The following is a 55,952-nucleotide window of genomic DNA, read 5'->3' on the forward strand; positions in this document are numbered from 1 at the left end:
TCCCGCCGCGTCTGCTTGCGTTGCCCAAGATCTTCGGCGTCACCGAACGTCAGCTGCATCAGAAGTCATCCCGGAGGTGAGGCGGTATTGTCGCCGACAGATGGCGTGTTGTTCAGACCTTCCCTAAAGATCCGCAAGCGCGGTGGCAGCAAGGTGGTGGTGCGGCCCGATGGTCAGGTGGATGCGACGGGGGCAAGTGCCCCTCAACTCGACCAGCCCTTGTTGGTGGCACTGACGCGCGCCTTCTACTGGCAGCAACTGCTGGACGACTGCGTGGTCGGCAGCGGCAGCGAGATTGCCAAACGCGAAGGCCTGCACCACTCGACGGTCAATGAACTGCTACGCCTGACCCTGCTGGAGCCTGCCATCATCCAGACCATCTTGGCAGGCAAACAGCCCCGGTGCATGAGCCTGCTGTGGTTTCAGCGCAATCCGCTGCCGACCGACTGGGTGGCGCAGCGGGAGGTGGTGACGGCGTTTGATGCCTAACCGCTCGCCTTGGTTGACGATGAACCACCGCGCGTAAGTTGTTGATTCGTATAGAGCCAAAATTGCGCCTTACCCGCCGGCCAAACAGAGAAAAGAGACAGATTTGGAGCCGAGAGCACTGAAAACAGGGTTTTTCGGCAGCTGGCCACCCGCAGCGCTGGTGGCCGGAACCCCGCGCCACGCGGGGATTTCAGGCAAGAAAAAGGGCCCGGAGATTATCCGAGCCCTTCAATTTGGTGGAGGTGGCGGGAATCGAACCCGCGTCCGAAGGCACTCCATCCCCGGCACTACATGCTTAGCTCACCGTTGGGTCTCGTCCCGCAGCAGCACGGCGTGCAAAGCGCACCGCAGGACCAGCCTGTTTTGGTTAAGCCGTGACTGACAGGCAGCCATCACAGCCGGTTCCGTGATAATGACCCTACATCCACGAGCACGGGCACAAGTGGGTTCGGGGCTTACGCCTTAAGCGGCGAGAGCGTAGTTGTCGTCGTTGGCAACTAGAGTTTTGCAGCTGGATTAACGAGGAAAGCTACCCCCTCGGCATGCGCCAGGTAATTTCGCGACCCCCGTCGAAGCCAGTGCACCCCCGGGAAGCGTCGATTTCACCGACAACCCCAGTATAGGGGCACCAGTGGCATTCACAAGTGACGCGACCGGTGCGGTTCAGGAACGCAACGGCAGCAGGCGGATTTCGACGCGGCGGTTCATGGCGCGGCCGGCATCGGTGTTGTTGTCGGCGATGGGGAAGCGCTTGCCCAGGCCGATGACTTCGAAGCGTTCGCGCTGCACCCCCTGCGCTTGCAGGTAACTGGCCACCGATTGCGCGCGCTGTTCGGAGATGCGTTGGTTGACCGCATCGCTGCCGATGCTGTCGGTATGGCCGCTGACTTCGACGATGGTCTGGTTGTACTCGCGCAGGGTGCCGGCGATGGTGCTCAGCGAGGGGTAGAACTGCGGCTTGATGTCGGTGCGGTTGAAGTCGAAGGTGACGCCATCCGGCAGGTTGAGCTTGATGACGTCGCCATCGCGGCTGACATCGATGCCGGTACCGGCAGTTTCGCGGCGCAGTTCGGCCTCCTGCTTGTCCTGGTAATTGCCGATGGCACCACCGGCCAGTGCGCCGATGCCCGCGCCCACCATGGCGTGCTGGCGGCGCTCCACCGCACTGTCGCCACTGAGCAAGCCCATGGCAGTGCCGATGGCAGCACCAATCAATGCGCCTTTCTTCGCGCGGGCGTGGTCGTCGCCGGCATTGCCGCCATCGTAGGTGGCACAACCGCCGGCAAACGCCACCAAGCACGTTGCCAGAACCGCCAGCTTGAACCCGTGTGTGTACAGCATGGAAAGCTCCTCGTGGAATGTGCAAATCACGGTTCAGGCTAGACAGCCACGTCTTGCCTGGAGGTGAACGGCAGGCACGGGAATGAGGCTCGGCTGAACAAGCACGGCGTTCGCAACCCGGATCGCCTTTGCTTACGCCAGAGGGGCGTCTGCCAGCAAGGCGACGGCGGCGGCGGCATCCAGCCGCGTATCCCAGCTCCCCATCATCGCCAGGTACAGCAGCTTGTCGAACTCCTCGCCGAAGCGACGCACCACCGCATCCGGGTCCGGGATCAGGCGGGCGTCGGCGATCAGGCCGAAATGTACCCTGCCGCGATAGCTGAGGATCGACAATCCCAGCCCGATCGAACCGGTCTGCGGCACCCAGAACATCATCTCGCGCAAGGCACAACCGGCCATGTACAGCGGCTGCTGGGGCCCCGGCACGTTGGTGGCCACCGCGCTGGCCTTGCGGCTGAACATCTCCAGTGCCAGCTCCTGCACCGGCGCGGGGGCGATGCCCAAGGCCGCCAGCAAGCCATACGCCACGATGGCCTGGCGCGAATGCTTGAGCTGCTGCATGCACTCGGCCACCCGTTCGAGCCGGCGCAACGGATTCTCTTCGCCCACCGGCAGGTCCAGGAACACCAGGCCGAAGTGGTTGCCAAGCTTCTTCGCATGTTCCAGCGGGCGCAGGTTCACCGGCACGGTGGCACGCAGGGTCATGCCTTCCAGGTGTTCGCCGCGGTCCTGCATGTACCCGCGCAATGCCCCGGCGACGGCGGCCATCAGCACGTCGTTGACGGTGCAATCGCAGGCACGCCCCACCGCCTTCACTTCCTCCAGGTCCAGCGGCTCGGCCCAGGCCACGCGCTTGCTCACGCCCAACCGCCCGCGCAGCAGCGAAGGCGGGTCATCCGGCAGGGCAAGGGCATGCACCAGTTCCTTGGCGATTTCGCCGCCTTCCTTCGCCAGCAGGGTCGCCATGGACGGGTCCTGCACCATCGCCATGCCCTGCTCCAGCGCCTTGCCGCCCAGCTTCATGTAGCGCTCCATCGCGCCGACGCGCTGCGCCACCTTGGCGGCTTCGTGCTTGAGCCAGGCCTTGTCCAGCCGCGAGGTCGGGGACGGTTCGCGGCTGGTGTCGGTGAGCGACAGCAAGACCTGCACCAGCGCGATGCCGTCGGCATAGCAATGATGGATGCGCGCCACCAGCGCGGAACCGCCCTGGTAGCGTTCCACCAGATGGAATTGCCAAAGCGGCTTGGAGGCATCCAGCGGACTGGATGCGAGATTGCTGACGAAGCGTTCCAGTGCGCGCTTCTCGGACGCCTTGCCGGGCCGCCCGGGCAGCCCGGACAAACGCACATGCCAGTCGAGATCGAAATGCGCGTCCTCCACCCACTGCACGCCGGTGGCACCGTCGACGGGCTTCTGCCGGAACCGCGCGTAACCCAGGAATCGTTGCCGGATGATGGTCTTCAGCTGTGCCAACGACATCGGGTCGTCGAACATCAACACGCCGGTGATCATCATCGGGTTGGTGGGCCGTTCCATCCGCAGCCACGCGGTGTCGACCTTCGACATCGCCTCGCGCTTCGGGCGCGCGCCCGGTTCGGCGGCGGAGCGCTTCAGGCGCGGCTTCGACGTGGCCATGCAAATTCCCTCCCGGCTTCCCGCTGCGAGTGAATCACGCCGCGCTGCAAACGGTCAACGAGCGGGTTCAGGGCAACGCTGCCGGCAGCGGATATTCGCGCGGGATGCGGTCGTTGAGGCGGGTCAGCACTTCGTAGGCGATGGTGTCGGCTTGCCGGGCCACGTCTTCCACGCTGATGCCCTGCCCGCCCTGCCGGCCGATCAGCACCACGTCGTCACCGTTGTAGGCGGTGCCATCGGGGCCGAGATCGACCATGAACTGGTCCATGCAGACCCGGCCGATGATCGGGTGGCGCTGGCCACGGATCAGCACCTGGCCGCGATTGGACAACGCGCGCGGATAGCCATCGCCGTAGCCCAGCGGAATCGTGGCCACCCGGGTGTCGCAGGCCGCCGTCCAGGTGGCACCGTAGCTGACCGGCTGCCCGGCACGCACGACCTTGAAGTAGACCACCTGCGACAGCAGCGACAATGCCGGCCGCACGACCACGGTGGCGCGCGCGCCGGGGTCCGGCAGCACGCCATACAGCAGGATGCCGGGGCGCACCATGTCCAGCCAGGTGTCCGGAAAATGCAGCACGCCACCGGAATTGGCCAGGTGCCGCAGCGGCATCGGCGCGCCGATCCGGGTGAAGTGCGCGCAGGCCTGGTGGAAACGCTCCAGCTGCAATTGCGTCATCGGCGAAGCAGGATCATCGGCGCAGGCCAGGTGCGAATACACGCCTTTCACCTCGCACCAGTTTGACGCCACCGCCGCCTCGATCATCGCCGCGCACGAATAACTGTGCACGCCGATGCGCTCCATCCCGGTGTCGATCTTCAGGTGCACCACCGCCTTGCGGCCCAATGCCTGCGCCGCTTCCTCGACCTTGCGCAGCTTGTCCAGCGAGGACACCGTGATTTCCAGGTCGTGCTCGATCAACTGCGCCACTTGCCGGCCGAGGATGCCACCCAAAACCAGGATGGGCAGGGTGATGCCCGCGCGTCGCAGGGCGATGCCTTCCTCCACGAACGCCACCCCGAACTGCCCCGCGCCATGCGCTTGCAGGTGCCGCGCCACCGGCACCAATCCGTGGCCATAGGCATTGGCCTTGAGGATGGCCATCACCGGCACGTTCACGTGCGAAGCGATGGCGCGCAGGTTGCCGGCCAGCGCCGGCAGGTCGACCACGATGCGGGTGGGGCGTTCGCTTACGCGGGCGTGCATGGGCTCACTCGAAACTGCCCACCGATTCGTGGGCGAGGTTGTCGAAGCGGGTGTACTCACCGAAGAACCTCAGCTTGAAGCTGTCGGTGGGACCGTTGCGGTGCTTGCCGATGATGATCTCGGCCAGGCCCTTGTCCGGCGAGTTTTCCTTGTTGTAGTACTCGTCGCGGTAGATGAACACGATCATGTCCGCGTCCTGCTCGATCGCGCCGGATTCGCGCAGGTCGGCCATCACCGGGCGCTTGTCGGTGCGTGATTCCAGCGAACGGTTGAGCTGCGACAGCGCGATCACCGGCACGTTCAACTCCTTCGCCAGCCCCTTCAGCGAGCGGCTGATCTCGGAAATCTCGGTGGCACGGTTCTCGTTGTTGCCGGGCACCTGCATCAGCTGCAGGTAGTCGATCACCACCAGCCCCAGGTCATGCTCGCGCTTGAGCCGACGCGCCTTGGCGCGCAGCACCTCGGGCGACAGGCCCGGGGTATCGTCGATGAAGATCTTGACACCATTCATCTGCGCAATCGCGCCGGTCACGCGGCTCCAGTCCTCGTCTTCCAGGTCACCGGTCTTCAGGCGCGTGGCGTTCACCCGGCCCAGCGAGGAAATCAGGCGCAGCGCCAGCTGGGAGGCAGACATTTCCATGGAGAACACCGCCACCGCCTTCTTCGACTTCAGCGCCGCATATTCGGCGATGTTGAGCGCGAAGGTGGTCTTGCCCATCGCCGGACGCGCCGCGAGGATGATCAGGTCGGTGGGCTGCAGGCCCGCCGTCATCCGATCGAAATTGGCGTAGCCGGTCGGCAGGCCGGTGATGCCGCTGCCGTTCTCGGCGCGCTTTTGCAGCACATCGAACGCTTCGCGCAGGGCCACCTTGACCTGGGTGAAATCCTGCTTGCCGCGCGCATGCCCCTCGGCGATCGCGAACACTTCCTTTTCGGCCTTGGCCAGCAGTTCGGTGGAATCGCGGCCTTCCGGCTGGAAACCGTCGTTGACGATGGCGGTACCGACGTCGATGAGCCGGCGCTGGATCGCCTTGTCACGCACGATCTCGGCATAGGCCTTGATGTTGGCCGCGCTGGGCGTGCTGGCGGCCAGTTCCACCAGATAGGCGCCACCGGCCACCTGTTCGCTGATGCCCTGCGAGTCGAACCACTCGCCCACCGTCACCGCATCGCAGGGACGATTCATCTCCACTAGGTCGCGGACTGCGCGATAGATCAGCTGGTGGTCGCGGCGGTAGAAATCCTCTTCCACCAGCTGGTCGGCCACGCGGTCGAATGCGTTCGGGTCCAGCATCAGGCCGCCCAGCACCGCCTGCTCGGCATCCACCGACTGCGGCGGCACGCGCAACTGCTCGATGCGCTGCTCGTTGCGGGTCTGGAAACTGGCATCGGAACGAAACCCCGGCCTTGCATTCATCGCCACCGCAACTCCCCTGCCCGGGCCGGCATCGCCGCCCGATGATTCATGTTCGAAGCCTTGCATCGTAGGCTGCATTCGCGTCGGGGTGTTGCAGACAAGTCACGGGATATCCTGTGGATAACCCATCTCACCGGCTGCGACGGGCACGCGCACCCCGAAAATGCGACGGGCGCCCTGCGGCGCCCGTCGCGACAACCTGGCGGCAAGCAGATCAGGCCGCTTCCGGCACCACCACCACCTTGACCGTGGTGTTGACGTCGGCGTGCAGGTGCACGTGCACTTCGAACTCGCCGGTATGGCGCAGCGGGCCTTCGCCCATCACCACTTCCGCCTTGTGGACGTCCACGCCCAGCTGCTTGGTCAATGCGTCGGCGATTTCACGCGGACCCACCGAGCCGTACAGCTTGCCTTCGGTGGACGCATTGGCGGCCACGGTCACGCTGGCATCGGTCAGCTTGGTCAGGCGGCTGTTGGCGGCATCCAGCGAGGCGGCGGCCTTGGCTTCGTAATCGGCGCGCTTGGCTTCGAACTCGGCCAGGTTGGCCGGGGTGGCCGGCACAGCCTTGCCCTGCGGCACCAGGTAGTTGCGGCCGTAGCCCGGCTTCACGGTGACCTTGTCACCCAAGCCGCCGAGGTTGGTCACTTTCTGCAGGAGGATCAGTTGCATGGTGTTGCTCCGTATTCGTTAGCGGCGCGCGATGCGCCGCAACGGTTGCTGTCCGAATGGACGGGGTTCATTGACTGACGCACGGCCTGCAAAGGTGTGGCCAAGAGCGGGATGGCGCGCGTCCGACCGACGACAACGCCACACCGAGCAGGCGAAGCATCAGATGTTGTGGTTGTCGGTGTACGGAATCAGGGCCAGGAAGCGGGCGCGCTTGACGGCGGACTGCAACTGGCGCTGGTACTTCGACTTGGTGCCGGTGATGCGGCTGGGCACGATCTTGCCGGTCTCGGTCAGGTACTGGCGCAGGGTGTTGAGATCCTTGTAATCGATCTCGGTCACGCCTTCGGCGGTGAACTTGCAGAACTTGCGGCGGCGGAAGAACTTGGACATGTCGGCTCCTTAAGCGGCTTCGGCGGATTCGTTATCGCCAGTGCCCACGGCACTGTCGCTCTCGTCGTCGCGGCGGCGACGCTCGGGCTTGTCGCTCTTCTCGTCCTTGTTCTTCATGATCAGGGACTGCTCGGTCACCGCGTCGTCGCGGCGCATGACCAGATGGCGCAGGATCGCGTCGTTGAAGCGGAAGGTGTCGACCAGCTCGTCCAGCACGGCCTGCTCGGCCTCGATGTTCAGCAGCACGTAGTGCGCCTTCACCAGGTTCTGGATCGGGTACGCCAGCTGGCGGCGGCCCCAGTCTTCCAGGCGGTGAATCTTGCCGTTGCCGGCCTCGATGGCGCCCTTGTAGCGCTCGATCATCGCCGGGACCTGTTCGCTCTGGTCCGGATGGACCAGGAACACGATTTCGTAGTGACGCATGGTGGTTTCCTTGTGGATGGCGGCAGGCAGGATGCCCGCCGGGCAGCCCTCGGCCACCTGCCGCTGCGGGCGACAGGCGCGTTCGGGCAAGACTCCCGCAAGCGGGAGCCGGCCATTATGGCCAATCAAAGCCACACGCGCAAATCAGCCCATCCGCGCGCGGCCGCAGGGGCCCTGCCCGGCGGCGCCCGGCGCTAACCGGCGGGCCGCAGCAACCGCTGCAGCAAGGCCAGGTAGAGCTCCGGCAGTCGCTCCAGGTCGGACAAGCGCACATGCTCATCGACCTTGTGGATGCTGGCGTTGACCGGGCCGATCTCGATGCACTGCGCACCCAGCGGGGCGATGAAGCGGGCATCGGAAGTGCCGCCGCCGGTGCTTTCCTCGGGCATGTGGCCTGCGAACTGCGCCAGCACCTCGCGCGCCGCCGCACGCAGCGGGCCTTCCGGGGTGTGGAACGGCTCGCCGCTGCGGTGCCAGCAGAGATCGAAATCCAGCCCATGCGCGCGCAGGATCGCCTCGCATTCGGCCTCCAGCCGCGCCGCATCCCAATGCGGGTTGTAGCGCAGGTTGAACAACACCTGCAGCTCGCCCGGGATGACGTTGTTGGCACCGGTGCCGGCGTGGATGTTGCTGATCTGCAAGCTGGTCGGCGGGAAGCTCTCAAAGCCGTCGTCCCAGCGGCGCGCCGCCAGGTCGGCCAAGGCCGGGGCGGCCTGATGGACGGGGTTGCGCGCCTTCTCCGGATAGGCCACATGGCCCTGCACGCCGCGCACGGCCAGGGTAGCGGACAGGCTGCCGCGCCGGCCGACACGCAACAGGTCGCCCAGCACGTCCTTCGACGACGGCTCGCCGGTGATGCACCAGTCGATGCGCTGGCCGCGCGCGCGGAACACCTCCGCCACCCTGCGCACGCCATCGATGGCATCGCCCTCTTCGTCCGACGTCAGCAACAGCGCCACCGTGCCCGGATGGTCCGGATGGGCGGTGACAAAGCGTTCCAGCGCGATGACGAACGCGGCAACACTGCCTTTCATGTCGGCCGCGCCGCGGCCGTACAACAACCCGTCCAATGTCACCGGCGTGAACGGCTCCGACCCCCATTCCTCCAGCGGCCCGGGCGGCACCACGTCGGTATGGCCCAGCAATACCAGCACCGGGCCACCGCTGCCGTGGGTGGCCCAGAGGTTGTCCACCGAACCGTAGCGCAGGTGTTCGATGGCGAAGCCGGCCGCACGCAGGCGCGCCGCGATCAGCGGCTGGCAACCGGCATCGTCCGGGGTGATGGAGCGTCGGGCGATCAACTGGCAGGTCAGTGCGAGCACATCACTCACGCGCCGACTCCGAACAGCTTCTTGAAGCCATTGTCGGAAAAGCCCTGCGCGACGGAGCCATCGTCCAGCACCACCACCGGCCGCCGGATCAGCTGCGGATATTCCCTCAGCAGCAGCTTCCACTCGGCATCGCTGCCCGGCGTCTTGCGATTCGGCGGCAGCTGCCGCCAGGTGGTGGAGGACTTGTTGATGAGCGCGTCCCAGCCGCCCACCGCGTCCTTCCACGCCAACAGCGTCTCCGGCGCCTGCCGCACGTCGCGGTAGTCCACGAACGCATGCTCGACCCCGAACCGCTTCAGCCAGTTGAGCGCCTTCTTGCAGGTATCGCAGTTGTTCAATCCGTACAGCGTTGCGGCCATGTCAGCGCTTCACCACCGGCAGTTCGATGTAGCTGGGATTATCCGCCGAATGATGGATCGCGTTGTCGGCCACCACTGCCTCGCGTTCGGTTTCGTTGGGACCGCCGGTATTGAGGTTGCGGGCGAATTTGGGGAAGTTGGAGCTGGTGATCTCCACACGGATGCGGTGGCCCTTGCCGAACTGGATCGAGGTGGTGATCGGCGTGGGCTTGAGCGTGTATACCGTGCCCGGCTGCATCAACTCCGGTGTCACGTAGCTGTTGCGGTAGCGCGCGCGCAGGATGGTGTCGCCGACGATCCAGGCAGTGCCGTCGGTGTCCACGTCGACCAGCTTCACCGCGAAGTCGGTGTCCTTGGCGCTGGAGGAGACCTTCAGCACCGCATCGACAAAGCCAGTCACTTCCATCGGCGCATCCAGCGGCGCGCTGGTATAGACCAGCACGTCGTGGCGCGATTCGATCTGGCGCTGGTCGAACGCCCCCGGGATGACCACGCCGCCGTTGCAGCAGTCGCCACCACCGATGGTCTGCACCGGGTTGGCCGGGTCGTAGCGATAGCTGTCCTTCGGCTCCGCGGCAGCGGGGGCCTCAAACGACAGCACGCCGTCGCCGTACATCGAATTGGCATTGCCGTTCGAACGCAGGTACATGCGCACCGGCTGCGCCGCCTTCGGCGGCCACTGCGCGTCAGCCTGCCAGCGGTTGGCACCCATGGTGAAGTAGCGCACATGCGGCGTGTCGGCCGCGAACGCCTTGGGCTGGCCCTTCAGCCAGCGATCGAAGAACGCCCAGATCTGCGCATCCACCGGGAAGCTGGCATCGCCCATGTCGCGGTCGCCGACCTTGTAGTCCTTGCCCAGCCGCGCGAACTGGCAGTGCGGGTTCGGCCCTACCACCACGTACTGGTTGGCGCTGGCTTCCTTGTCGGAATTGACGCTGCGGGCGTGGTTGTAGAGCCCCATGTTGGGGCCGATCGACACGTCGTACCAGATGTTGAACCACAGCGCCGGCACGCCCCAGCCCATCGAGTCGTCGTACAGGCCGCCGGTCTTCCACGCCGGGTCGCCCGGGCCGCGCGCGATCTGGGTTTCGAAGGTGCCGGCCGGCTCGCCCAGCGAGGACAGCAGGCTGGCGTACGGCAGGTGCCAGATGTGCTTCTTCCATTCGATGTCGGGTTTCTTGGCGTCGAGGTCGTTGTACTGCGCCACCCGCGCGCGCATCGGCCCGGTCAGGTCCTGCGGCAGCTGCGCGCGCAGGGGGTTGTCCACGCCGTACATCCAGATCGCGAACAGGGTGCGCGGCACGCCGCCGGTGTAGAAGTTGCCCTGCTCCGAGAACGGGCCGACCTTGCCGATGCCCGCGCCCGACGCCATCGGCACCATTGCCGCATGCGCCGGATGGTTCATCGCCGCCAGCGCCAGCTGCCACTCGGCCGACGACGAGCAGCCCAGCGTGCCCACCTTGCCGTTCGACCACGGCTGCTTGGCAATCCAGCTCAGGGTGTCGTAGCCGTCGGTCTGCGGGTAGCCGAGGATCTCGTACTTGCCCTGGCTGAAATAGCGGCCGCGTTCGTTCTGCACGATGAAGGCATAGCCGTTGCGCACCGCCTCCAGCGCGAAACGCGCAGTGCTGCCGCTGACGACATGCTCGTTGTACGGCGTCTTCCACAGCACCGTGGGCAACGGGCCGGTGGCACCCTTCGGCCGCCAGATGTTGGTGGACAGGCCCACGCCATCGCGCATCGGCACCAACAGCGCGGTCTCGCTGTCGGACAACGAAGCCAATTCGGCGCGCAGGCCGTCATCGCTGTAGCGCGACAGGTTCTGCGCGGACTGCGCGGAGGTCGCCGCCAGCGCGGCGACCAGCAGGGTGGCGAGCAACGACGTCTTCATGGAGAACCTCCTCGAGGGCAACCCGGGTTGTTTGACACATCCGACGGGAGGTGCCCCCCGCCGGACGTCATGCGCAGCGAGACCGCCGTCGCGGCAACGGCGCTCAGTCGGCCAGGCCGCGCAGCAGCTCGTTGACGCTGGTCTTGCTGCGGGTCTTTTCGTCGACCTGCTTGACGATCACCGCGCAGTACAGCGAATGGCTGCCGTCGGCCGCAGGCAGCGAGCCCGACACCACCACGCTGCAGGGCGGCACGCTGCCGTAGCTGACTTCGCCGGTCATGCGGTTGTACACGCGCGTGCTCTGGCCGAGGAACACGCCCATGCCGACCACGCTGTGGTGGCCGACCACGAAGCCTTCCACCACTTCCGAGCGCGCACCGATGAAGCAGTGGTCCTCGATGATGGTGGGACCGGCCTGCAGCGGCTCCAGCACGCCGCCGATGCCGACGCCGCCGGACAGGTGGCAGCCCTTGCCGATCTGCGCGCAGCTGCCGACGGTGGCCCAGGTATCGACCATCGTGCCCTCGCCGACATACGCGCCGATGTTGACGAAGCTCGGCATCAGCACCACGTCCTTGCCGATGTGGCTGCCCGCGCGCACCACCGCGCCCGGCACCACGCGCGCGCCCAGCGCGCGGAACGCGGCCTCGTCGAAACCGGCGAAGCGCGCCGGCACCTTGTCCCAGAACGGCGCGGGTGCGGCGTCCATCACCTGCATGTCCTGGGTGCGGAAATACAGCAGCACGGCCTTCTTCAACCACTGGTTGACCCGCCAGCCGCCGTTGCCGTCGGGCTCGGCCACGCGCAGCTCGCCGCTTTCCAGCCCGGCGATCGCCGCGTCCACGGCGGGCCGCACACGCGCGGCGATCTCGTCGGCGCCGAGCTCGGCGCGGCGCTCCCAGGCGTCATCGAGGGTGGCGCGCAGGGCGTCGGTTGCGGGCAGGCTCATCGTGGTTCTCCGTCGAGGGCGGCCAGCAGCGCATCACGCAAGGCGTCACGACGCGCGGCAGCAAGGGGGTGGTTGTGTTCGTCGCTGACCAGCAGCAGGTCTTCGGCGCGCGCGCCGAAGGTGGCGATGCGCGCATCGTGCACGCGCAGGTGCTGCTCGCGCAGCACCCGTGCCACGTCGGCCAGCAGGCCGGGGCGGTCGGTGCAGATCAGGCCGATGCGGGTGCCACCGGCGATCTCGGTGAAATCCAGTTGCGGGGCGATCCGGAAATGCTGGAGATGCTGCGGCTGGCGGCGGCGCACCGGGCGCATCTGCGACAGGTCGCCGGCCAGCGCGCGCGCCAGCGATTCGGCGAGGCGTGCCGGCTCCGGTGCCATGCGGGCATCCACCGGCAACACGTGGAAGGTGTCGAAGATGGTGCCGTCCGGGCCGTCCAGCACCCGCGCCTGCAGCACGCTCATGCCCAGCCGGTCCAGGGTGATCACGATGGCGGCGAACAGGCCGTCCTGGTCCGGCATGTGGATCAGCAAGTCCAGCCCGTCGCGGCCATCCCGGCCCGGCATGGCGCGCGCCGCGACCACCGCGTCACCGGCCTGCGCGGCTTGCAGCGCGGCGGCGTGCCAGGCGATCTGGTCGGGCCGGCTGCGCAGGAAATTCTCGGCCGGCATGCGCGCGAACATCGCATCGATGCCCTGCTCGGCATGGCCTTCGGCCACCAGTAGCTCGCGCGCGGCCGCGCGGTTCTCGGCGATGCGTTCGGCGGCCGCCACCGGCTGCCCCAGCCCGCGCCGCAGCGCCAGCCGGGTGGCGGTGTGCAGGTCGGCCAGCAACCGGTCCTTCCAGCTGTTCCAGAGCTTGGGCGACGTGCCGGCAATGTCGGCGCAGGTCAGCAGGTAGAGGGAGTCCAGCCGCTGGCGGTCGGCCACCACCTCGGCGAAATGGTGGATGACCTCGGGGTCGGTGATGTCCTGCTTCTGTGCGGTGGTGGACATCAGCAGGTGGTGCTGCACCAGCCACTCCACCAACGCGGTATCGGCTTCCGACAACTCATGGGCTGCGCAGAAGGCCCGCGCATCGACCGCACCCAGGCGCGAATGGTCGCCGCCACGCCCCTTGCCGATGTCGTGGAACAGGCCCGCCAGCAGCAGCAGTTCCGGCTTGCGCAACGACGGCCATACCTGATGGGCGATGGCGAAGCGCGGGTCGGGCTCGCCACTGGCGAAGCCGGCCATGTTGCGCAGGACCGCGAGGGTGTGTTGATCGACCGTGTAGACATGGAACAGGTCGAACTGCATGCGCCCGGAGACTTGCTGGAATGCCGGGATCCAGCGTGCCAGCACGCCGGCACGCGCCATCCGCTCCAGCGTGGCCACCGGCTGCGGGCCGCGCAGCAGTTGCAGGAACGCCTCGCGCAGCGCCGCGTCGGCATCGCCGTACGCCGGCACCTGCGCCAATTCCTGCGCCAGTTCGCGGGCGGTTTCCGAGTGCAGGCCACGCAGCGTGGCATCCCCCGCCCAGGCCGCGAACAGGGCGAAGATGTGCGCCGGGGCCTGCTGCAACCAGCCCGGTTCACGCGCCGCCAGATAGCCGCCACGGCGCTCGAAATGCGCATCGATGGGCTCCGGGGCGGCCACGCCGTCGAAGAGTTCGTCGAAGCGCTGCAGCAGGCGATCACCGATCCGGCGCACTACCGCGGCGCTGCGGTAGAACCCCTGCATCATTTTCTCGACCGCCAACGCATCGGCATCGTCGTGGTGGCCCAATCGCGCCGCCAGCAGCTTCTGGTAATCGAACCGCAGCCGTTCCTCGCGCCGCCCGGCCACCAGGTGCAGGCCGTAGCGCAGCTGGCACAACGCGCGGCGCTCGCGTTCCAGCGCCGCCGCTTCGTCCCAGCCCAGACGCCCCAGTTCGATCAGGCGGTCCAGCCGGTGCACGCCGAAGCTGCGCAGCGCCAGCCACCCCAGTGTCTGCAGATCGCGCAGGCCACCGGGGCCGTCCTTCACGTTGGGTTCGAGGTTGTCGGAGGTATCGCCGAAGCGCGCATGCCGCAGCCGCAGCTCTTCGCGCTTGGTATCGAAATACGCCTGCGCCGGCCACACCCGCGCCGGTGCCAACGCCTCCTGCAGGGCGTCCAGGGTGGCGGCATCGGCCTGCAACCCGCGGGCTTCGATCAGCGCGGTCAGCACGGTCTGGTCGGCCGCCGCCGCCGTGCATTCCTCCAGCGAGCGCACCGCCTGGCTGGCGGCCAGGCCGGCATCCCACAGCAGCGCCACGAAACGGGCCAGCGCCGGTTGCCACGCCACCTGCGCCGGGGGCGCGGCCAGCACCAGCAGGTCGATGTCGGACTGCGGAAACAATTCGCCACGCCCGTAACCGCCCACCGCGAACAACGCCAGCGGCGCGGCGGGCAGAATGCAGCGCTGCCACGCCGCACGCACCTGCACGTCCACCGCGCGGGCGCGCAGGGCGATCAGCCGGTCCGCGCGCGCGCCGGCATCGAAGCGTCGTGCCAGCCGTGCGTCCGCCTGTGCCAGGGCGGAACGCGCAGCGACGGCCCAGGCCGCATCTCCCGCCGCATCCGCCGTGCCCATGTTCACGGCCAGTCGTTGTCGTCGCCCGGCACGCGGGTCAGGATCTCCGCGCCATCCCGGGTAACCACCACCGTGTGCTCCCACTGCGCCGACAATTTGCGGTCCTTGGTGACCACCGTCCAACCGTCCGGCAGCACCCGGGTGTGGCGTGCGCCCTCGTTGATCATCGGCTCGATGGTGAAGGTCATGCCTTCCTGCAGGATCACGCCCTCGCCGGGACGGCCGTAGTGCAGCACCTGCGGTTCATCGTGATAGATCTTGCCGATGCCGTGGCCGCAGTACTCGCGCACCACCGAGAAGCGGTGGCTTTCCGCATGGCTCTGGATGGCATGGCCGACATCGCCCAGCGTGGCGCCCGGCCGCACCGCGCGGATGCCGCGGAACATCGCCTCGCGGGTGACCTCCACCAACCGTTTGGCCATCACCGACGGCGTGCCGACGATGTACATGCGGCTGGTGTCGCCATGCCAACCGTCCTTGATGACGGTGACGTCGATGTTGACGATGTCGCCATCCCGCAACACCTTGGCTTCGCTGGGAATGCCGTGGCAGATCACGTTGTTGACCGAGGTGCACACGGTCTTGGGATAGCCGCGATAGCCGACGTTCGCCGGGATCGCGCCCTGCACGTTGACGATGTGGTCGTGGCAGATGCGGTCGAGCTCCTCGGTGGTCACGCCCGCCTTCACGTACGGGGCCACCACTTGCAGCACTTCGGCGGCCAGGCGGCCGGCAATGCGCATTTTCTCGATCTCGGCGGGGGTTTTCAGATTGATAGTCATTTGCCGATTATCGCGCATTGTGCCGGCGGCAACAGCGAACCATCGCATAGAATCCAGTCACCCCGTCTCCGCAGGCTGTCCATGGACCCCATCCTCGTCGGCAAAGCCATCACCACCGAAACCAGTGGCAACGTGAACCTGCTGCCCAAATACGGCAATCGCCACGGGCTGGTGGCCGGTGCCACCGGCACCGGCAAGACGGTCACCTTGATGACCTTGGCGGAAGGTTTTTCCCGCATTGGCGTGCCGGTGTTTCTGGCCGACGTGAAGGGCGACGTGGCCGGCCTGGCCATGCCCGGCGCACTGAATGAAAAATTGCAGGCCCGCATCGCGCAACTGGGCATTGCCGATTACAAGAACGAGGCGGCCCCCGTGGTGTTCTGGGACTTGTGGGGCAAGGCCGGGCATCCGGTGCGCACCACCGTCAGCGAGATGGGCCCCACCCTGCTGGGCCGCATCCTCGAACTCAACGACACCCAGGCCGGCGTGCTGGACATCGTGTTCAAGCTGGCCGACGACCGCGGCCTGCTGTTGCTGGACCTGGCCGATTTCCGCGCCCTGCTGAACCTGATTGCCGAAGAACGCCAGGACATCAGCACCCGTTACGGACTGGTGAGCAATCAGTCGATCGGCGCCATCCAGCGCGCGCTGCTGCGGCTGGAGCAGGAAGGCGCCAACATGTTCTTCGGCGAACCGGCGCTGGCATTGGCCGACCTGATGCGGGTGAACTACGACGGCCGCGGGGTGGTCAACATCCTAGCCGCCGACCAATTGATCCTGAAGCCCAAGCTGTATTCCAGCTTCCTGCTGTGGCTGCTGTCGGAATTGTTCGAAACCCTGCCGGAAGTGGGCGATCTGGACAAACCCAAGCTGGTGTTCGTGTTCGACGAGGCGCACCTGTTGTTCAGCGATGCCCCGCCCGCGTTGCAACAGCGCATCGAACAGGTGGTGCGGCTGATCCGTTCCAAGGGCGTGGGCGTGTATTTCTGCTCGCAGTTCCCGGACGATATTCCCGGCAACATCCTCGGCCAGTTGGGCAACCGCGTGCAGCACGCGCTGCGCGCGTTCACCCCGCGTGACCAGAAAGCCTTGAAGACCGCTGCGGAAACCTTCGTCAGCAACCCGAATCTGGACGTGGCCAATGCCATCGGCCAACTGGGCGTGGGCGAGGCACTGGCCTCGATGTTGCTGGACAAAGGCGTGCCGATGCCGGTGGAAAAAACCTTGATCGCCCCGCCGCGTTGCCGCATGGGTGCGATTACCGAAGCCGAGCGCGCGCAGGTGCGTGCCGGCAGCCCGGTGGGCAGCAAATACGACACCGCCATCGACCGCGAATCGGCCGCCGAGCTGCTGGCCAAGAAAGCCGAGGCCAAGGCCGAACAGGCGCAAGCGCCGCAAGCCCGCACGCAGGAAGATGACCAGGCCGACAACAGCCACGGCTTCGGCGATGCGGTGAAGGATGCATTGTTCGGCACCAAACGCCGGCAAGGCATGATCGAAAGCATGGCCAAGCAGACCGCACGCACGGTGGGCAGCCAGGTAGGCCGGCAAATCATCCGCGGCCTGCTGGGTGGCATCTTCGGCGGACGGCGCTGACCTCCCACTTTCCCTCAGGTTGCACCCACGAGCCCGTCCATGCGTACACGCCCATTCCCGTCATTCGCCCTCGCCACCGCCCTGTTGCTTGCAGGTTGCGGCAAGGCCCCGCCCGCCCCCCCGCAACCGCCGGCACCACCGGCACCGCCCGCACCGGTGGCCGCCAGCACGCCGGCCCCGGCCACCCCGCCACAAACCTTCGGCGTGGCCAATTTCGCCGGCGTGTTCAGCGGCACCCTGCCGTGCGCGGACTGCCCCGGCATCGACACCACCCTGACCCTGAAAACCGACGGCGGTTACCTGCTGCATTCGGTGTACCGCGAACGCAATGCGTCCTTCGACGAGCAGGGCAGTTGGATGGTGGAGCAGTCCGACCACACCGTCCGTCTGCAGCCCGAAGGCGATGGCGCGAGGGAAACGCGCTACCAGATCGTGGCCAAGGATGAAATCCGCATGACGGACACGCAAGGCAAGCCGATCGCCAGCACGCTGGATTACAGCCTGCGCCGTCAGTAAGTACGGGCACGCGGCACGATGGCCCACTCCGCCCACCCGATGGCGGCCCGCCGGCAGTCGCTGCGCGACATCGCCCTGTACCCGTTGCGGGGCGATGCGTTGCTGGCACTGTGCGTGTTCACCCTGGTGGGCATGCTGGCATGGTTGCCAGGTGCCGGCTGGGTGTTCGCGTTCATCACTTATTTCGCCGCGTACAAATACGCATTCGAGCTGTTGCTGGCCACCGGCAACGGACATGATGCCCCGCCCATCCTGGTGGTGGACGCCCCCACTGGCGCGGTCTGGCGGCTGCTGGCCGTCCTTCTGGTACTGCTGGCCGTCGGGCTGTATTGCCGCCATGCCGGCATGCCCGGCACGGCATTGTTGTTGCTGGCGGCATTCGCGTGGTTGCAGCCGGCCCTGCTGCTGACCCTGGCCACCGGGGATGGCCTGTGGCGGGCGCTGAACCCGGCCACCGCCTGGCAGATGGCCAACCGCATCGGAGCCCCGTATTTCGCGGTGATGACGGGCTTGTTCCTGTTCCAGGCGCTGCCTTTGGTGGCCGGCAAGGTACTGGTGCCATACCTGCCCGGCTTCGCGGCAGCACTGCTGGTGGATGCAGCGTTTTATTGGGGATTATTCGCCAGCTTCCATCTGCTGGGCTGCGTGCTGTATCGCTACCACGAAGCACTGGGCCATGTGCCGGCGCGTCATCAAGAGGCGCTGTCCACACCCAAGGCACGAGATCAGGCACTGCTGGAACACGCCGCACGCATCGCCACGCAAGGCGATCCGCAAGCGGCGCTGGCGCTCCTGCGCGAAACCATGCGGGAACGTGCCGTCGGGCTGGACGTGCACGCGCGTTACCGGCAACTGCTGCTGGAAACCGGCGATGCCACGACTGCAGAGACGCACGCGGGCCACTTCCTCACCGTCTTGCTGCTGGAAAAACACGAGCGACGCGCCTTGGGCTTGCTGCACGAAATCATGGCCATCAACCCGGGCTTCACCCTGCCAGACCCAGGGCAGGGCCACATGCTGGCAGTCCGGGCCCGCGATGCCGGCCAATTCCGGCTGGCGGTATCGATCTGGCAGGCCTTGCTGCGTGCCGACCCGCGCCATCCCCAGGCCCCGCAATGGGCACTGCACGCCGCGCAACTGCTGCAGCACCAGCTGGGTGCCCCTGCCGATGCAGCCACGGTGCTGCGCAGCGCATGCGAATCCTGCCGCGAGGATGCCCAGCGCGCGAAGCTGGAAGCCGCGCTGGCCTTGCTGCCCACGGAAGATGCCCCATGAGCCGCTGGCGTCCGCCCGCCGAAAAAAGCACCGCCCTGATCACCCGCGCCGGACATTCGCGGCTGAAGGCCGAGCTGGATGAGCTGTGGCGGGTACGTCGCCCGGAGGTGGTGAAGGCGCTGGCCGCCGCTGCCGCCGAGGGCGACCGTTCGGAGAATGCCGAATACACCTACCGCAAGAAGCAGTTGGGCGAGATCGACCGCCGCGTGCGCTACCTCAGCAAGCGGCTGGAAGTGTTGAAGGTGGTGGAGGATGCACCGGCCGACCGCGATGCGGTGTACTTCGGCGCGCAGGTGGAGCTGGAGAACATCGACAACGGCGAGATCGCCCGTTATCGCATCGTCGGGCCCGACGAAACCGACGCCAAGCTGGGCTGGATCAGCATCGATGCACCACTGGCGCGGGTGCTGCTGAAGAAGCGCGTGGACGACGAATTCGACGTGCAATTGCCGGCCGGCAAGGTGCAGTTCGCGATCATCGCCGTCCGCTATCCCGGCGACTGAAACGCTCAGGCGCGCAGCGCGTCGAACTCCGGGTGCCGGCGCATCCACACGTCGGCATACGAGCATTGCGGCTCCACTTGCAAGCCGTGGTCACGCGCATGTTCCAATGCGGCGCGCACCAGTGCCGCAGCGATCCCGCGCCCGCCAATGGCCTCCGGCACGATGGTGTGGGTGATGACGATGCGCCCCGCACCCGTTTCGTAATCGACGTGGGCCAGATGGCCATCGACTTCGGTGCTGAATTGATGCGCGGCGGCGTCGTGAAGGATCGTGCCCATGAAGGAACTCCGGAAAATCAGCCCAACAGGCTGCGGGTGAAGTGGCCCAGGATCGCCGGCTGCAACAGCACCGTGAACAACACGCCGTAGGCGGCACCCCACAGGTGCGCGCTGTGGTTCACATTGCCTTGCCCGCGCCGGTCCATCCACACGCTGTAACCCACGTACAAAATGGCGAACAAGAACGCCGGGATGGGCAGCGGGATGGGGAAGATGATGAGCTTGGTCCACGGGTCGAACAGGATCGCCGCGAACAACACCGCCGACACCCCGCCGGATGCACCCAGGCTGCGATAGTTGGCATCGCGCTGGTGCTTGATGAAGGTGGGCAGGATCGAGACGACGATGGCCGACAGGTAGAACAGCACGAACCCCAGCGGCGTGATCCATGCAGAAAACACCCGCTCCACCGCACTGCCGAACGACCAGAACGTGATCATGTTGAACAGCAGGTGCATCCAGTCGGCATGCACGAAACCGTAGGTCAGCAGGCGGTCGTACTGGCGGTTGCGCTGCACGGCGGGCGGCCACAGCAGCAGCCGGCCCAGCAGGCGTTGGTCATTGAAGCCGCGCCAGCTCACCAGCACGGTGATGGCGACGATCACGAGGGTGAGCGACATTCCTCAGACCTCTTGCCGGTGCGTCTGCGTCATGCCCATTCGCTCAGGCCCTCGCGTTCGTACAAGGTCTTGAACGTGGGCCGCGCCTTCATCCGCTGCGCCAAGGCCAGCAATTCCGGCTGGTCGGTGGCCGGCACCGGCGAATTACGCGACCAGCGCATCAACATCACCAGATAGAAATCCGCCACGCAGGGCGCATCGCCCAGCAGGTACGGGCCGTGGGCGGCCAGGTGCGCGCCGATGCGCTGCCAATGCGCCGCCAGCCGCTGGGCAACGCGTGCATGCACGGCGTCGCTATTGGCCTCGCCGGCCACTTCAGCCGGGTACCACCACTGCCGCAGCAAAGGCTGCACTTCGTTGGCCAGATCGAACATCCATTGCAGGAAATCCAGCCGGCGCGGATCGGCCACGGGCGGCGCGAACCCCGCCTGCGGATGTGCCTCCGCCAACCACAGCGCCAGCGCGGCGGCCTCGTGCTGCGGTTTTCCATCCACCACCAGCGTCGGTACCACGCCATTGGGGTTCAGCGCCAGATAGTCCGGCGATTTTTGCGCACGGCTGGAAAAATCCACCAACCGCAGTTCGTACGGCAGGTCCAGTTCGATCAACAGCCAATGCACCAGGAAGCTGGCGGAACCGGGGGCGAAGTAGAGCTGCATCGTCATGGCGGCACCTGCTGCGGGAAAGCCGGCATTTTCCCATACATCCCCGTCAACACGGCGTGACTTTGGGCAGGCCGGCGCGGCGCGGTCGTTGGGCTACCATCCATGGATCGAACGGAGATCCCCATGCGCCCCACCTTGTTTGCGCTTGCCCTGCTGGCCACCACGCCGCTGCTGGCCAGCGCCGCCAAACCCGAGCTGTCCACCCTGGCCGAACGCACGGGCTACCAGCAAACCGGCCGCTATGACGAAGTGATCGCGCTGTGCGAGGCCTACCAGCAAGCCTTCCCGAAGGCGGTGCGCTGCTTCGACTTCGGCATCAGCCCGCAGGGCCGGCCGATGAAGGCGCTGGCGGTGTCCACCAGTGGCGCATTGACCGCCGAAGACGCCAAGGCCCGGAACATCCCGGTGGTGCTGGCACAGGGCGGCATCCACGCCGGCGAGATCGACGGCAAGGACGCCGGCTTCGGGCTGCTGCGCGATTTGCTGCAAGGCAAAGTGGGCAAGGGGCTGCTGGACAAGCAGGTGTTCTTGTTCGTGCCGGTGTTCAACGTGGATGGCCACGAAAACTTCAAGGCCTGGAACCGCCCCAACCAGCGCGGCCCGGCGGAAATGGGTTTTCGCGTCACCGCCCAGCGTTACAACCTCAACCGCGATTACGTGAAGGCCGATGCGCCGGAAATGCGCGCAATGCTGGCCTTGGTCAATGCATGGGATCCGCTGGCCACGCTGGACCTGCACGTCACCGACGGCGCCAAATTCCGCCACGACATTTCCGTCACCGGCGACCCGGTGAACGTGGGTGATGCCGAACTGCGCAGCGCCGGCAAGGCACTGCGCGACGGCATCATCGCGCGGCTGCAACAGCAGGGTTCGCAGCCGGTGGATTTCTACCCCAGCTTCGCCGGCTATGACGACCCGGCCAGCGGCTTCATCGAAACCGCCTACACCCCGCGGTTTTCCAGCGGCTATTTCCCGCTGCGCAACCGGCTGGTGATGTTGATCGAAACCCATTCCTGGAAAACCTACCCGGTGCGCGTGCGCAGCACTTACAACGCGTTGCTGGACACGCTGGAGCTGGTGGCCCGGCACGGCAGCCAGTGGCGGCAAGCCGAGCTGGATGCCGATACCCGCGCCGCACAGCTGGCCGGCCAGCCCGTCGCGCTGGACTACAAGACCACCGACGCCAAACGCATCATCAATTTCCTGGGCTATGCCTACAAACGCGTGCCGTCGGAGATTTCCGGCAGCGACATGGTGGTGTACGACGAGCGCACGCCGCAGCTGTGGATGCTGCCACTGCGCGACACCATCGTGCCCGGCCTCAGCGTGAACGCACCCAAGGGCGGCTATCTGGTGCCGGCGGAACATGCCGCGCAAGTGGGCGAAGCGTTGCGCCTGCACGGCATCGACTTCCGCACACTGGAAACCCCGCTGGCCAATGCCGCCGTGCAAGCCTTCGATGCCGACAGCGTGAAATTTTCCGCAGCCCCCGTCGAAGGCCACCAGCGCACCACCCTGAGCGGCCAATGGACTTCCACCACCGCCAATCTGGTGGCCGGTGCCCTGTTCGTGCCCATCGCGCAGCCCAAGGCGCGCCTGTTGATGGCCATGCTGGAACCGCAAGCACCGGATTCCATCGCCGCGTGGGGTGGCTTCAACAACAGCTTCGAACGCAAGGAATACATGGAAGCCTACGTGGCCGAGGAACAGGCGCGGTTGATGCTGGCCAAGGATCCGGCGCTGAAAGCCGAGTTCGATGCCAAACTGAAGGCGGATCCGGCCTTTGCCAAGGACCCGATGGCGCGGCTGGATTTCTTCGCCCGCCGCCATCCGGCCTGGGACAAGGGTTACAACCGCTATCCGGTGCTGCGCAGCGACGTGGCCCCGTAAAGGAAGACCCGCATGCAACGACCGGCCAGCCTGACCTTGATCGCAGCGGGCCTCGCCCTGCTGGCGGGCCTGTACCTGTGGCCGGCATCACCGCCAATCGATCCCGGCCAGCGCAAGGCCCCCGACATCGCGCGGGACACCGGCACCGGCCTGCCCACCTTCCTGCCCTCCGAAGCCCACGCCACCATCTCCCTGATCCGGCGTGGCGGACCGTTTCCGCACCGGCAGGACGGCCAGGTGTTCGGCAATCGCGAAGGCCACCTGCCACGGCAGCCGCGTGGCTGGTACCGCGAGTACACTGTGGACACTCCCGGCGCACGCGACCGCGGTGCCCGGCGCATCGTCACCGGGGGGCAGCCGCCGCGCGCGTGGTATTACAGCGATGACCACTATGCGCACTTCCGCCGCTTCGAGGTGCCGGGAAACCCGCCATGATCGATGACGAAAGCACCACCCTGGACCTCGACGACCCCCGTCTGGCCGGGGTGTTCTTCGTCACCGAGGACGATCTTCCCACCCTGGAATCCGCCGCACTGGATGCCGAACTGCTGGTACGCCGCATCGACCTGCAAGGTTGCGAGGACAAAACCACCCTGCTCTCGCGGCTTGCCGATGCCCTGGCCACGCCATCGACGCAAGGGCGCAACTGGGATGCCTTGAGTGACCAGCTGCGCGATTTGTCGTGGTTGCCGGCCCCCGGCTACACCTTGCTGTTCTCCAATACCCATGCCCTGCGCGACGCCGACGAAACCGCATTCGACACCCTGCTGGACATCCTCGATGCCACCACCGTGGACTGGCAGGAACGCAATATCGCGTTCTGGGCCTTCCTTGCCCTGCCCGACACCGATTTCCCGCCGCTGGACTGAATGCGCGCGCCGCTGCCGCGTTAGCATGGCGGCATGAACCCGTTCCTGCACTTCCGTGCCGCCACCGCCGCCGACACCACCGCCATCGTGCAACTGGTGGAATCGGCCTATCGCGGCGATGCCAGCCGCGCCGGCTGGACCACCGAAGCCGATTTCCTGGACGGCCGCCGCACCGGCACGGATGACGTGGCCGCCTGCCTGGCCCGCCCGCGCAGCCGCATCCTGCTGGCCGAGCGCGACGGCGCGCTGCTGGCCTGCGCGCACGTGGCCGAAGAAGACGGCTGCGGTTATTTCGGCATGTTCGCGGTGCAACCCGGCCTGCAAGGCACCGGCATCGGCAAGCTGGTGCTGGCCGAATGCGAGCGCATCGCCCGCGACGACTGGCAACTGCCGGCGATGCGGATGACCGTGATCGACATCCGCGATGAGCTCATCGCGTTTTACCAGCGCCGTGGCTACCACCGCACCGGCGTGTTCAAACCATTCCCGTACGGCGATGCGCGTTTCGGCCTGCCCCTGCGCGATGACCTGCGTTTCGAAATCCTGGAAAAACCCCTGCCCGAGGACATCCCCGCATGAGCGCGGCCTGGACCTATGTCTGCACCACAGCCGAGCTGCTGCCCGGCGAGATGAAAGTCGCTTTCGACGATGCCACCGGCACGCCGATCGCCGTGTTCAACCTGGACGGCATGTTCTATGCATTGGAAGACCAGTGCACGCACGAGGATTTCGAGCTCTCCGCCGGCCATTTCGATGCCGCCTCCGGACAGGTGGAGTGCGTGCTGCACGGGGCGAAGTTCGATGTCCGTGAAGGCACCGCATTGTGCGCACCCGCCTACGAACCGGTGGCCAAGTTCCCGGTGAAGGTGGAAGACGGCAAGGTCTACGTGCGCGATGACCGCCACTGACCACGCCCGCGGGGGTGCGCGATGATCGCATGGTGGGAAATGGGCCTGCGCCTGCTGCTGGCCGCGCTGCTGGGGGCGGTCATCGGCATCAACCGCGAGCACCACGAATGGGCCGCCGGCCTGCGCACCCACATGCTGGTCTGCGTGGGCGCAGCGCTGACCGTGCTGGTCTCGGCGTTCGGCTTCACCGACCTTGCCGGCCAGGCCGGCATGGTGCTCGACCCCTCGCGCATCGCCGCGCAGGTGGTCAGCGGCATCGGCTTCCTGTGCGCCGGCACCATCCTGTTCCTGCAGCGCGAACAGGTCATCCGCGGCCTGACCACGGCGGCCGGCCTGTGGGCCGTGGCCTCCATCGGACTGGCGGTGGGTGCCGGCCTGTACGCTGCCGCCGGCATGACCACCCTGCTGCTGTGGGGCATCCTGGCGCTGCTCAAGCCCATCGAGCAGCGCTACCTGCACCGGCGTCCGGCCCGCAGCCAGTTGCGCCTGCATGTGCTCGAAGCCAGCCCGCTGGCCCCCATCGAGGCGGCGCTGGCCGATGCCGGGCTGGCGGTTTCCAGCCTCACCCTGCGCCGCAATGGCGAGGGGGCCGGCGTGGTCGACATCGAATGCGTGCCGCCGCTGCCGCACCCGCAACTGCTGGCACAGATGGAGCGTTTGAGCCGCTTGCCCGGGGTGACCGCGGTGGAGCTGCACGGCAACGGCAACGGCAAGTGAGCAGGGCCCGGCACGGCTTGCGGGACGGGACATGGTGGCACCGCATCAATTGCCATTGCGAATCATTATCATTATCATGCGCGAGTCGCAGCACTGCTGCCTTTCCTGCCCATGAGCCCTCGCATGTCATTCCTGCCCACCTGGCCGTCCCCTTGTCGCGCCCCCCTCGCCTTCGCCATCGGTCTTGCCCTGTGCACCCCGGCCTTTGCTGCCGACCCGCCTGACGACAGCAAGCGCGACCCGGCCAAGGATGTGGATGCGGTGATCGTGGTCGGCCAGCGCTACCTGCCGGACTACAACGTGCGCAGCACCCGGGGGGCCACCAAGACCGACACCCCCCTGCTGAACGTGCCGCAGGCGATGACCGTGATCACCGACAAGCTGGTGGCCGATCAGGGCTTGAGCACCTTGTCGGAAACCTTCCGCTACATGCCCGGCGTGGGCACCTCGCAGGGCGAGGGCAACCGCGACCAGCCGGTGATGCGCGGCATCAGTTCCACCGGCGATTTCTACGTGGACGGCATCCGCGACGACGTGCCCTACTTCCGCGACCTCTACAACCTCGACCGCGCGGAAGCGTTGAAAGGCGCGAACGCCATGATCTTCGGCCGCGGCGGCAGCGGCGGGGTGATCAACCGCATCACCAAGCTGGCCGACGGCATGAACCATCGCAGCGGCAGCCTGCAGGCCGGCTCCGGCCTGCGCCGTCGCGGCACCCTGGACTACGGCATCGGCATCGGCGATGCCGATGGCTTCCGCGTGACCTCGGTGTACGAGAATTCCGACAGCTTCCGCGACGGCTTCCATCTCAAGCGCTACGGCGTGAACCCCAGCTTCAACCACCTGTTCGGCACGCGGACGCAACTGGTGCTGTCCTACGAGCACTTCCACGATGCGCGCACCGCCGACCGTGGCGTGCCCTCGTTCAACGGTCGCCCGCTGGACACCGACCCCTCCACGTTTTTCGGCAACTCCAAGGTCAGCACGACCGAAGCCGACGTCGATGCCTTCGACGCCATCCTCGACCACGCATTCAGCGACAGCGTGAGCGTGCGCAACCACCTGCGCTGGGCCGACTACGACAAGTACTACCAGAACGTGTTCCCGGGTGCGGTCGATGCCACCGGCACCCTGGTCACGCTGTCGGGTTACCGCAACGATACCCGGCGGCGCAACCTGTTCAACCAGACCGACCTGGTGTGGAAGACGGCGGGCAACGGCGTGCGCCACACGCTGCTGGCCGGCATGGAACTTGGCCGGCAGGTGACCGACAACTTCCGCCGCACGGCGTATTTCGCGCCCGGCAGCAACGTGGTGCCGGTGGCCAGCCCCGATGTCGATATCCCGGTGAACTTCCTCCAGAGCGCTACCGACGCCGACAACCACGGTGTCGCCAGGACCGCCGCGCTGTACCTGCAGGACCAGATCGAGTTCTCCACCCGCTGGCAGGCCATCGTCGGCCTGCGCCATGACAGGTTCCGCGTGGATCTCCGCAACAATCGCACTGCGCAGGTGTTCAGCAGCAGCGACGGCATGCTTTCGCCGCGCGCCGGGCTGATCTACAAGCCGCTGCAATCCGTGTCGGTCTATGCGACCTACAGCCGGGCCTTCCAGCCGCGCGCCGGGGACCAACTGGCATCGCTCAGTGCCAGCAATGCGACGCTGAAGCCGGAAAGCTTCGTCAACCGCGAATTCGGCGCGAAATGGGACATCCGCAGCGACCTGCAAGCCAGCCTTGCGGTCTACCGCCTCGATCGCGGCAACGTGGCGGTGACCGACCCGGCCGACGCAACCCGGCTCATCCTCGTCGATGGCCAGTACACCAAGGGCGTGGAGCTGGGGCTGGCTGGCCGCGTGAGCGAGCACTGGCAGGTGATGGGCGGCTACGCATGGCAGACCGGCGAGATCACCAACACCCAATCGGCCACCGCGCTGAAGGGCAACCGGCTGGCGCAGTTGCCGCGCAACTCGGCGTCGCTGTGGAACCGCTACGACTTCAACGACCGCTTCGGCGCCGGCCTGGGCCTGGTGTATCGCAGCGCCATCCATGCCAGCGTGGACAACCTGGTCACGCTGCCCGCCTTCACCCGCGTGGATGCCGCGGTGTTCTGGACCCTCAGCCCCGGCCTGCAACTCCAGCTCAACGTGGAGAACCTCGGCAACATCCGCTACTTCGCCAGCGCCAACAGCAACAACAACATCAGCCCCGGCGCACCACGCAGCGCGTGGGTGAGCGTGAATTTCCGCTACTGAGCCCGCGCCGATGACCGCCAACCCAAGCACACGCAGGCGCGGCAACGTCGCCTACCGCTGGATGCGCCAACTGCACCTGTGGATCGGTGCCTGGGGCGCGCTGGCCGCGCTCCTCTACGGATTCACCGGGCTGGTGCTGAACCACCGCATCGGCGACAACGCCTGGCCACAGGGCGACAGCCGTGAAACCGCACGCACCACCCTGGCCATCCCGATGGAGGCACGCGGCACGCCGGAGCAACTGTCGCTTTGGCTGCAACGCACCCGGCACCTCGATGCCCAGCTCATCCGCAAGGGTGGGCCGGGAGGCGGCGGGGAAGGCAAACCGGCGATGAAATGGTCCCTCAGCGGTGGCACGGCGGGGAACTCGTGGTCGCTGGAATACCAGCCGGGGAGTGACGCGGCCACCCTCAAGCGCAGCCATCATTCACCACTGGCCGCCTTCAACCGGCTGCACAAAGCCGTCGCCGGCAGCGTGGCCTGGACCCTGCTGGCCGACAGCTTCGCCGTTGGCATGTTGTTGCTGGGCCTGTCCGGCATCTGGATGTGGGCGCGTGGCCGCAGCATGCGCGACATGGTGTTCAGCGTGATGGGGCTGTCCACCCTGGTGTTTGCCGCCATCACGGGCCTGGCGGTGCTCTGAGTGGCCTGCGCACCTTCCTGCACGGATGCAGGAAGGCGCGCGCACAAGCGGGGGACGTTCAGCCAGCCAATGCGTCCGCCGCCGCCACGATATCCTCGTCCTTGGGAATGACCAGGAACGCCGCGCCCGCCAGCGGGGTGTAGGTATCGGCTCCCACCACGCGCTTGAGCGGTTTGCCGCCGAAACCGGCTTCGGTGATCGCGGTGATCACGCCTTCGCCGATACCGGCACTGTGGCGACCCTCGTCCACCACCAGGATGCGCGCGCACTCGCCGGCATGCCGGGCAATCGCCGCATGGTTCAGCGGCACCAGCCAGCGCAAGTCCACGACCCGCACCTTCCAGCCGTACCGGGCTTCGATCTGGCGCGCGGCGCGCAGGCTCATCGGCATGCCGTTGCCGAAGCTGAAGATCACGCAGTCGGTGGCGTCCGCGTTGTAGACGCGCTCCTCGCCCAGCACCAATGCCTGATCCGGCGCCGGATACTCGGTCAACCACTGGCCGTCGCCGGCCTCGAACAAATCCTTCGTCATGTACAGCGCGATCGGCTCGAGGAAGGCGCAGACGCGGCCATCCACCTTCGCCAGCGCCGCCAGCGTGCGCAGCATCATCGCCGCGTCATCGCCGCGCGACGGGCAGCCCACCACCAGCCCGGGGATGTCGCGCAGCGCGGTGATGGAGTTGTCGTTGTGGAAGTGCCCGCCGAAGCCGCGCTGATAACCCAGGCCGGCGATGCGCACCAGCATCGGGTTGCGGAACTGGTCGTTGCTGAAGAACTGCAACGAGCAGGCTTCGCCGCGCAACTGGTCGATGGCGTTGTGCAGGTAGGCCAGGTACTGGATTTCCGGCACCGGCAGCAACCCGACATTGGCAAACCCCTGCGCCATGCCGAGGATGGTGGTTTCATCCAGCAGCGAGTTGAACACCCGGCGCGGGCCGAACGCCTTGTACAGGCCCTTGGTGACGGTGTAGACGCCCCCCTTCTGGGCCACGTCCTCGCCGAACAACAGGGTTTCCGGATACTTGGCGAACAGGTCGTGCAGGGCCTGGTTGATCTGGATGGCCAAGTGCCTGGGCGCTTGCCTTTCCGGCAACTTCTCCTCGCTGCCGAACGCCTTCACCCGCGCTTCCGGCGCCGGCACGCGGGTGGCCTCGGCCATGACCTTGTCCGGGGTGTACGGCGCCAACGGGCGCATCACGTGTTCCAGGGTTTCGATGCGCGGGCGCTGGTCGGCGTCTTCCGCGGCGGCGAAACACTTCTTGCGGGTGTCCTCGTACAGCGCGAGGATCTCGTCCTTCGACATCAACCCCGACTCCAGCGCAATGGCCGCGGAGCGCAGCAGCGGATCACCCGCCTCCACCGCGCACAGCTCCTCGAAGCTGCGCCACTCGATCTCGAAGTCGGTACCGGCGTGGCCCATGATGCGCTGGGTGCGCAGGTGCAGGAAGGTCGGCCGGCGGGTCTTGCGGCAATGCTCCACCGCGCGCAGCACGTCGCCGTAACCACTGGCCAGATCGAGGCCATCGGCGAAGAAATAATCGAGGTCGGGACGATTGCGGAAGGATGCGGAAATCCAGTCCTTCGGCGTCTTCACCGAGATGCCGATGCCATTGTCCTCGCACACGTACAACACCGGTGCCGGCAGCTTCTGGTATGCCATCCAACTGGTGGCATTGAAGGCGGTCTGCGCGCTGGCGTGGTTGGCACTGGCATCGCCGAACGAGCAGATGGCGATGCTGTCATCGGGAACGGGAAGCGGATGGCCGATGCGCTTTGCGGTTTCGATGGCCACCGCGGTGCCCAGCGCCTTCGGCAGATGCGAGGCGATGGTCGAGGTCTGCGGCAGCACCCACAACGGCTTGCTGCCCCAGACCTTGTGGCGGCCACCGCTGGCCGGGTCTTCCGCGCTGGCGGCGAAGGACAGTGCCGAATCCATGATCGGGTCCATGCCCGGCAACTTGCGGAAGCGTTCGGCCATGAAGCCGCCGCTGCGGTAGTGCAGGAACGCCGGATCGGTATGGCGCGTGGCGCGCGCGACCATCGCATTGCCTTCGTGGCCGCTGCTGCCGATGGTGTAGAAGACCTTGTTCTGCACCCGCAGCACGCGCGCCATCAAGTCGAGATGGCGCGAAATCAACTGCGACTGGAACAGCTCGCGGAAGCCCTGCGCGGTGAGTGCACTGCCGTCGAGGATGGCTTCATCGGCTGCCGGGCGCGGCTGCACCGCCCCATTCCAGTGCTTCACGAACTCGGTGAAATTGACGTCGCAGATTTCCGCGCGATTGAGGCCCTTCATGCGGGCCGGAATGGGATTGGGGACGGTGTTGAACATGGCCTGCCCGATCAGAACGCGTTGATGCCGGTCAGCTCGCGGCCGATCACCAGCTGGTGCACGGTTTCGGTGCCTTCGTAGGTGATGACGGATTCGAGGTTGAGCGCGTGGCGGATCGCCGCGTGCTCGGTGGTGATGCCCGCGCCGCCCAGTAAATCACGGCATTCGCGGGCGATGTCGATCGCCATCCGGCAGTTGTTCCACTTCGCCAGGCTCACCTGCTGCGGGGCCATGGTGCCGGCATCTTTCAAGCGGCCCAGTTGCAGCACCAGCAATTGCGCCAAAGTGATACGGCGGGCCATCTCAGCCATCTTGATTTGCGCGCTCTGGGTGGCGGCCACCGGGCGGTCGAACAGGATGCGTTCCTTGGTGTAGCCCAGCACTTCGTCGAGGCACGCAATGGCCGCGCCGATCGGGCCCCAGGTGATGCCGTAGCGGGCTTGGGTCAGGCAGCCCAGCGGGCCCTTCAACCCCTTCACATTGGGAAGGCGACTGGAATCCGGCACCCGCACGTTGTCGAAGAACAGCGCGCTGGTGACCGAGGCGCGCAGGCTCATTTTGTGCTTGATTTCCTGCGCAGTGAAACCGGGCATGCCCTTTTCCAGCAGGAAGCCCTGGATGCCGTCGTCGGTCTGCGCCCAGACGATGGCGATGTCGGCCAGATTGCCGTTGGTGATCCACATCTTGCTGCCATTGATCAGCCAGTCATCGCCGTCGCGCTTGGCATGGGTCTTCATGTTGGCCGGGTCGGAGCCGCCGTGCGGTTCGGTCAGGCCAAAGCAGCCAATCACCTTGCCCGCCGCCATGTCCGGCAGCCAGCGCATGCGCTGCTCTTCGCTGCCGTAGGCATAGATGGGATACATGCACAGCGAGCTCTGCACGCTGACGAAGCTGCGGATGCCGGAATCGCCGCGTTCCAGCTCCTGGCAGATCAGGCCGTAGCTGACGCCGTTGAGGCCGGCGCAGCCGTACTTCTCCGGCAGCGACGAACCCAGCAGGCCCAGTTCGGCAATCTCCGGCACCAGTTCCTTCGGGAAACGGCCTTGATCGAACGCCTCGCCGATGATCGGGATCACGCGCTCATTGGTGAAGCGTGCCACGGTGTCCTGCACCGCGCGTTCTTCTTCGCTCAACAGGGAACGGACATCAAAGAGATCGTACGGATTCAGGGCCATGGCGCGCGCTCGATGGTTGTCAAACCGCCATTGTAAGCGGGCATGACGCACAGGCGGAACATTCGTTTTGCCCACAAAACCTGCGCAAAACGACCATCTCGCCCGCCGACTCGTGCGTTTTGCCATCCAATCCGCGAAAGCCCGCAACGCAACGGGGCCGGATCGCTCCGGCCCCGCAGAATGACGATGCCCACCTTTGCGAACGGATCAGCGCATCGCGCCACCGTCCACCGACGCCGTCTGCGTCACCACCTGGCCATCGAGCACCGGCAATTGGGTGCCCGGCATCTGCGCCATGCGCACGGTGCGCTGCTGGCCGTTGTAGCGGTAGGTCACGTCGTAGCCCGTGGTCCGGTCGGCATTGCCCAGCGCGATCCGGCTGCCCGGCTTGTTGTCGGTGCGCATGCTGCCGGTGCTGCCATCCGGGTTGCGGTAGGTAACATTCCACCCCACCGTGCGCTCGCTGGTGCTGGCATTGTTGACGGTACGGCACTGGCGCTCGGTGCGGTCGACCACGCGGCCGCCCTGGTGGCGCTTGTCGATTTCATGGCCCACGTAGCCGCCACCCACGGCGCCCGCCACGGTCGCCAGTTTGCGGCCATCGCCCTTGCCGACCTGGTTGCCCACCAACCCGCCGATCAACGCGCCGGCCACGGTTCCGCCCACGTTGCCGTCACGTTCGGGCAGGCGCTCCTGCACCACCACGTCCCGGCAGACTTGCTGCGGCGTGTTGGACGTGCTGGTTTCGCGGATCGGCTCACTGCCGATCACGGTGGCGTACAGCGGCTCGCTGGAGGACACCGGCTTGACGTCGATCACGTCGGCGTATTCCAGCCGGCCGGGGGCAGGAATGGCATTGCCGGCCGGGCCGGGCTCCTGGCTTTGCGGCAGCGCCGGTGCAACGGCAGTGGCTGGCACGGGGGCCACCGGCTTGCTGGCGCGACTGTTCATGTAACCGGCGGTGGCCACGCCCCCCACCAGCAAGGCGGCGATGGCAATGGCGATGGTGTTGTTGTTCGGCATGGATTTGCTCCCGCGGAGTTAGGTGTGTTTGGACGCCCCTGTCCCGATTTCGATTGCAGCACGGTGAAACTGAACGCGCGCGCAGCAACGGCAGCCTTCCCGTGCCGCCGTTCAGCTTGCGCTTCGCGACCGGCACCTGTGCTAGCGTCCCGGGATGCGCAAATTCCTGCTCGCCCCCTTGCTGCGCTGGCTGGCCGGCCTCAGTCACCCACGGTTGTTCCTGGTGGTGGCCGCTTTGTTCTGCGTGGACGTGCTGATCCCCAACCTGATTCCCTGGGATGACCTGCTGCTGGGCCTGGGCACGCTGCTGTTGTCCCGTTGGAAGAAGAAGCCCGCCGCCGGCATGCCCCCCATCGAAGGCAATGTCCGGCACTGACATGCGGCTGGTCGACAGCCACAGCCATTTCGATGCCGCAGAGTTCGATGCCGACCGCGCCGCCGCGCATGCGCGCGCGCTGGCCGCCGGTGTGGATGTCCAGATCGTGCCGGCCGTGGGTGCCGCCGGCTGGCCGAAACTGAAAGCCGTCTGCACGCTGTTTCCCGGCCTGCATCCCGCCTACGGGTTGCACCCGATGTACCTGGCCGACCACCGCCCGGAACACCTGCGCCAGCTGCGCGACTGGATCGAACGCGAGCGCCCGCTGGCGGTGGGCGAATGCGGGCTGGACTTCTTCGTCGCGGGGCTCGACGCCGACGCGCAGCACGCCTGCTTCGATGGACAGCTGCGTCTGGCACGGGAGTTCGGCCTGCCGGTGATCGTGCACGCGCGCCGCGCAGTGGATGCGGTGCTTGCCGCGATCCGCCGCTACCCCGGCCTGCGCGGCGTGGTGCACAGCTTTTCCGGCAGCGCCGAACAGGCCGCGCAACTGCACAAACTCGGTTTCCTGCTCGGCATCGGCGGCCCGGTCACGTTCACGCGCGCCAACCGCCTGCGCGGCATCGTCGCCAGCATGCCGCTGGAACAGTTGCTGCTGGAAACCGACAGCCCCGATCAGCCCGGTGCCGCGCAGCGCGGCCAACGCAACGAGCCGGCGCACTTGCTGGAAGTGCTGGACGTGATCGCCACGCTGCGCAATGTGCCGCGGGAAGAAATCGCCAGCGCCACGAGCGCCAACGCGCGACGGCTGTTTGCCCTGTAAGACGCGATTGACTGCAGGCCTTGCCGGGCCTGGCGCTCGCAACCAAGCGAGTATCGGGGCACGACTTGCAAGCGTCAGGTCCGGCAAGTCTCCATCCGCTGATCGCTCAACCCTGCTTCGCCGGCTTGAGTAGCATCTCCATCGCCTTGCCCACTGCCGCGAACGCGAACGCGCCGGTCACGTGGGTGGCCGCACCCAGCCCCGCGCCGCAGTCGAGCTTCAGCGCCTCGTCCTTGCCCAGCGACGGACGCACGCCGCAGACGCTGCCATCGGCCTGCGGATAGCGCACGTTCTCCAGCGAATACACCGCCGGCACGCCGAAATAGCGGTCGTGGTTCTTGGGAAAATTGAACTCGCCGCGCAGCTTCTTGCGGATCAGCGACAGCATCGCGTCGTGCTCGGTGCGCGAAAGATCGCGCACCCGGATCTGGGTGACGTCGCTGCGTCCGCCGGCCGAACCCACCGCGATGATCGGCTGCTTGCGGCGGCGGCAGTACGCGATCATTTCCACCTTGCTGCGGAAGCTGTCGCAAGCATCCAGCACCAGGCCCACCGGCGCGCCCAGCAGGTCATCCAGGTTCGAGGGCGTGAGGAACTGCGGCTTCAGATCCAGCGCGATGCCGGGGTTGATCGCGCGGCAACGCTCGGCCATCGCTTCGATCTTGGCGCGGCCGTATTGCCCCTCCAGTGCCGGCAACTGGCGATTGGTATTGGACACGCACACATCATCGGCATCGATCAGGGTGAGCTTGCCCACGCCGCTGCGCGCCAACGCCTCCACCGCCCACGACCCCACGCCACCGATGCCCACCACGGTGACGTGGCACTGCGACAGGCGCGCCAGCGCGCCGCCACCGTACAGGCGGTCGATGCCGCCAAAACGCTGCTTGAGGTCGTTTCCCATGCGCATAGTCTAGTGGTCATCTTGCAAGCCGTGCTGCGCTGCGCCATGCTGCCGGCAGCGCCGCTTCGAGTCCTTGCTCAATGTCCGCGATTCGCGTCATCAAGAAGTATCCCAACCGCCGTCTCTACGACACCGAGATTTCCAGCTACATCACCATCGAGGACGTGCGCCAGCTGATCGTCGACGGCGAAGCCTTCGAGGTGCGCGACGCCAAGACCGGCGAGGACCTGACCCGGCAGGTGCTGTTGCAAATCATCACCGAGCACGAGCAAGACGGCCAACCGATGCTGTCCACCCAGATGCTCAGCCAGCTGATCCGCTTCTACGGCGATTCGTTGCAGGGCTTCATGGGCAATTACCTGGAGCGCTCGATGCAGCTGTTCCTCGACCAGCAGCAGCAATTCCGCTCGCAGATGGGCGGCATGCTGGGGCAAACGCCGTGGGCGATGCTGAACCAGCTCACCGAGCGCAACATGACGCTGTGGAAGGATTTCCAGCAGAACCTGAGTGGCGGCATGGGCACCGGCCCCAACAGCGTGCGCGACAAGGACACCCGCAAGCCGCGTTGAGCGGGCACGGCCTCAGAGCTGCCGCGCGACTCGGAACCCCACGCGGGCGTTGGTGATGTCCACCCCGCCGGAGGTTCGCCATGCCGAACGCACCTGCACCGGCGCACTCGACCACGCCCCGCCGCGATGCAAGCGGTTGCGGCACCCGGGGTTCACCCATGCCGCGCCATTGGAAGGTGCCCGGCGGTAGCCTTTGTGCCAGCAATCGGCCACCCACTCGCCGACATTGCCCACCATGTCGTGCACGCCAAACGCATTGGCAGTGAAGCTGCCCACGGGAGCCGGCCCCCACCAGCCGTCGCCGTACCCTGGGAACGCATTGCTCCAGTGCCGCCCCTGTGGCGACACATCCCTGCTGCCGGCCAGGTTGCCCACGCCGGGCGGCGGCGCGCCATCACCCCACGGGTAGCGACCGGAGCCGCCAGCGCGCAGGACGTATTCGAATTCGGCCTCGCTGGGCAACCGGTAATGCGCGCCGGTCTGCACGCTCAGCCAGGCGGCATACGCCTCGGCATCACGCGCGGTCACGTGCAACACCGGCATGTCACCGGCCGCCGGCCGGCCATCGTAGCCGGAACGCCAATCCACGCCGCTGGCACGCAGGAAGTTGCCGCTGCGCACGTCGTAGACCATCGAATGCCCGCGTTGGGTGGCCCGCGGCTGGTAACCGGTCGCGTCCACGAACCGACGGAATTCCGCCACCGTGACTTCAAAGCGCCCGATCGCGAAACCACGCTGGAATTGCACCCAGTGGCGCGGTTGCTCTTCCACCCGGGCGTCGGGGGCGTCGGTCGATGCGCCCATCTGGAAGCGGCCATGGGGCACCACCACCAGGGAGGGCCCGCGCCCCCCCGATTCCAGCGCATCGCTGAAGACCTGGCCCGGACGGAACAGGCCGTAGTGGCTGACCAGGTCGATCCGCTCGCGCAACGCCACGCTGACCTGGTCGCCGGGCCGGGCGATGCGCAGGATTTCGGCCAGCCGCTCGCGCGCATATTGCAGATCGGCATCGCCCAGCGCCATCAAGCCTTCGTCGCCCAATCGGCGAATGCGGTCGGCACGAATTCCCTCGATGCGCGTGCGCGCCGCCGGAATGGTGGCCGGGTCATGGCGCACGGCATCGGCTCGCGCCACTTGCCGGTAGGCGCCATCGAAATCCCCTTGCACGGCGCGCTGCAGAGCGCCATCCATCAATGCCTGTTCCACCGCGGCCAGGCCTGCCGGCGCGCACGCCGGGCCCGGCCACAACGCCTGCGCCCGCCGGAACGCCTCCAGGGCCCCGCCGGCCACGTCCAGCCGGCCCGCGCGCAACGCGACAGCGCCGGCAGAACACAGATCGAAGGCCTGCCCGACGCGATCCACGTCGGCCAGATACATCTGCACATCGGCCAGGTCCGGCCACAGCACGCGCAACACGCTGCCCATCCGCTGCGCATAGCGCAATGCCGCCGGATCCTCGCTGGCCGCCAGTGCCACCCGCGCCTGCGCCAGCAATGCCTGCCGCGCCTGTTCCAGCAATCGCGCATCCCGGGCATCCCCGGGCTGCAACTTGCGCAGCGCCAGCAACAGCGGGATCGCCGATTGCGGGGTTTCGAACAGATCGCCGCGCGCCAGCGCCCGCAGCGCCGCCGCGCGCGCGCGCCTGGGGCTGTCGATGCGGACATCCGGCAACGACCAACTCAAGTCGCCGGCCAACGCATCGTCGCCCTGGATGCGCACCCGCCCCTGCAACTCCGGCTTGTCCGCCTGCACCGGCAATGGCTGCTGGCGAGGCACCGGCTGCAAGGCCAATTCCGGCGATTCCGGCGCAGGCTTGCAACCGGCCAGGGCCAGCAGGGCCAACATCGCCACACGCGGTACGCCACCTGCCCGCAAGCCCGTCTCCGTGAATGCCGGCACCCCGCCGGAGCTTCGATCACGAACTTAGGGCATGGGAACCGCGCCGGCAACCGCATAATGTGCGGATGACACAATGGATCAACACCCCCGACGCGCTGCGTGCGCGCCTTGCCGCCCCACCCGCCACGGTCGGGCTGGATACCGAATTCATCCGCGAGCGCACCTACTGGCCGCAACTGGCGCTGGTGCAGATCGCCCTGGGCGACACCGACGGCGACATCCTGCTGGTCGACCCGCAAATCCCCGGCATGTGCGCGGCGCTGGTGCCATTGTTGGAAAACCCGGCCGTGCTGAAGATCATGCACAGCCCCAGCGAGGACCTGGTGGCCTTCCAGCACGCATGCGCGGCCCTGCCCTCCCCGCTGTTCGACACCCAGGCCGCCGCCGCCTTGTGCGGGCTTGGCGCCGGCCTGAGTTACCAGAAACTCGTGCAGGCGGTGACCGGCGTGGAACTGGCCAAGGGCGAAACCCGCTCCGACTGGCTGCGCCGCCCGCTGTCACCGGCACAGCTGGACTACGCTGCCGACGACGTGCGCCACCTGCATGCCATGCACCGCCACCTGCACGCCCGCCTGGACGCCAGCGGCCGCGCGCACTGGCTGGCCGAAGACAGCGCCCGCCAACTGGCGCATGCCGCCGATGGCGACGGCGAACGCTGGCCGCACCTGTCGATGCGCAGCGCGCAGTTCCTGGATGCCGATGGCCAGCGCCGCCTGCTGCGCCTGCTGCGCTGGCGCGATCGCCAGGCACGCAGCAGCGACCGGCCGCGCAGCTGGATCCTGGACAACGAGCTTGCCGCCACCCTGGCCCGCCAGAAACTCGATAGCCGGCTGCGTTTCGACGCACTGCTGGACGCCAATCCCAAAGCCCCGCGCAGCCTGCGCACGCCCTTGTGGGAAGCACTGAACACCGCGCTGCCCGACGAAGCCAAGGCCCCGCTGGTACGCGGCGACGATCGCGACAAGAAACAACTGCGCGCCCTGCAGGACGCCGTCACCGCCCTTGCCAACGAACTGCAACTGCCGGAAAGCGTGCTCGCCTCGCGCCGCCTGCTGGAAAGCCTGCAGGATGGTGCCGGCTGGCAAGGCCCGCTGTCCGGCTGGCGTCGCCCCCTGCTGGAACCCCGCCTCGCCCCGCTGCTGTAAGGCGGTCCCCGGCGCACCGCCGCCGTGCCGCCCGGTTCCCGGCGGCGCGGCATGCAACCAACGCTTGCCCAACCCGCCCGCAGTCCGTATCATGCGCGGCTCGCAATACAGCCTGGCTCGGTAGCTCAGTTGGTAGAGCAGGGGATTGAAAATCCCCGTGTCGGCGGTTCGATTCCGTCCCGAGCCACCAAAATTCAGCGCCCAACCGTTCTCGGTTGGGCGTTTTTGTTTGTGGATTCCCCAAGCCGCGTGGTGGGCGCGCGCCGTTTCTCGCGCGCCATCCACAGTGCGATCATTCCGTGCACGACCTTCAAGCGAGCCCCGGCGATGACAGATGCGAACCGGGCCATCGGGCCCAGCAAGATTCCCGTCGGCATCTGGGTCCTGGGATTCGTCAGCCTGCTGATGGATATCTCCTCCGAGATGATCCACAGCTTGCTGCCGCTGTTCATGGTTGGTGCCCTGGGAGCCAGCGCCTTGGTCGTGGGGGTGATCGAGGGGCTGGCCGAATCCACGGCCCTGATCGTCAAGGTGTTCTCGGGCGCGATCAGCGATTATCTGGGCAAGCGCAAGGCCCTGGCCGTCTTCGGCTACGCTCTGGGCGCGCTGACCAAGCCCCTGTTTGCGATTGCGTCCTCCACCGGCATCGTGCTTGTGGCACGCCTGCTGGATCGTGTCGGCAAGGGGGTGCGCGGTGCCCCGCGTGACGCACTGGTGGCGGACATCGCGCCGCCGGAGGTGCTGGGCGCGGCATTCGGCCTGCGCCAGGCCCTCGACACCGTGGGGGCGGTGCTTGGCCCGCTGCTGGCGGTCGGCCTGATGCTGCTGTGGGCCAACGACTTCCGGGCGGTGTTCTGGGTGGCGGTGGTTCCGGGGTTGCTGGCGGTCGCGCTGCTGCTGTTCGGGGTGCGCGAGCCGGCGCGGCATGTGGGCGAGAAGCGCAGCAACCCGATCCGCCGCGAAAACCTCAGCCGCCTGCAAAGTCGGTACTGGCGGGTGGTCGGCGTGGGGGCGGTATTCACGCTGGCGCGGTTCAGCGAGGCGTTTCTGGTGCTCAGGGCGCAGCAGGGCGGGATCGCCCTTGCCTGGGTGCCGCTGGTGATGGTGGCCATGAACGCGGTCTATGCCGGATCGGCTTATCCATTCGGGAAATTGTCCGACCGGATCAGTCACGCATCCTTGCTGGCCTGGGGCCTGGTCGTGCTGCTTGTGGCCGACCTGGTCCTGGCGATGGACGCCCATTGGACGACCGTCCTCGCAGGCGTTGCGCTGTGGGGCATCCACATGGGCATGACCCAGGGCTTGCTGGCGACGATGGTGGCAGAGGCGGCGCCCGCCGACCTGCGCGGCACCGCCTTCGGGTTTTTCAATCTGGTCAGCGGCCTGGCCATGCTGGTCGCCAGCATCGTTGCCGGGCTGCTGTGGGACCAGCTCGGGCCCTCGTTCACCTTCCGTGCGGGTGCCTTGTTCTGCGGCCTGGCCCTGCTCGGCCTGCTCCGGAAATCCTGATCCCCCCTCCACCGGCACCGCCCCCGGCCTGCCGCCCATCGATCAAGGCTGCCAGCGCACGACCGTTAACCCCTTGTGGGGAGCTGACTGGCAGCGACGTTGCTGGCGGTGGATCGCACGGGGCGGCCGGGATGGGCGCATGCATCGTTCATTCGCGACCGGGAGTGCCTATGCGTTCGCAAAGCTTGGGGTTGGGGTTGCAATCCGTCACTGCGCGCACTGCAGTCGTGCTTGGCATCATCGCCACGCTGTGCTTCAGCGGCGCGGCATGGATGATCCAGCAGAAAGCGGCGCAGGTGCAGGAAGCCACCGCCATGGACGAGCTGGAACAGCTGGCACGGGCAGAAGCCGCCAAGGTGCGCGGTTCCGCCACCGAAACCCTCTCGCGCGTGCGCGGCATGGCAAGTGGCACCCAACTGGTCATCGCCCACGGCACCGACAAGCGTGCCGAAATTTCCGACCTGGCCCGCCTCAACGCCGCCTCCGACCCGGCGGTGCTGGGGTATTGGCTGGAAATGGAACCCGACGGACTGGATGGCAAGGATGCCGACTTTGCACGCAACTGGCCGCAGGGCGAGCCCGACGCCGATGGCTTGAAAACCTTCGTGGCCACCCTGTCGCCCGCACAGAAGGTCAGCACGGACGCGGGCCGCGCCTCGGTGTACTGGACCCGTGCCGCATCCGGGGACGTGACCTTGCAGAATGCGGTGGGCCATGAGAATGACCTGAAAGTCAGCGGCCCGGACGCCGAAAAATATTACGTCGCGGCCCATGACCGCGGCGACGAGCTGATGTTCGAACCCTACGATGACGATGTGTCCGGCAAGCGCGTGCTGATGACCAGCCTGATGGTGCCGATCAAGGTGGACGGCCAGTTCCGCGGCGTGGCCGGTGCCGACATCAGCCTTGACGCCATCCAGGCCAGCCTGGCCAAGGTGCGCCCCTACCAGCGCGGCGTGGTGCGCCTGTTCTCGCCCACCGGCAAGATGCTGGCCGGGCCGGAGAAGGAATTGCTGGGCAAGCCGTGGCGGCAGGACCTGCGCGAGATACAGGCGGCGCTGGCCAAGGGCGAGATCGTGCGCCGCCGCGAACAGGGCACGGTGGTGCATGGCGAAGTGTTCCGCGTGTACGTGCCGGTGACCGTGGGCCACTCCCCGGATGTCTTCATGCTGATGGTGACGGCCCCGGCGGATGCGGTGATGGCGGGGGTGTCGCAAATCCGCAACCGGGTGATCGCGGTGGGCGTGGTCAGCGTGCTGGTGCTGGTCGTGGTGGTGGTCCTGCTGCTGCGCCGGCTGATCGGTGTGCCGCTGGATGGCATCGTGCGCGGCGTGGATGCGGTGGCGACCGGGCAACTGGACTACGCCATTGCCAGCGGTGGCAACGACGAGGTGGGCCAGGTGTCGCGCGCGCTGCGCAAGATGCAAGTGGACCTGAAGGCGCGAATGGAGGCCGAACGCAAGATCGCCGCGGAAAACCTGCGCGTGCGCATCGCGCTGGACAACGCCGACACGGCGATGCTGATCGCCGATGCCGCCGGCATGGTGGTCTACGCCAACCCGGCAATGCGCAAGCTGCTGGACAACCATCGCCTGACCCTGGCACGCCGGCTCCCGCTTGCCAACCTTGCGCAGCCGGAAGGCCAGCCGGTGGCGCACTTGCAGCCGCAGGGCGCGGCCGACCTCTCGGGTATCCATGCCTTGCAACAGCAGGAACTGGATCTGGGTAGCGCGGTATTTGCGCAGACCGTGGCCCCGGTGATCGCCGAAGACGGCCAGCGCCTGGGCGTGGTGGTGGAGTGGCGCGACCGCAGCCAGGAGGTGGCGGTGGAATCGGAGGTGGCCGAGGTCATCGATGCCGCCGCCGCAGGCGACCTGTCCAAGCGCATCGAACTCGACGGCAAGACCGGCTTCTTCCGCCGCCTGGCCGAAGGCGTGGACAGCATGCTGGATGCCAACGCCGCCACCCTGGCCGACGTGCAACGGGTGTTGGGCGCACTGGCGGAAGGCGACCTGACCCAGCGCATCACCGCCGATTACCACGGGGTGTTCGGGCGCATGCGCGACGACACCAACGCCACCGCCGAGCATCTGGCCGACATCATGCGCCGCGTCCAGAACGCAGTGGAGGCCATCCACAGCGCGGCACGCGAAATCGCCGCCGGCAACGCCGATTTGTCGCAGCGCTCGGAGCAGCAAGCCGCCAGCCTCGAAGAAACTGCCGCCTCGATGGAGGAGCTGACCTCCACCGTGAAGAACAACGCGGAATCCTCGAACCAGGCCCGGCAGTTGACCACCGGTGCCGCCGACATCGCCGCGCGCGGCGGCACCATGGTGTCGCAGGTGGTCGAGCAGATGAACGGCATCACCACCGCCTCGCGCCAGATCGAGAACATCATCGGCGTGATCGACGGCATTGCCTTCCAGACCAACATCCTCGCCCTGAACGCCGCAGTGGAAGCCGCGCGCGCCGGCGAGCAAGGGCGCGGGTTCGCGGTGGTGGCCGGCGAAGTACGGGCACTGGCGCAACGCTCCGCCGAAGCCGCCAAGGAGATCAAGCGCCTGATCGGTGATTCGGTGCAGCGGGTGGACCATGGCGCGGCGCTGGTGGCCAATGCCGGCAGCACGATGCAGGAAATCGTCGGTGCCGTGCGCCGGGTGAACGACCTGATGGCCGAGATTTCCTCCGCCTCGCAAGAGCAGAGCGCCGGCATCGAACAGGTCAACCAGACCATCACCCACATGGATGGCGTCACCCAGCAGAACGCCGCGATGGTGGAACAAGCCACCGCCGCCGCGCATGCCTTGCAGGAGCAGGCCGACGAACTGGCTGCCATCGTCGCCATCTTCCGCCTGCAATGAGGCCACGCCCCGGGGCCGGACACAGCCCCGCCAGCGGCAACCTGCCCGGGGCCGCCCGGGCGATCGCATGCATCCCGGGGGCGTTCGACCCCGTTCGCCGTGCCCGTGCGTTGGCAATCCACGGCACCCGCGCCATGCTCCGTCTCTTGCCCCGGCCTCCTTGGCTCCAATCACCAGGATCCTCCGCAATGCAACCTTCCCGCACCACACGCATCGCCCTCGCCAGCCTCGCCCTGGGTGGCAGCCTTGCCACCCCGGCCACCAACCCCGCCGCACCCGCCATCCGGGCCGATGGCGAAGTGCAGATCGCCGCAGCACGCCTCGCCTGGCGGCTGGATGGGCCGTTCGCGGTGCGCGAAATCGAACTGGTGCTGCACAACCCGCACGACCGCGCCCTGGAAACCACGGTGCTGCTGCCACTGGCCGCCAATGAGCGCCTGCATGGCTATGCACTGGATATCGACGGCCAGTTGCGGCAGGCCGTGCCGGTGGAACGCGTGCAGGCGCGGGCGGCGTTCGAGGACACCGTGCGTGGCCGGGTGGACCCGGCACTGGCGCAGCAGGAGACCGGCAACCGCTACAGCATCCGGGTGTTCCCGGTACCCGCCCATGGCGAGCGCAGGCTGCGGGTGGACGTGGCCAGCCTGGCCACGCGCGCGGCCTGTGGCTGGCAGCATCACCTGGCCCCGGCCTTGCCGGCCGGCAGCGCCCTGCAAGCACAAGTCACCGCCAGCACCCGGCCACGCCAGGCGCAAGCGTTGCACTTCACCGCTGCCAACGACACCTACGGTGCCAATTGGGCGGTCCGTGGCGTCACCGACAGCCGCGACGTCTGCCTGCCTGCCCCGGCCGGCGATGCGGCGTTCAGCGCCACCTTCGCCGATGGCCTGCAAATGCATTGGCTGGAAGTGCCGGTCACGCCCACGGCGCAGCCGCTGCCGGCGCTGCCACCGCCGGCACGCATCGAAGTGGTTTGGGATGCCTCCTTCAGCATGCTCGGCGTGGACCGTACCCAGGAGCTGCAACTGCTGGCGTCCCATCTCGCCGGACGCACGCTGGATGTCACCGTGAGCGTGCTGCGCGAGACCATCGAACGCCGCCAGGTGCATCTGGCCAACCAGGCCCAGTTGAACCGGCTGATCGCCAGCCTGCAAGCCGAAACCGCCGACGGTGCCACCGCCCTGGCCGATTGGCGCGCCGACCCGGCGGCCAGGCAGGTCTTGCTGTTCAGTGATGCCCACGCCACCTTGCCTGGCGTCGTCACCACACCCGCCAACGCCCCCGTCTTCGTGATCGGCCGTACCCTCGCCGATGCTGCGCAGGCCCGCTGGCTGGCCCGTGGCGGCGGCCAGGTGCTCGACCTTTCCCTGCTCACCCCCGCGCAGGCGCTGCGCGCACTGCAGCAACCGCCGGCATTGCAGGCCAGGCCGGGGCCGCTGGACGGCCACTGGCACCTGGAGCGCAGCACCGTCGTCAGCGGTGCGCTGCACGCCTGCCACGTCGCCAACCAGCCCGGTGCCATTCCCGCGCTGGCCATCGCCCACGCCACCCCGTCGGGCATCCGCGTGCAATCGCACAAGGCAAAAGCCGCGCACAGCGCCCGCATGGCCGCGTTCTGGTGCGCCACATGGCAAGCGGAAGACCTGGAAGCACAGCCGGAGCGCAACCGCGCCGCGCTGGCCATGCTGGGGGAGCGTTTCGGCGTGGCCAACCGCGAAACCAGCCTGCTGGTGCTGGAAAGCGACGACGACTACGTTCGCAACGGCATCCTGCCCCCCGAGGCCGATGCCGTGCTGCGTGCGCGCGTGCTGCAACAACGCCAGCAGGCCGAGGCACGCAAGGCCGTCGCCTGGGCGGAGAACCGCGAGGCGATCCAGCGCGGCTGGGAAGCCCGCACGGCATGGTGGAACCAGCCGTTCCCGAAGGACGACCCACGCCCGCGCTGGGCGGAAGAACGTGCCCGCGAGGCCGCCCGTCGCGAACAGGAGCAGCACGAACAGGCGCGCCAGCAATCGCGCAGGGTATCGGTGACCGCCGCCATGATGGAAACGGGTGCCCCGCCTCCCGCCCCCGCACCGGCGGCGGCCGACATGGCCTCGCCGGAGTCGGAAGCCGCCAGTCCCGTCATTGCGATGCAGTTGCAGGCGGTGATGATGGATTCACCCTACGTGGCCGAGCTGCGCACCGCGCCATCGGCGGAGGTGGCGTACCAACGCTATCTGGGCCTGCGCGACCAGTACGGCCAAAGCCCTGCCTTCCACTTCGATGTCGCGCAACGCCTGTTCGAACTCGGTGATGCCCGGCGTGGCTGGCGCGTGCTGGGCAACATCGTGGAATTGCTGCCGCGTGACCAGGCCAGCCTGCGCCTGGTGGCCTACCGCCTGCAGGATGCCGGCCTGCAGGCACAGGCGGTGGCACTGCTGCGGCAGCTTCCGTTGCTGGCCCCGGACGAACCGCAATCGTTCCGCGACCTTGCGCTGGCCCTGCAAGCGCCCGCCACCTGCGGTGAAGCCATGACCTTGCTGGAGCACGTGGTGGAAACCCCGTGGTCGCCGCGCTTCGCCGATATCGGCCTGATCGCGCTGGCCGAGCGCAACGACCTGCGCACGCGCTGCCCCGGCGCCGGGACCGGCAACCTGCCCGACGCCCTGCAAACCCCGCTGCCGGTGGGCCTGCGGGTGGTACTGCGCTGGGACCTGAACGACACCGACATCGACCTGCACGTCACCGATCCCCATGGCGAAGAGGTGTATTACGCCCATCGCAACAGCTATCAAGGGGGAGCCATCTCGCGCGATTTCACCGCCGGCTACGGCCCCGAGGAGTTCATCCTGCGCACGCCCAAGCCAGGCAAGTACCAGGTTTCCGTGCGCTACTACGGCAGCCGGCTGGCACGGCTGGCGCGCGGCGCCACCGTCAACGTGGCACTGCAAACCGGTTTCGGCAGCCCCGCCCTGCAACAACAAACAATCAGCCTGCGCCTGCTGGAACAATCCGGCGACGTGGCCGTGGGCAGCTTCACCGTGCAGCCGGGCGGCACCCTGGTGGCCGCGCCGATCGCCGCAGGAAAAGACGCGCCATGAACCGGCCCCTCCTGCATGCCGCCACCAGCACGCTGCTGGTGCTGGCCTTGATGCAGGCCATGGCGCAAACGGTGCCGGGGAATCCCGCCCAACGGCGCGTTTCGCTCTGGCTGTCGTCCCCCTCCCCCGCGGGGCAACTGGAGCGATGTGGCCAGCCGCTACCGGCGTCACGCTGGGGCCTGGCCGCAAGCGACATGTGGCTGGCTTCCAACGCGGCCGGCACACGCGTGCAATATCGTGGCCAGGCCAACGGCCTTGATGATCTCTGGGCGCAACACTGCTTCCAACTCCGCTCCGGCGACCACATCCTCGCCCAGGGAGCCCTGCTGCCCACCCACTCGGCACGCCGCCTGCCTGCTTCATTGCCGGTACTGGTACTGGAAAATCGTGCGCGCCATGTGCCGTGGCTCACCCTGCGCTGCGGCTTTCCGGACGCATCCAGCGCCAGCCACCCGCCACCGCAAATGCCGCCGAACGCCACCGTCCACTGCCCTGCCGGGCAACAAAAAACCGCGCCGTAGCGCGGTTTCAGGGGTGTTGCGGGATGTTCCAGGTGGTGCAATTGGTGCGGAGATAGGCATGGAATAACCGCCTGAAACCGCACTGCAACGCGGTATTTGCGCGAAAGCAAGATGGACCAGTGAAGTCGGGCCAACCGGTCGGGAATGCCATCGCACACCCTCGCCCCTGCAAGGAAGCCGCGCCAGCGCCGGCAGGGTGTTCGGCGTTCTCGCCCCGTCAGGCTAGACGCGTGTTCGGTTATGCCGCCTGAGGAATGCGCTGCACCTGCTTGGCAAGGCGCGCGCGTTCCTGTTCCACCTGCCACAGGTCATAGGCGGACTGGTGGCCCAGCCAACTTTGCGCGCTCGCGCCGAACGCCAGTTCAAGCCGCATCGCCATTTCCGGCGTGATTGCGCCGCCGCCGTTCACGATCTTGGACACCGTCTTGCGCGACACGCCCAGCGCATCGGCAACCGCCGTCACGGTCAGGCCCAACGGCCCCATCCACAGGCCGGCCAGCACCTCGCCCGGATGCGGCGGGTTGTGCTGCCGGATGCCGGCGTTCCTAGTGATAGTCCTCATAGTCCACTACCTCGGCATTGCCGTTATCGAAACGAAACGTCATCCGCCAGTTTGCTTGTACGGTGACGGCCCATGATCCCTTGCGATCGCCTTTCAGCGGGTGCAATCGCAGGCCGGGCAAGTCCATGTCATCGACCGTCGCCGCCATGTCCAACTGCGCCAGCAGCAGCCGCAACTTGCTGGCGTGTTTGGCCTGAATTCCGGACACGCTGCCCGTGCGGAAAAACCGTTCCAGTCCCTTGTGGCGAAAGGTCAGGATCACGGAATGAATGTAACCATATCGGTTACATCATGCAAGCTATCATGCCTTGCGCTTGATCGGGATGACCTGACAAGAAAAAACCGCGCCGTAGCGCGGTTTCAGGGGTGTTGCGGGATGTTGCGGTTAGTGCAATTGGTGCCGGAGATAGGAATCGAACCTACGACCCCATCATTACGAATGACGTGCTCTACCAACTGAGCTACTCCGGCATGGCCGGCGATTGTAGCGGCTGCCGGGTCACGGCGCCAGCTGGCGCAGTTCCTTGGGCAGGGCGAACACCATGCTTTCCGGCTCGCCGCGCAGCTCGCGCACGTCGCCGGCGCCCAGTGCATGCAGGCGCTCCAGCACCCCCTGCACCAGCACTTCCGGGGCGGAGGCACCGGCGGTCACGCCGATCCGCTGGTGGCTGGCGATCCAGGCCGGATCGATCTGGCTGGCGTTGTCGATCAGCCACGCCGCCGCGCCTTCGCGCTCGGCCAGCTCGCGCAGGCGGTTGGAATTGGAGCTGTTGGGCGAGCCGACCACCAGCACCGCGTCGCAGCCGCCGCGCACCAGGTCGCGCACGGCGTCCTGGCGGTTCTGGGTGGCGTAACAGATGTCGTCGTGCTTGGGCCCCTGGATGTTCGGAAAGCGGGCCCGCAGCGCGGCGATGATGTCGCGGGTGTCGTCCACGCTGAGGGTGGTCTGGGTGGTGTAGGCGCAGTTGTCCGGCTGCTTCAGCACCAGCGCGGCCACATCGTCGATGTCTTCGACCAGATGAATCTGGCCGGCCTCGGCGTCCGCGCGCCACTGCCCCATCGTGCCTTCCACTTCCGGATGACCGGCATGGCCGATCAGCACCATGTCGCGGCCGCGCCGGCTGGTGCGGCTGACTTCCAGGTGCACCTTGGTCACCAGCGGGCAGGTGGCGTCGAACACTTTCAGTCCGCGCCGCTCGGCCTCCGCGCGCACCGCCTGCGACACGCCGTGGGCGCTGAAGATGACGGTGGCACCATCCGGCACTTCGTCCAGTTCCTCGACGAAGATGGCACCGCGCGCCTTCAGGTCATCGACCACGAACTTGTTGTGCACCACTTCATGGCGCACGTAGATCGGCGCGCCGAACACTTCCAACGTGCGTTTGACGATCTCGATGGCGCGGTCGACGCCGGCGCAGAAGCCGCGGGGGTTGGCGAGCATGACATCCATGCGGCGATTCTACCCTGCGGCCTTCGACTTGCCGCCCAGCAGGCCGAACAGGGCAATCCCGATGGCACCGCCCACCACCGCGCAGTCGGCGATGTTGAACGCTGGCCAATAATGCTGGCCGACATGCCACTGGATGAAATCCACCACGTGGCCGAGCGTGAAGCGGTCGATCACGTTGCCGATCGCACCGCCGATCACCAGCGCCAACGGCAATGCCTGCTTCCAGTCGCCGCGCCGGGTCTTCGCCAGCATCCACGCCATCAACCCGCTGATGGCGAACGCCAGCACCACAAAGAAGTATTTCTGCCAGCCACCGGCATCGGCGAGGAAGCTGAATGCCGCGCCGGTGTTGTAGGTGCGGTACCAATTCCAGAAGCCGTCGATGACCGGCACCGCGGTGTATTCCGGCAACGACGCCAGCACCCAGGCCTTCGACCATTGATCGAGGATCAGCACCAGCAGGGAAACGACGAGCCAGGCAAGCGCGTTGGGTTTGATCTTTTCCATCAGAACCACTTCCGTGCCTCGCCCGCGCCGTCCACGTTGGTCACGCAGCGCCCGCACAGCAGCGGGTGCGCAGCATGCGCACCCACGTCTTCGCGGTGGTGCCAGCAGCGCACGCACTTGGGCTTGGCGGTAGGCTTGGCGGTGACACGGATGGCCTTGGCGTCGGTGTCCGGTACCAACTTCACGTCGCCGCTGATCAGCAGGAAGCGCAACTCGTCCACCAGCGGCGACAGCCAGTTCTGGTCGGCCACGCTGCAATGCAGTTCGATGTCGGCTTCCAGCGCCGCACCGATCTTCCCGTCGGCACGCAGCGGTTCCAGCGCACGGGTCACTTGTTCGCGCAGATCCAGCAAGCCGTCGAAATCCTTGGCCGCCAGCGGCGCATCGTCCGGCAACGGGGCAAGCCCTTCGTACCAGGTGGACAGCAGCACGTTGCCTGCATGTGCGCCCGGCAGATGGGACCACAGCTCGTCGGCGGTGAAGCTGAGGATGGGGGCGATCCAGCGCGCGAAGGCTTCGACGATGTGGTACATCGCGCTCTGCGCGCTGCGCCGGCCCGGCGCATCTTCCTGCATCGTGTACAGCCGGTCCTTGGTGACGTCCAGGTACAGCGAGCCCAGATCGACGCTGCAGAAATTCATCAGCGCCTGCACCACGGCTGCAAAGTCGTAATTCGCGTACGCGGCCTTGATCGCTTCCTGCACGCCGTGGGCGCGGTGCACGATGAAACGATCCAGCGCCACCATCGCATCGGTCGCCACCAGATGCCGCGCCGGGTCGAAGCCGTGCAGGTTGCCCAGCAAGAAGCGCGCGGTATTGCGAATGCGGCGGTAGGCATCGGCATTGCGCTTGAGGATTTCCTGCGACAGCGACATCTCGTTGCTGTAGTCGGTGGACGCAATCCACAGGCGCAGGATGTCCGCGCCGAGCTTGTTCATGATGTCCTGCGGCTCGATGCCGTTGCCCAGCGACTTCGACATCTTGCGGCCGTGCTCGTCCACGGTGAAGCCGTGGGTCAGGCATTGCCGGTACGGCGCGGCCTTGTCGATGGCCACGCCGGTCATCAGCGAACTCATGAACCAGCCGCGATGCTGGTCGGAACCCTCCAGGTAGAGGTCGGCAGGCTTGGCAAGCCCGCGCTCCGGCAACACGCATTCGTGGGTGACGCCGGAATCGAACCAGACGTCCAGGATGTCGGTGATCTTGTCGTAGTCGCGGGCTTCGTCACCCAGCAGTTCGGCGGCGTCCAGCGCATACCAGGCGTCGATGCCGGCCTGCTGCACGCGGTCGGCCACCTGCCGCATCAGCGCGACGCTGCGCGGATGGATGTCGCCAGTCTCGCGGTGCACGAACAGCGCGATCGGCACGCCCCAGGTGCGCTGCCGCGAGATCGTCCAGTCCGGGCGGCCCTCGACCATGCCGGCGATGCGCGCCTGCCCCCACTCGGGATACCACTTCACGGTGTTGATGGCGGCCAGCGCGTCGCGGCGCAAGTGCGCCTGCTCCATCGAGATGAACCACTGCGGGGTGGCGCGGAACGCGATCGGGGTCTTGTGCCGCCAGCAGTGCGGGTAGCTGTGCTTGAGCGGCGCGAACGCCAGCAGCGCGCCAGTCCCGCGCAGTACCTCGACGATGGCGTCGTTGGCCTTCCACACGTGCAACCGGGTCAGATCCACCTCGCCGGCCTTCGGCGTGGACGGCAGGTACACGCCGCGCCCGTCCACCGGGTTGAGCTGCGCTGCCGTGTACTTTTCGATCAAACCGTATTTTTGCCCCACCACGAAGTCTTCCTGACCGTGGCCGGGGGCGGTATGCACCGCGCCGGTGCCGTCTTCGGCACTGACGTGATCGCCCAGCAGGATCGGGATATCGCGCTCGGCGTAGAACGGATGCGCGAACAGCATGCCTTCCAGTTTTTCGCCCTGCGCACGGCCGAGCACGACCACTTCGTCCACGCCGTAGCGCTTGAGCGCCTTCTCCGCCAGCGCCTCGGCCAGCACCAGCCAGCGACGGCCACCACCAGCCTTGGCCGGGCCTTCCACCAGCACGTAGTCCAGCTCCGGTCCCAGCGAGATCGCCAGCGAGGCCGGCAGCGTCCACGGCGTGGTGGTCCAGATCGGAATGGCCACCTCCACGCCTTCCGGCAGTTCGCTGCCGAAAGCGCGGGTGAGCTGCTGCGGGTTGCGCGCGGCGTAGGCCACGTCCACCGCCGGCGAGGTCTTGTCCTGGTATTCGATCTCGGCCTCGGCCAGCGCGCTGCCGCAGTCGAAGCACCAGTAGACCGGCTTCACCCCGCGCAGCAGGTGGCCGTTTTCCACCACCTTGGCCAGCGCGCGGATTTCATTGGCTTCGAACGTGAAATCCAGCGTGCGGTACGGATGTTCCCAGTCCCCCAACACGCCCAGGCGCTTGAAGTCGCGACGCTGCACCTCGATCTGCGCGGTGGCGTATTCGCGGCACTTCTGCCGGAACTCGGCCGCGTCGAGCTTCACGCCGACCTTGCCGAATTTCTTCTCGATGGCGATCTCGATCGGCAGGCCGTGGCAGTCCCAGCCGGGGATGTAGGGCGCATCGAAGCCGGCCAGCGTCTTCGACTTGACGATGATGTCCTTGAGGATCTTGTTGACCGCGTGGCCCAGGTGGATCGCGCCGTTGGCATACGGCGGGCCGTCGTGCAGCACGAACGTCGGGCGGCCCTTGGCGGCGGCACGGATCTGCGCGTACAGGCCTTCGGATTCCCAGCGCGCCAACGTGTCGGGCTCACGCTTGGGCAAGTCGCCGCGCATCGGGAACGCGGTCTCCGGCAGCAGGATGGTGGCCTTGTACGGGTTGTCGCTGCTCTTGCTGGAAGTATCGTCGCTCACGCGCTGGCTCGCTGCGGTTCGTGAAGTTGCAGGATCGACCTGGCCCGGGCCTCATCGCAGCGCATCTGCGCCACCAGTGCCGGCAGGTCGGGGAATTTTTCTTCGTCGCGCAAATGTGCCACGAATTCGACCTCGATCCGGCGTCCATACAGGTCGCCGGCATAATCGAACAGATGCGCCTCCAGCAGCGGCTCGACGCCATCCACCGTGGGCCGGGTGCCGAAACTGGAGACCGATGGCCACGGCCGGCCCTTGCCGGGCTCGCCGTCGATGCCATGCACCCAGGTGGCATAAATGCCGCGCAGTGCCGGGGTCTTGCCGCGGAAGCGCAGGTTGGCGGTGGGAAATCCCAACGTGCGGCCCAGTTGCTTGCCGCGCACCACATGCCCGCCGATGGCGTACGGACGCCCCAGCAAACGCGCAGCCAGTGCGAAATCGCCGGCCGCCAGCGCGGTGCGGATGCGGGTGCTGGAGACCCGCTCGCCGTCCAGCTGCACCGGCGCGATGGCGTGCGCGGAAAACCCGGATTCGCGGCCCAGCGCCTGCAGCAGCGCCAGGTCGCCACCACGCGCATGGCCGAAGCGGAACCCCGGCCCCACCCACACTTCGCGCGCCGACAAGCCATCGGCCAACACCTCGCGCACGAAGGTGGCCGCCGGCATCAACGTCATCGCCCGGTCGAAGCGCAGCAAGCCCACGCCCGTGCAGCCCGCGTCCAGCAGGCCTTCGGCCTTGGCCCGGGGCAGCATCAGGCGGGGCGGCAGCGCCCCGCTGGCGAAGAATTCCCGCGGCAGCGGCTCGAAACTCAGCGCCACCGCAGGCAGCCCCAGCACGCGCGCGCGTTCGACCGCGTGGCCCACCAGCGCCCGATGACCCAGATGCAGGCCGTCGAAGGCACCGATGCAGACCACGCTGCCTTGCGGGCACCGTGGCGTGCCGAGGGCGTCGCGGAAAAGGAATGTCATGTCAATCCGCAGTATAGCCGCAGTGCAGCAAAGCGGCCCTCAATGCTCGCGGAAATCGCGCGGGCGGAAACCCAGCGCCAGCATCGCCAACGCGTAGCTGACGGCCCCGCCCCCCACCAGCAGCACCAGCCAGCCCAGCCGCTGCCACTTGCCCACTTCGGTGAACTCCGGTGCCAGGTGCAGGCCCGCCAGCACCGCCGCCGCCATCACCGCATTGGCCAGCAACGTGCGCGCGAGGAACCGGCCCCAGCCCGGCTGCAAGTCGAACACATCCGCCTTGCGCAGCCAACGCCACAGCAACACCAGGTTGAGATAGCTGGACAACGCCGACGCCACGCCCAGCGCGAAGTGCAGCCCCGGCACATTCGCCAGGGTGTCCATCACCCCGCCGGTCTTGGCGGCAGCCGGCACCCACACGGCATACAGCAACGCCAGGATGCCGACGTTGAAGGCCATGTTCGCCACCATCGCCACCAACCCGGCGCGCACCGGCGTCTTCGTGTCCTGACGCGCATAGAACGCCGGCAGCACGGTCTTCACCAACGCGAACGCCGGCAGGCCGAAACTCAGGCCGAACACCGACAGCGCGGTCATCCGTGCGGCCTCGGCGGTGAACTTGCCGTACTGGAAGATGGTGGACACCAGCGGCAGCGACAGCAGCATCAAGCCCAGCATCGCCGGCAGGATGATGACCAGCGTGGTGCGCAGGCCCCAGTCCAGCGACTTCGAAAACCCGGCACGGTCGGTGTTGACGTGATGCCGCGACAGCGTGGGCAGGATCACCGTGCCCAATGCGATGCCGAACACGCCGAGCGGGAACTCCAGGAAGCGGTCGGCGGTGGACAGCCAGCTCTGCGAGCCATGCACCAGCATCGCCGCGATGAAGGTGTCGAACAGCAGGTTGACCTGCGCCACCGACGAGCCCAGCAAAGTGGGCACCATCAGTGTCATCACCCGGCGGATGTCGGGGTGGTGCCAGCCCCAGCGCGGCAGCACCAGCAGGTCCAGTTGCGCCAACTGCGGCAACTGGAACAGCAACTGCAGCAAGCCGGCGGCGAGGATCGCCCAGCCCATCGCCAGAATTGGTGGATGGGTGAATTTCGAGCCCCACAGCGCGCCGGCGATCATGCACAGGTTGAGGATGATCGGCGTGAATGCCGGCCAGCCGAAGCGGTGGTAACTGTTCAGTGCCCCTGCCGCCAGCGCGGTGAGCGACACGAACCACAGGAACGGGAAGGTCAACCGCAGCAGCTCGGTGATCAGCCGGTCCTGCCCCGGGGCCGGGGCCGCCTGGGTGAACGCGGTGGCCAGTTGCGGCGCAAAAATCACCCCCAATGCCGTCACCAGCAGCAGGATGCCGCCCAGGGTGCCCGCGGTGCGCGCCATCAGCTCGCGCAGCGCGGCATGGCTGCGGGTTTCCTTGACCTCGGTGAAGACCGGCACGAAGGCGGTGGAAAACGACCCCTCCGCGAACAGCCGGCGCATGAAATTGGGGATGCGGAACGCCACCCAGAACGCATCGGTCATCCAGTTGGTGCCGAAGGTGGTGTTGAACACCTGGTCGCGCACCAGCCCGAACACCCGACTGAGCATGGTCATGCCGCCGAAGGAGAGCACCCCTCGGATCATGCTGCGCGGCTTGCGGACGCCTGCCCCGTTCGCCTCGCTCATGCCCGCGCGGCCCGTCGGGCGCACGGGGGGCAGGGTTTGTTGACCCAAGCCATTGAATCAGCCATAATTCTTGGTCTTCCCGAATCCATCGTTCGCCGGCTATTGTGCCAGCGCGCGAATCCCGCCGACACCCCAGACACTTCAGGATTTCCCGTGGCCAACATCAAGTCCGCCAAAAAGCGCGCCAAGCAGACCGTCGTGCGCAACGAACGCAACGTCGCCCAGCGCTCGCAGCTGCGCACCGCCGTCAAGAAAGTCATCAAGGCGCTGGACGCCAATGACGCCACCGCCGCCGCCGAAGCCTTCGCGACCGCCCAGCCGCTGCTGGATCGCTTCGCCGCCCGCGGCCTGATCCACAAGAACAAGGCCGCCCGTCACAAGGCTCGCCTGACCGCCCGCATCAAGGCCCTCAAGGCCGCCTGATCACCGGGCACCCCGGATTCGGTCAAAAACCCCGCTTCGGCGGGGTTTTTGTTTGCCTGCCACTCTGTCACGCCCGCAGGGCGGCGCTTGCTCCGCTGCCATGGCCGGCCAGGCGAAGCAAGGGAATTCAGGCCGCCGCGTCGGCCGCCTCTTCCCGCAGCCGGTCAAAGAAGGTCTGCACCGCCAGCATGATCGGCCAGGTGCCGTCGCGCCCCAGCGCCGAGACCAGGTACCAGGGCTGGGTCCAGCCCAGCTCGGCAACGATCTTCTCGGCAGCCTCGCGCGCCTCGTCCTCGAACATCAGGTCGGCCTTGTTCAGCACCAGCCAGCGCGGCTTTTCCAGCATCGCCGGGTCGTACTTGCGCAGTTCGTGCTCGATCGCGCGCACCTGCTCGACCGGCGACACCGCGCTGCCCTCGTAGTCCATGGGCGCGATATCGACCAAGTGCAGCAGCAGGCGGGTGCGCTGGACGTGCCGGAGGAACAGGCTGCCCAGGCCGGCACCATCGGCCGCACCCTCGATCAGGCCGGGAATGTCGGCGATCACGAAGCTGCGGCCCGGCTCCACGCTGACCACGCCCAAATTGGGATACAGCGTGGTGAACGGGTAATCGGCCACTTTCGGGGTGGCCGCCGACACCGCACGGATGAAGGTGGACTTGCCGGCATTGGGGAAGCCCAGCAGGCCCACGTCGGCCAGCAGCTTCAGCTCCAGCCGCAGCACCCGGCTCTCGCCCTCCTCGCCCGGCGTGGCGCGGCGCGGGGTGCGGTTGACCGAACTCTTGAAGTGCATGTTGCCCAGGCCGCCCTTGCCGCCCTTGGCCACCAGCAGGCGCTGGCCGTGCCCGGTGAGATCGCCGATCACCTCGTCGGTATCGACGTTGTGCACCACGGTGCCCACCGGCACGGTGATGACGATGTCGTCGCCGGCCTTGCCGTACCTCTGGCTGCCCATGCCGTTCTCGCCACGCTGCGCCTTGAAGCGCGTCTGATGGCGGAAATCGACCAGCGTGTTGAGGTTTTCGTCGGCCTGCAGCCAGACATCGCCGCCGGCACCGCCATCGCCGCCGTCCGGCCCGCCCAGCGGGATGAACTTCTCGCGGCGGAAGCCGATGCAGCCATTGCCGCCATTGCCGGCAGTG

At 67.1% G+C, this 55,952-nt stretch carries 51 protein-coding genes, 2 tRNA genes and 1 other RNA gene (1 of these 54 running past the window's edge); 23 read left to right on the plus strand and 31 right to left on the minus strand.

What is annotated here, in order from left to right:
- The coding region (locus ACE3OK_RS05395) for a hypothetical protein (protein ID WP_374248535.1) at positions 1–489 on the plus strand (489 nt) is incomplete at its 5' end.
- A gap of 234 nt (positions 490–723) precedes the next feature.
- Here ACE3OK_RS05395 and ssrA read toward each other — a convergent pair.
- The 14 genes from ssrA to map form a co-directional block, all read right to left on the minus strand.
- Positions 724–1,077, minus strand: a transfer-messenger RNA (tmRNA) gene (ssrA, locus tag ACE3OK_RS05400).
- A 75-nt stretch (positions 1,078–1,152) separates the two neighbouring features.
- Positions 1,153–1,830, minus strand: coding sequence for an OmpA family protein (locus tag ACE3OK_RS05405; RefSeq protein ID WP_374248536.1), 678 nt, complete (start codon positions 1,828–1,830; stop codon positions 1,153–1,155).
- A 132-nt stretch (positions 1,831–1,962) separates the two neighbouring features.
- Entirely contained in the window at positions 1,963–3,465 is a 1,503-nt protein-coding gene (locus ACE3OK_RS05410) for a wax ester/triacylglycerol synthase family O-acyltransferase (protein WP_374248537.1), read from the minus strand.
- Positions 3,466–3,532: 67 nt separating this feature from the next.
- Positions 3,533–4,672 (minus strand): alanine racemase, encoded by a 1,140-nt coding sequence (gene alr, locus ACE3OK_RS05415; protein WP_374248538.1) that lies wholly within the window; start codon positions 4,670–4,672, stop codon positions 3,533–3,535.
- 4 nt (positions 4,673–4,676) lie between these two features.
- The gene (locus tag ACE3OK_RS05420) at positions 4,677–6,089 is read right to left on the minus strand and encodes a replicative DNA helicase (RefSeq protein ID WP_374248539.1); all 1,413 of its coding nucleotides are present in this window, start codon (positions 6,087–6,089) and stop codon (positions 4,677–4,679) included.
- Positions 6,090–6,303: 214 nt separating this feature from the next.
- Positions 6,304–6,759 (minus strand): 50S ribosomal protein L9, encoded by a 456-nt coding sequence (rplI, locus tag ACE3OK_RS05425; protein WP_374248540.1) that lies wholly within the window; start codon positions 6,757–6,759, stop codon positions 6,304–6,306.
- A 159-nt stretch (positions 6,760–6,918) separates the two neighbouring features.
- Positions 6,919–7,149 carry a 30S ribosomal protein S18 gene (gene rpsR / locus ACE3OK_RS05430; protein ID WP_187552058.1) on the minus strand — a complete coding sequence of 77 codons (231 nt, stop codon included), beginning with the start codon at positions 7,147–7,149 and terminating at the stop codon, positions 6,919–6,921.
- Between the two features lie 9 nt (positions 7,150–7,158).
- On the minus strand, positions 7,159–7,572 hold the full coding sequence (gene rpsF / locus ACE3OK_RS05435; protein ID WP_374248796.1) for a 30S ribosomal protein S6: 414 nt from the start codon (positions 7,570–7,572) through the stop codon (positions 7,159–7,161).
- Positions 7,573–7,766: 194 nt separating this feature from the next.
- Positions 7,767–8,903, minus strand: coding sequence for a succinyl-diaminopimelate desuccinylase (dapE, locus tag ACE3OK_RS05440; protein ID WP_374248541.1), 1,137 nt, complete (start codon positions 8,901–8,903; stop codon positions 7,767–7,769).
- The gene (locus ACE3OK_RS05445) at positions 8,900–9,262 is read right to left on the minus strand and encodes a Spx/MgsR family RNA polymerase-binding regulatory protein (protein WP_374248542.1); all 363 of its coding nucleotides are present in this window, start codon (positions 9,260–9,262) and stop codon (positions 8,900–8,902) included. Before ACE3OK_RS05445 ends, dapE begins: the two co-directional genes overlap by 4 nt.
- Before the next feature lies 1 nt (position 9,263).
- Entirely contained in the window at positions 9,264–11,153 is a 1,890-nt protein-coding gene (locus ACE3OK_RS05450) for a CocE/NonD family hydrolase (RefSeq protein ID WP_374248543.1), read from the minus strand.
- 103 nt (positions 11,154–11,256) lie between these two features.
- Positions 11,257–12,102 carry a 2,3,4,5-tetrahydropyridine-2,6-dicarboxylate N-succinyltransferase gene (gene dapD, locus ACE3OK_RS05455; RefSeq protein WP_374248544.1) on the minus strand — a complete coding sequence of 282 codons (846 nt, stop codon included), beginning with the start codon at positions 12,100–12,102 and terminating at the stop codon, positions 11,257–11,259.
- A complete protein-coding gene (gene glnD, locus ACE3OK_RS05460; RefSeq protein ID WP_374248797.1) occupies positions 12,099–14,693 on the minus strand; it encodes a [protein-PII] uridylyltransferase in 2,595 nt (864 codons plus the stop codon). Before glnD ends, dapD begins: the two co-directional genes overlap by 4 nt.
- Before the next feature lie 2 nt (positions 14,694–14,695).
- Positions 14,696–15,475: a type I methionyl aminopeptidase gene (gene map, locus ACE3OK_RS05465; RefSeq protein WP_374248545.1), complete on the minus strand. Its 780-nt coding sequence runs from the start codon at positions 15,473–15,475 to the stop codon at positions 14,696–14,698.
- Between the two features lie 81 nt (positions 15,476–15,556).
- Here map and ACE3OK_RS05470 point away from each other — a divergent pair, with 81 nt between their 5' ends.
- The 4 genes from ACE3OK_RS05470 to greB are packed head-to-tail and all read left to right on the plus strand — an operon-like array spanning position 15,557 to position 19,365.
- On the plus strand, positions 15,557–17,071 hold the full coding sequence (locus ACE3OK_RS05470) for a helicase HerA-like domain-containing protein (RefSeq protein ID WP_374248546.1): 1,515 nt from the start codon (positions 15,557–15,559) through the stop codon (positions 17,069–17,071).
- Between the two features lie 39 nt (positions 17,072–17,110).
- Positions 17,111–17,587, plus strand: a complete 477-nt coding sequence (locus tag ACE3OK_RS05475; protein ID WP_374248547.1) for a copper resistance protein NlpE — start codon at positions 17,111–17,113, stop codon at positions 17,585–17,587.
- An 18-nt stretch (positions 17,588–17,605) separates the two neighbouring features.
- Positions 17,606–18,862: a hypothetical protein gene (locus ACE3OK_RS05480; RefSeq protein WP_374248548.1), complete on the plus strand. Its 1,257-nt coding sequence runs from the start codon at positions 17,606–17,608 to the stop codon at positions 18,860–18,862.
- Entirely contained in the window at positions 18,859–19,365 is a 507-nt protein-coding gene (gene greB, locus ACE3OK_RS05485) for a transcription elongation factor GreB (protein WP_374248549.1), read from the plus strand. Before ACE3OK_RS05480 ends, greB begins: the two co-directional genes overlap by 4 nt.
- Before the next feature lie 5 nt (positions 19,366–19,370).
- On the opposite strand, the gene ACE3OK_RS05490 is transcribed toward greB, so the two are convergent.
- Genes ACE3OK_RS05490 through ACE3OK_RS05500 form a run of 3 tightly spaced genes read right to left on the minus strand, consistent with a single transcriptional unit; the run spans position 19,371 to position 20,928 of the window.
- A complete protein-coding gene (locus ACE3OK_RS05490) occupies positions 19,371–19,643 on the minus strand; it encodes a GNAT family N-acetyltransferase (protein WP_374248550.1) in 273 nt (90 codons plus the stop codon).
- Positions 19,644–19,660: 17 nt separating this feature from the next.
- The gene (locus ACE3OK_RS05495) at positions 19,661–20,263 is read right to left on the minus strand and encodes a rhomboid family intramembrane serine protease (RefSeq protein ID WP_374248551.1); all 603 of its coding nucleotides are present in this window, start codon (positions 20,261–20,263) and stop codon (positions 19,661–19,663) included.
- Between the two features lie 29 nt (positions 20,264–20,292).
- Positions 20,293–20,928: a glutathione S-transferase family protein gene (locus ACE3OK_RS05500; protein ID WP_374248552.1), complete on the minus strand. Its 636-nt coding sequence runs from the start codon at positions 20,926–20,928 to the stop codon at positions 20,293–20,295.
- 123 nt (positions 20,929–21,051) lie between these two features.
- On the opposite strand from ACE3OK_RS05500, the gene ACE3OK_RS05505 reads away from it, so the two are divergent.
- The 8 genes from ACE3OK_RS05505 (at position 21,052) to ACE3OK_RS05540 (ending at position 28,208) form a co-directional block, all read left to right on the plus strand.
- On the plus strand, positions 21,052–22,818 hold the full coding sequence (locus ACE3OK_RS05505; protein WP_374248553.1) for a M14 family metallopeptidase: 1,767 nt from the start codon (positions 21,052–21,054) through the stop codon (positions 22,816–22,818).
- A 12-nt stretch (positions 22,819–22,830) separates the two neighbouring features.
- On the plus strand, positions 22,831–23,253 hold the full coding sequence (locus ACE3OK_RS05510) for a ribonuclease domain-containing protein (RefSeq protein ID WP_374248554.1): 423 nt from the start codon (positions 22,831–22,833) through the stop codon (positions 23,251–23,253).
- On the plus strand, positions 23,250–23,687 hold the full coding sequence (locus tag ACE3OK_RS05515) for a barstar family protein (RefSeq protein ID WP_374248555.1): 438 nt from the start codon (positions 23,250–23,252) through the stop codon (positions 23,685–23,687). Before ACE3OK_RS05510 ends, ACE3OK_RS05515 begins: the two co-directional genes overlap by 4 nt.
- Before the next feature lie 33 nt (positions 23,688–23,720).
- A complete protein-coding gene (locus tag ACE3OK_RS05520; RefSeq protein WP_374248556.1) occupies positions 23,721–24,266 on the plus strand; it encodes a GNAT family N-acetyltransferase in 546 nt (181 codons plus the stop codon).
- On the plus strand, positions 24,263–24,595 hold the full coding sequence (locus ACE3OK_RS05525; RefSeq protein WP_374248557.1) for a non-heme iron oxygenase ferredoxin subunit: 333 nt from the start codon (positions 24,263–24,265) through the stop codon (positions 24,593–24,595). Before ACE3OK_RS05520 ends, ACE3OK_RS05525 begins: the two co-directional genes overlap by 4 nt.
- 21 nt (positions 24,596–24,616) lie before the next feature.
- Positions 24,617–25,312 carry an MgtC/SapB family protein gene (locus ACE3OK_RS05530; RefSeq protein ID WP_374248558.1) on the plus strand — a complete coding sequence of 232 codons (696 nt, stop codon included), beginning with the start codon at positions 24,617–24,619 and terminating at the stop codon, positions 25,310–25,312.
- A gap of 123 nt (positions 25,313–25,435) precedes the next feature.
- Entirely contained in the window at positions 25,436–27,565 is a 2,130-nt protein-coding gene (locus tag ACE3OK_RS05535) for a TonB-dependent receptor (protein WP_374248559.1), read from the plus strand.
- A gap of 10 nt (positions 27,566–27,575) precedes the next feature.
- Positions 27,576–28,208 (plus strand): PepSY-associated TM helix domain-containing protein, encoded by a 633-nt coding sequence (locus ACE3OK_RS05540; protein WP_374248560.1) that lies wholly within the window; start codon positions 27,576–27,578, stop codon positions 28,206–28,208.
- Between the two features lie 58 nt (positions 28,209–28,266).
- Here the strand turns inward: ACE3OK_RS05540 and ACE3OK_RS05545 are convergent, their stop codons facing one another.
- From ACE3OK_RS05545 to ACE3OK_RS05555, 3 genes are all read right to left on the minus strand, one after another.
- Positions 28,267–30,540: a thiamine pyrophosphate-dependent enzyme gene (locus ACE3OK_RS05545; protein ID WP_374248561.1), complete on the minus strand. Its 2,274-nt coding sequence runs from the start codon at positions 30,538–30,540 to the stop codon at positions 28,267–28,269.
- 11 nt (positions 30,541–30,551) lie between these two features.
- Positions 30,552–31,715: an acyl-CoA dehydrogenase family protein gene (locus ACE3OK_RS05550; protein WP_374248562.1), complete on the minus strand. Its 1,164-nt coding sequence runs from the start codon at positions 31,713–31,715 to the stop codon at positions 30,552–30,554.
- Positions 31,716–31,922: 207 nt separating this feature from the next.
- Entirely contained in the window at positions 31,923–32,738 is an 816-nt protein-coding gene (locus ACE3OK_RS05555; protein ID WP_374248563.1) for a glycine zipper 2TM domain-containing protein, read from the minus strand.
- Positions 32,739–32,892: 154 nt separating this feature from the next.
- Between ACE3OK_RS05555 and ACE3OK_RS05560 the strand changes: the two genes are divergently transcribed.
- Together ACE3OK_RS05560 and ACE3OK_RS05565 are read left to right on the plus strand one after the other, a co-directional pair.
- Positions 32,893–33,114: a DUF6116 family protein gene (locus ACE3OK_RS05560; RefSeq protein ID WP_374248564.1), complete on the plus strand. Its 222-nt coding sequence runs from the start codon at positions 32,893–32,895 to the stop codon at positions 33,112–33,114.
- A gap of 1 nt (position 33,115) precedes the next feature.
- Positions 33,116–33,877, plus strand: coding sequence for a TatD family hydrolase (locus ACE3OK_RS05565; protein WP_374248798.1), 762 nt, complete (start codon positions 33,116–33,118; stop codon positions 33,875–33,877).
- 106 nt (positions 33,878–33,983) lie between these two features.
- On the opposite strand, the gene ACE3OK_RS05570 is transcribed toward ACE3OK_RS05565, so the two are convergent.
- Positions 33,984–34,781, minus strand: a complete 798-nt coding sequence (locus ACE3OK_RS05570) for a ThiF family adenylyltransferase (protein WP_374248565.1) — start codon at positions 34,779–34,781, stop codon at positions 33,984–33,986.
- A gap of 80 nt (positions 34,782–34,861) precedes the next feature.
- On the opposite strand from ACE3OK_RS05570, the gene phaR reads away from it, so the two are divergent.
- Complete coding sequence (gene phaR, locus ACE3OK_RS05575) at positions 34,862–35,350, plus strand: polyhydroxyalkanoate synthesis repressor PhaR (protein ID WP_374248566.1); 489 nt, start codon at positions 34,862–34,864, stop codon at positions 35,348–35,350.
- A gap of 12 nt (positions 35,351–35,362) precedes the next feature.
- Here phaR and ACE3OK_RS05580 read toward each other — a convergent pair whose 3' ends face one another.
- The gene (locus ACE3OK_RS05580) at positions 35,363–37,195 is read right to left on the minus strand and encodes an SUMF1/EgtB/PvdO family nonheme iron enzyme (protein ID WP_374248567.1); all 1,833 of its coding nucleotides are present in this window, start codon (positions 37,193–37,195) and stop codon (positions 35,363–35,365) included.
- A gap of 119 nt (positions 37,196–37,314) precedes the next feature.
- Between ACE3OK_RS05580 and rnd the strand changes: the two genes are divergently transcribed.
- The 6 genes from rnd (at position 37,315) to ACE3OK_RS05610 (ending at position 46,368) form a co-directional block, all read left to right on the plus strand.
- On the plus strand, positions 37,315–38,394 hold the full coding sequence (rnd, locus tag ACE3OK_RS05585; protein ID WP_374248568.1) for a ribonuclease D: 1,080 nt from the start codon (positions 37,315–37,317) through the stop codon (positions 38,392–38,394).
- Positions 38,395–38,508: 114 nt separating this feature from the next.
- Positions 38,509–38,584 (plus strand) — tRNA-Phe (locus ACE3OK_RS05590).
- Positions 38,585–38,646: 62 nt separating this feature from the next.
- The gene (locus ACE3OK_RS05595) at positions 38,647–39,903 is read left to right on the plus strand and encodes an MFS transporter (RefSeq protein ID WP_374248569.1); all 1,257 of its coding nucleotides are present in this window, start codon (positions 38,647–38,649) and stop codon (positions 39,901–39,903) included.
- A 227-nt stretch (positions 39,904–40,130) separates the two neighbouring features.
- Positions 40,131–42,764 carry a methyl-accepting chemotaxis protein gene (locus ACE3OK_RS05600; RefSeq protein WP_374248570.1) on the plus strand — a complete coding sequence of 878 codons (2,634 nt, stop codon included), beginning with the start codon at positions 40,131–40,133 and terminating at the stop codon, positions 42,762–42,764.
- A 188-nt stretch (positions 42,765–42,952) separates the two neighbouring features.
- Positions 42,953–45,847, plus strand: coding sequence for a VIT domain-containing protein (locus ACE3OK_RS05605; protein WP_374248571.1), 2,895 nt, complete (start codon positions 42,953–42,955; stop codon positions 45,845–45,847).
- A complete protein-coding gene (locus tag ACE3OK_RS05610) occupies positions 45,844–46,368 on the plus strand; it encodes a hypothetical protein (protein WP_374248572.1) in 525 nt (174 codons plus the stop codon). The genes ACE3OK_RS05605 and ACE3OK_RS05610 overlap by 4 nt, the downstream gene beginning before the upstream one ends.
- A 238-nt stretch (positions 46,369–46,606) precedes the next feature.
- On the opposite strand, the gene ACE3OK_RS05615 is transcribed toward ACE3OK_RS05610, so the two are convergent.
- The 8 genes from ACE3OK_RS05615 to murJ form a co-directional block, all read right to left on the minus strand.
- Positions 46,607–46,930: a HigA family addiction module antitoxin gene (locus ACE3OK_RS05615; protein WP_374248573.1), complete on the minus strand. Its 324-nt coding sequence runs from the start codon at positions 46,928–46,930 to the stop codon at positions 46,607–46,609.
- Entirely contained in the window at positions 46,914–47,192 is a 279-nt protein-coding gene (locus ACE3OK_RS05620) for a type II toxin-antitoxin system RelE/ParE family toxin (protein ID WP_374248574.1), read from the minus strand. The genes ACE3OK_RS05615 and ACE3OK_RS05620 overlap by 17 nt, the downstream gene beginning before the upstream one ends.
- A gap of 133 nt (positions 47,193–47,325) precedes the next feature.
- Positions 47,326–47,401 (minus strand) — tRNA-Thr (locus tag ACE3OK_RS05625).
- Between the two features lie 28 nt (positions 47,402–47,429).
- The gene (ispH, locus tag ACE3OK_RS05630; RefSeq protein WP_374248575.1) at positions 47,430–48,380 is read right to left on the minus strand and encodes a 4-hydroxy-3-methylbut-2-enyl diphosphate reductase; all 951 of its coding nucleotides are present in this window, start codon (positions 48,378–48,380) and stop codon (positions 47,430–47,432) included.
- Positions 48,381–48,389: 9 nt separating this feature from the next.
- Positions 48,390–48,887, minus strand: coding sequence for a signal peptidase II (gene lspA / locus ACE3OK_RS05635; protein ID WP_374248576.1), 498 nt, complete (start codon positions 48,885–48,887; stop codon positions 48,390–48,392).
- Positions 48,887–51,673, minus strand: a complete 2,787-nt coding sequence (gene ileS, locus ACE3OK_RS05640) for an isoleucine--tRNA ligase (RefSeq protein WP_374248799.1) — start codon at positions 51,671–51,673, stop codon at positions 48,887–48,889. Before ileS ends, lspA begins: the two co-directional genes overlap by 1 nt.
- Before the next feature lie 74 nt (positions 51,674–51,747).
- Positions 51,748–52,716, minus strand: coding sequence for a bifunctional riboflavin kinase/FAD synthetase (locus tag ACE3OK_RS05645; RefSeq protein ID WP_374248577.1), 969 nt, complete (start codon positions 52,714–52,716; stop codon positions 51,748–51,750).
- A gap of 39 nt (positions 52,717–52,755) precedes the next feature.
- On the minus strand, positions 52,756–54,345 hold the full coding sequence (gene murJ, locus ACE3OK_RS05650) for a murein biosynthesis integral membrane protein MurJ (protein ID WP_374248800.1): 1,590 nt from the start codon (positions 54,343–54,345) through the stop codon (positions 52,756–52,758).
- A 195-nt stretch (positions 54,346–54,540) separates the two neighbouring features.
- Here murJ and rpsT point away from each other — a divergent pair, with 195 nt between their 5' ends.
- On the plus strand, positions 54,541–54,810 hold the full coding sequence (gene rpsT, locus ACE3OK_RS05655) for a 30S ribosomal protein S20 (RefSeq protein ID WP_374248578.1): 270 nt from the start codon (positions 54,541–54,543) through the stop codon (positions 54,808–54,810).
- A 127-nt stretch (positions 54,811–54,937) separates the two neighbouring features.
- On the opposite strand, the gene obgE is transcribed toward rpsT, so the two are convergent.
- Positions 54,938–55,952, minus strand: partial view of a GTPase ObgE gene (gene obgE, locus ACE3OK_RS05660; protein ID WP_374248579.1) — the 3' portion only. The gene runs 32 nt beyond the window's last position; only the last 1,015 of its 1,047 coding nucleotides appear in the window; the start codon falls outside the window, past its right edge — the gene reads right to left on this strand; it ends in the stop codon at positions 54,938–54,940.

The organism is Thermomonas sp. (genome assembly GCF_041905325.1).
Classification (GTDB): domain Bacteria; phylum Pseudomonadota; class Gammaproteobacteria; order Xanthomonadales; family Xanthomonadaceae; genus Thermomonas.

What these genes read in the sequence shown, in the direction of transcription:
- ACE3OK_RS05405 (WP_374248536.1), bottom strand. Translation starts at nt 1,830, where the DNA reads ATGCTGTACACACACGGGTTCAAGCTGGCGGTTCTGGCAACGTGCTTG.
- ACE3OK_RS05410 (WP_374248537.1), bottom strand. Translation starts at nt 3,465, where the DNA reads ATGGCCACGTCGAAGCCGCGCCTGAAGCGCTCCGCCGCCGAACCGGGC.
- alr (WP_374248538.1), bottom strand. Translation starts at nt 4,672, where the DNA reads ATGCACGCCCGCGTAAGCGAACGCCCCACCCGCATCGTGGTCGACCTG.
- ACE3OK_RS05420 (WP_374248539.1), bottom strand. Translation starts at nt 6,089, where the DNA reads ATGAATGCAAGGCCGGGGTTTCGTTCCGATGCCAGTTTCCAGACCCGC.
- rplI (WP_374248540.1), bottom strand. Translation starts at nt 6,759, where the DNA reads ATGCAACTGATCCTCCTGCAGAAAGTGACCAACCTCGGCGGCTTGGGT.
- rpsR (WP_187552058.1), bottom strand. Translation starts at nt 7,149, where the DNA reads ATGTCCAAGTTCTTCCGCCGCCGCAAGTTCTGCAAGTTCACCGCCGAA.
- rpsF (WP_374248796.1), bottom strand. Translation starts at nt 7,572, where the DNA reads ATGCGTCACTACGAAATCGTGTTCCTGGTCCATCCGGACCAGAGCGAA.
- ACE3OK_RS05445 (WP_374248542.1), bottom strand. Translation starts at nt 9,262, where the DNA reads ATGGCCGCAACGCTGTACGGATTGAACAACTGCGATACCTGCAAGAAG.
- ACE3OK_RS05450 (WP_374248543.1), bottom strand. Translation starts at nt 11,153, where the DNA reads ATGAAGACGTCGTTGCTCGCCACCCTGCTGGTCGCCGCGCTGGCGGCG.
- dapD (WP_374248544.1), bottom strand. Translation starts at nt 12,102, where the DNA reads ATGAGCCTGCCCGCAACCGACGCCCTGCGCGCCACCCTCGATGACGCC.
- glnD (WP_374248797.1), bottom strand. Translation starts at nt 14,693, where the DNA reads ATGGGCACGGCGGATGCGGCGGGAGATGCGGCCTGGGCCGTCGCTGCG.
- map (WP_374248545.1), bottom strand. Translation starts at nt 15,475, where the DNA reads ATGACTATCAATCTGAAAACCCCCGCCGAGATCGAGAAAATGCGCATT.
- ACE3OK_RS05470 (WP_374248546.1), top strand. Translation starts at nt 15,557, where the DNA reads ATGGACCCCATCCTCGTCGGCAAAGCCATCACCACCGAAACCAGTGGC.
- ACE3OK_RS05475 (WP_374248547.1), top strand. Translation starts at nt 17,111, where the DNA reads ATGCGTACACGCCCATTCCCGTCATTCGCCCTCGCCACCGCCCTGTTG.
- ACE3OK_RS05480 (WP_374248548.1), top strand. Translation starts at nt 17,606, where the DNA reads ATGGCCCACTCCGCCCACCCGATGGCGGCCCGCCGGCAGTCGCTGCGC.
- greB (WP_374248549.1), top strand. Translation starts at nt 18,859, where the DNA reads ATGAGCCGCTGGCGTCCGCCCGCCGAAAAAAGCACCGCCCTGATCACC.
- ACE3OK_RS05490 (WP_374248550.1), bottom strand. Translation starts at nt 19,643, where the DNA reads ATGGGCACGATCCTTCACGACGCCGCCGCGCATCAATTCAGCACCGAA.
- ACE3OK_RS05495 (WP_374248551.1), bottom strand. Translation starts at nt 20,263, where the DNA reads ATGTCGCTCACCCTCGTGATCGTCGCCATCACCGTGCTGGTGAGCTGG.
- ACE3OK_RS05500 (WP_374248552.1), bottom strand. Translation starts at nt 20,928, where the DNA reads ATGACGATGCAGCTCTACTTCGCCCCCGGTTCCGCCAGCTTCCTGGTG.
- ACE3OK_RS05505 (WP_374248553.1), top strand. Translation starts at nt 21,052, where the DNA reads ATGCGCCCCACCTTGTTTGCGCTTGCCCTGCTGGCCACCACGCCGCTG.
- ACE3OK_RS05510 (WP_374248554.1), top strand. Translation starts at nt 22,831, where the DNA reads ATGCAACGACCGGCCAGCCTGACCTTGATCGCAGCGGGCCTCGCCCTG.
- ACE3OK_RS05515 (WP_374248555.1), top strand. Translation starts at nt 23,250, where the DNA reads ATGATCGATGACGAAAGCACCACCCTGGACCTCGACGACCCCCGTCTG.
- ACE3OK_RS05520 (WP_374248556.1), top strand. Translation starts at nt 23,721, where the DNA reads ATGAACCCGTTCCTGCACTTCCGTGCCGCCACCGCCGCCGACACCACC.
- ACE3OK_RS05525 (WP_374248557.1), top strand. Translation starts at nt 24,263, where the DNA reads ATGAGCGCGGCCTGGACCTATGTCTGCACCACAGCCGAGCTGCTGCCC.
- ACE3OK_RS05530 (WP_374248558.1), top strand. Translation starts at nt 24,617, where the DNA reads ATGATCGCATGGTGGGAAATGGGCCTGCGCCTGCTGCTGGCCGCGCTG.
- ACE3OK_RS05535 (WP_374248559.1), top strand. Translation starts at nt 25,436, where the DNA reads ATGTCATTCCTGCCCACCTGGCCGTCCCCTTGTCGCGCCCCCCTCGCC.
- ACE3OK_RS05540 (WP_374248560.1), top strand. Translation starts at nt 27,576, where the DNA reads ATGACCGCCAACCCAAGCACACGCAGGCGCGGCAACGTCGCCTACCGC.
- ACE3OK_RS05545 (WP_374248561.1), bottom strand. Translation starts at nt 30,540, where the DNA reads ATGTTCAACACCGTCCCCAATCCCATTCCGGCCCGCATGAAGGGCCTC.
- ACE3OK_RS05550 (WP_374248562.1), bottom strand. Translation starts at nt 31,715, where the DNA reads ATGGCCCTGAATCCGTACGATCTCTTTGATGTCCGTTCCCTGTTGAGC.
- ACE3OK_RS05555 (WP_374248563.1), bottom strand. Translation starts at nt 32,738, where the DNA reads ATGCCGAACAACAACACCATCGCCATTGCCATCGCCGCCTTGCTGGTG.
- ACE3OK_RS05560 (WP_374248564.1), top strand. Translation starts at nt 32,893, where the DNA reads ATGCGCAAATTCCTGCTCGCCCCCTTGCTGCGCTGGCTGGCCGGCCTC.
- ACE3OK_RS05565 (WP_374248798.1), top strand. Translation starts at nt 33,116, where the DNA reads ATGCGGCTGGTCGACAGCCACAGCCATTTCGATGCCGCAGAGTTCGAT.
- ACE3OK_RS05570 (WP_374248565.1), bottom strand. Translation starts at nt 34,781, where the DNA reads ATGGGAAACGACCTCAAGCAGCGTTTTGGCGGCATCGACCGCCTGTAC.
- phaR (WP_374248566.1), top strand. Translation starts at nt 34,862, where the DNA reads ATGTCCGCGATTCGCGTCATCAAGAAGTATCCCAACCGCCGTCTCTAC.
- ACE3OK_RS05580 (WP_374248567.1), bottom strand. Translation starts at nt 37,195, where the DNA reads ATGTTGGCCCTGCTGGCCCTGGCCGGTTGCAAGCCTGCGCCGGAATCG.
- rnd (WP_374248568.1), top strand. Translation starts at nt 37,315, where the DNA reads ATGACACAATGGATCAACACCCCCGACGCGCTGCGTGCGCGCCTTGCC.
- ACE3OK_RS05605 (WP_374248571.1), top strand. Translation starts at nt 42,953, where the DNA reads ATGCAACCTTCCCGCACCACACGCATCGCCCTCGCCAGCCTCGCCCTG.
- ACE3OK_RS05610 (WP_374248572.1), top strand. Translation starts at nt 45,844, where the DNA reads ATGAACCGGCCCCTCCTGCATGCCGCCACCAGCACGCTGCTGGTGCTG.
- ACE3OK_RS05615 (WP_374248573.1), bottom strand. Translation starts at nt 46,930, where the DNA reads ATGAGGACTATCACTAGGAACGCCGGCATCCGGCAGCACAACCCGCCG.
- ispH (WP_374248575.1), bottom strand. Translation starts at nt 48,380, where the DNA reads ATGGATGTCATGCTCGCCAACCCCCGCGGCTTCTGCGCCGGCGTCGAC.
- lspA (WP_374248576.1), bottom strand. Translation starts at nt 48,887, where the DNA reads ATGGAAAAGATCAAACCCAACGCGCTTGCCTGGCTCGTCGTTTCCCTG.
- ileS (WP_374248799.1), bottom strand. Translation starts at nt 51,673, where the DNA reads ATGCGCGGCGACTTGCCCAAGCGTGAGCCCGACACGTTGGCGCGCTGG.
- ACE3OK_RS05645 (WP_374248577.1), bottom strand. Translation starts at nt 52,716, where the DNA reads ATGACATTCCTTTTCCGCGACGCCCTCGGCACGCCACGGTGCCCGCAA.
- murJ (WP_374248800.1), bottom strand. Translation starts at nt 54,345, where the DNA reads ATGATCCGAGGGGTGCTCTCCTTCGGCGGCATGACCATGCTCAGTCGG.